The sequence below is a fragment of the Algoriphagus sp. AK58 genome, from assembly GCF_014324365.1.
Classification (GTDB): Bacteria; Bacteroidota; Bacteroidia; order Cytophagales; family Cyclobacteriaceae; genus Algoriphagus.
Map to the genome: position 1 here is coordinate 57672 of NZ_QEIG01000002.1, position 57671 is coordinate 115342.

50 protein-coding genes (1 of these 50 only partly in view) are annotated in these 57671 nt (G+C 44.0%); 16 read left to right on the forward strand and 34 right to left on the reverse strand.

From position 1 onward, the window contains the following. Positions 1 to 31 precede the first annotated feature (31 nt). The 3 genes from DDT91_RS01335 to DDT91_RS01345 are packed head-to-tail and all read right to left on the reverse strand — an operon-like array spanning position 32 to position 2984. Positions 32 to 223 (reverse strand): hypothetical protein, encoded by a 192-nt coding sequence (locus DDT91_RS01335; protein ID WP_187174322.1) that lies wholly within the window; start codon positions 221 to 223, stop codon positions 32 to 34. A gap of 50 nt (positions 224 to 273) precedes the next feature. Continuing rightward, on the reverse strand, positions 274 to 2499 hold the full coding sequence (locus DDT91_RS01340) for a molybdopterin cofactor-binding domain-containing protein (protein ID WP_187174323.1): 2226 nt from the start codon (positions 2497 to 2499) through the stop codon (positions 274 to 276). 11 nt (positions 2500 to 2510) lie between these two features. Then, positions 2511 to 2984, reverse strand: coding sequence for a (2Fe-2S)-binding protein (locus tag DDT91_RS01345; RefSeq protein ID WP_187174324.1), 474 nt, complete (start codon positions 2982 to 2984; stop codon positions 2511 to 2513). Between the two features lie 371 nt (positions 2985 to 3355). Between DDT91_RS01345 and DDT91_RS01350 the strand changes: the two genes are divergently transcribed. Then, the gene (locus DDT91_RS01350) at positions 3356 to 4987 is read left to right on the forward strand and encodes a M28 family peptidase (RefSeq protein WP_187174325.1); all 1632 of its coding nucleotides are present in this window, start codon (positions 3356 to 3358) and stop codon (positions 4985 to 4987) included. A gap of 424 nt (positions 4988 to 5411) precedes the next feature. After that, positions 5412 to 5846 (forward strand): YidH family protein, encoded by a 435-nt coding sequence (locus tag DDT91_RS01355; protein WP_187174326.1) that lies wholly within the window; start codon positions 5412 to 5414, stop codon positions 5844 to 5846. Between the two features lie 70 nt (positions 5847 to 5916). Here DDT91_RS01355 and DDT91_RS01360 read toward each other — a convergent pair whose 3' ends face one another. The 3 genes from DDT91_RS01360 to DDT91_RS01370 form a co-directional block, all read right to left on the reverse strand. Beyond that, positions 5917 to 8424 carry an ATP-binding protein gene (locus tag DDT91_RS01360; RefSeq protein WP_187174327.1) on the reverse strand — a complete coding sequence of 836 codons (2508 nt, stop codon included), beginning with the start codon at positions 8422 to 8424 and terminating at the stop codon, positions 5917 to 5919. Between the two features lie 505 nt (positions 8425 to 8929). After that, the gene (locus DDT91_RS01365) at positions 8930 to 10000 is read right to left on the reverse strand and encodes a DUF3500 domain-containing protein (protein WP_222718573.1); all 1071 of its coding nucleotides are present in this window, start codon (positions 9998 to 10000) and stop codon (positions 8930 to 8932) included. 218 nt (positions 10001 to 10218) lie between these two features. Then, a complete protein-coding gene (locus DDT91_RS01370; protein ID WP_187174328.1) occupies positions 10219 to 11340 on the reverse strand; it encodes a hypothetical protein in 1122 nt (373 codons plus the stop codon). 222 nt (positions 11341 to 11562) lie between these two features. Here DDT91_RS01370 and DDT91_RS01375 point away from each other — a divergent pair, with 222 nt between their 5' ends. After that, entirely contained in the window at positions 11563 to 12024 is a 462-nt protein-coding gene (locus DDT91_RS01375; protein WP_187174329.1) for a DUF4251 domain-containing protein, read from the forward strand. A 7-nt stretch (positions 12025 to 12031) separates the two neighbouring features. Here DDT91_RS01375 and DDT91_RS01380 read toward each other — a convergent pair whose 3' ends face one another. The 9 genes from DDT91_RS01380 to DDT91_RS01420 form a co-directional block, all read right to left on the reverse strand. Beyond that, complete coding sequence (locus DDT91_RS01380) at positions 12032 to 12931, reverse strand: cation diffusion facilitator family transporter (protein WP_187174330.1); 900 nt, start codon at positions 12929 to 12931, stop codon at positions 12032 to 12034. Positions 12932 to 12942: 11 nt separating this feature from the next. Next, positions 12943 to 14472: an amidase gene (locus tag DDT91_RS01385; protein ID WP_187174331.1), complete on the reverse strand. Its 1530-nt coding sequence runs from the start codon at positions 14470 to 14472 to the stop codon at positions 12943 to 12945. Positions 14473 to 14502: 30 nt separating this feature from the next. After that, on the reverse strand, positions 14503 to 15120 hold the full coding sequence (locus DDT91_RS01390; protein WP_187174332.1) for a hypothetical protein: 618 nt from the start codon (positions 15118 to 15120) through the stop codon (positions 14503 to 14505). Next, positions 15117 to 15791: a VIT1/CCC1 transporter family protein gene (locus tag DDT91_RS01395; protein ID WP_187174333.1), complete on the reverse strand. Its 675-nt coding sequence runs from the start codon at positions 15789 to 15791 to the stop codon at positions 15117 to 15119. Before DDT91_RS01395 ends, DDT91_RS01390 begins: the two co-directional genes overlap by 4 nt. Before the next feature lie 55 nt (positions 15792 to 15846). After that, the gene (locus tag DDT91_RS01400; protein WP_187174334.1) at positions 15847 to 16599 is read right to left on the reverse strand and encodes a LytTR family DNA-binding domain-containing protein; all 753 of its coding nucleotides are present in this window, start codon (positions 16597 to 16599) and stop codon (positions 15847 to 15849) included. Then, the gene (locus tag DDT91_RS01405; RefSeq protein ID WP_187174335.1) at positions 16596 to 17666 is read right to left on the reverse strand and encodes a sensor histidine kinase; all 1071 of its coding nucleotides are present in this window, start codon (positions 17664 to 17666) and stop codon (positions 16596 to 16598) included. The genes DDT91_RS01400 and DDT91_RS01405 overlap by 4 nt, the downstream gene beginning before the upstream one ends. A gap of 150 nt (positions 17667 to 17816) precedes the next feature. After that, entirely contained in the window at positions 17817 to 18461 is a 645-nt protein-coding gene (locus DDT91_RS01410; protein WP_187174336.1) for a hypothetical protein, read from the reverse strand. Between the two features lie 11 nt (positions 18462 to 18472). Next, positions 18473 to 20632, reverse strand: a complete 2160-nt coding sequence (locus DDT91_RS01415; RefSeq protein WP_187174337.1) for a TonB-dependent receptor — start codon at positions 20630 to 20632, stop codon at positions 18473 to 18475. Positions 20633 to 20806: 174 nt separating this feature from the next. Next, positions 20807 to 22048, reverse strand: a complete 1242-nt coding sequence (locus DDT91_RS01420) for a M20/M25/M40 family metallo-hydrolase (protein WP_187174338.1) — start codon at positions 22046 to 22048, stop codon at positions 20807 to 20809. Positions 22049 to 22122: 74 nt separating this feature from the next. On the opposite strand from DDT91_RS01420, the gene DDT91_RS01425 reads away from it, so the two are divergent. The 3 genes from DDT91_RS01425 to DDT91_RS01435 all read left to right on the forward strand — a co-directional run bounded on the left by DDT91_RS01425 (position 22123) and on the right by DDT91_RS01435 (position 25014). After that, positions 22123 to 23226: a PD40 domain-containing protein gene (locus tag DDT91_RS01425; RefSeq protein ID WP_187174339.1), complete on the forward strand. Its 1104-nt coding sequence runs from the start codon at positions 22123 to 22125 to the stop codon at positions 23224 to 23226. A gap of 16 nt (positions 23227 to 23242) precedes the next feature. Next, positions 23243 to 24340 carry a porin gene (locus tag DDT91_RS01430; RefSeq protein ID WP_187174340.1) on the forward strand — a complete coding sequence of 366 codons (1098 nt, stop codon included), beginning with the start codon at positions 23243 to 23245 and terminating at the stop codon, positions 24338 to 24340. 152 nt (positions 24341 to 24492) lie between these two features. Further along, a complete protein-coding gene (locus DDT91_RS01435) occupies positions 24493 to 25014 on the forward strand; it encodes a hypothetical protein (RefSeq protein WP_187174341.1) in 522 nt (173 codons plus the stop codon). A gap of 19 nt (positions 25015 to 25033) precedes the next feature. On the opposite strand, the gene DDT91_RS01440 is transcribed toward DDT91_RS01435, so the two are convergent. The 5 genes from DDT91_RS01440 to lysA form a co-directional block, all read right to left on the reverse strand. Then, positions 25034 to 26563 carry a cryptochrome/photolyase family protein gene (locus DDT91_RS01440; protein ID WP_187174342.1) on the reverse strand — a complete coding sequence of 510 codons (1530 nt, stop codon included), beginning with the start codon at positions 26561 to 26563 and terminating at the stop codon, positions 25034 to 25036. Positions 26564 to 26617: 54 nt separating this feature from the next. Beyond that, positions 26618 to 27820, reverse strand: a complete 1203-nt coding sequence (locus DDT91_RS01445) for a type IX secretion system membrane protein PorP/SprF (RefSeq protein ID WP_370539280.1) — start codon at positions 27818 to 27820, stop codon at positions 26618 to 26620. Positions 27821 to 28741: 921 nt separating this feature from the next. Continuing rightward, entirely contained in the window at positions 28742 to 30829 is a 2088-nt protein-coding gene (locus DDT91_RS01450) for a gliding motility-associated C-terminal domain-containing protein (RefSeq protein WP_187174343.1), read from the reverse strand. Positions 30830 to 31197: 368 nt separating this feature from the next. After that, on the reverse strand, positions 31198 to 32241 hold the full coding sequence (locus DDT91_RS01455) for a type IX secretion system membrane protein PorP/SprF (protein ID WP_187174344.1): 1044 nt from the start codon (positions 32239 to 32241) through the stop codon (positions 31198 to 31200). 217 nt (positions 32242 to 32458) lie between these two features. After that, a complete protein-coding gene (lysA, locus tag DDT91_RS01460) occupies positions 32459 to 33682 on the reverse strand; it encodes a diaminopimelate decarboxylase (protein ID WP_187174345.1) in 1224 nt (407 codons plus the stop codon). 219 nt (positions 33683 to 33901) lie between these two features. Here lysA and DDT91_RS01465 point away from each other — a divergent pair, with 219 nt between their 5' ends. Further along, positions 33902 to 35617, forward strand: coding sequence for a cell wall metabolism sensor histidine kinase WalK (locus DDT91_RS01465; protein WP_187174346.1), 1716 nt, complete (start codon positions 33902 to 33904; stop codon positions 35615 to 35617). Further along, positions 35614 to 36309 (forward strand): response regulator transcription factor, encoded by a 696-nt coding sequence (locus DDT91_RS01470; RefSeq protein ID WP_187174347.1) that lies wholly within the window; start codon positions 35614 to 35616, stop codon positions 36307 to 36309. The genes DDT91_RS01465 and DDT91_RS01470 overlap by 4 nt, the downstream gene beginning before the upstream one ends. Positions 36310 to 36418: 109 nt before the next feature. Here the strand turns inward: DDT91_RS01470 and DDT91_RS01475 are convergent, their stop codons facing one another. The 3 genes from DDT91_RS01475 to DDT91_RS01485 form a co-directional block, all read right to left on the reverse strand. Next, positions 36419 to 37486, reverse strand: a complete 1068-nt coding sequence (locus DDT91_RS01475) for a Fic family protein (protein ID WP_187174348.1) — start codon at positions 37484 to 37486, stop codon at positions 36419 to 36421. A 226-nt stretch (positions 37487 to 37712) separates the two neighbouring features. Continuing rightward, complete coding sequence (locus tag DDT91_RS01480; protein WP_187174349.1) at positions 37713 to 38825, reverse strand: amidohydrolase family protein; 1113 nt, start codon at positions 38823 to 38825, stop codon at positions 37713 to 37715. 93 nt (positions 38826 to 38918) lie between these two features. Next, the gene (locus DDT91_RS01485; protein ID WP_187174350.1) at positions 38919 to 41471 is read right to left on the reverse strand and encodes a M14 metallopeptidase family protein; all 2553 of its coding nucleotides are present in this window, start codon (positions 41469 to 41471) and stop codon (positions 38919 to 38921) included. Positions 41472 to 41563: 92 nt separating this feature from the next. Between DDT91_RS01485 and DDT91_RS01490 the strand changes: the two genes are divergently transcribed. The 3 genes from DDT91_RS01490 to DDT91_RS01500 are packed head-to-tail and all read left to right on the forward strand — an operon-like array spanning position 41564 to position 42209. Beyond that, positions 41564 to 41812 carry a PLDc N-terminal domain-containing protein gene (locus tag DDT91_RS01490; protein WP_187174351.1) on the forward strand — a complete coding sequence of 83 codons (249 nt, stop codon included), beginning with the start codon at positions 41564 to 41566 and terminating at the stop codon, positions 41810 to 41812. A gap of 2 nt (positions 41813 to 41814) precedes the next feature. Continuing rightward, positions 41815 to 42042, forward strand: coding sequence for a PLD nuclease N-terminal domain-containing protein (locus DDT91_RS01495; RefSeq protein ID WP_255501989.1), 228 nt, complete (start codon positions 41815 to 41817; stop codon positions 42040 to 42042). After that, complete coding sequence (locus tag DDT91_RS01500; protein WP_187174352.1) at positions 42042 to 42209, forward strand: PLDc N-terminal domain-containing protein; 168 nt, start codon at positions 42042 to 42044, stop codon at positions 42207 to 42209. Before DDT91_RS01495 ends, DDT91_RS01500 begins: the two co-directional genes overlap by 1 nt. Here DDT91_RS01500 and DDT91_RS01505 read toward each other — a convergent pair. Next, positions 42206 to 43102 carry a TIGR01777 family oxidoreductase gene (locus tag DDT91_RS01505; RefSeq protein WP_187174353.1) on the reverse strand — a complete coding sequence of 299 codons (897 nt, stop codon included), beginning with the start codon at positions 43100 to 43102 and terminating at the stop codon, positions 42206 to 42208. The genes DDT91_RS01500 and DDT91_RS01505 overlap by 4 nt on opposite strands. Before the next feature lie 163 nt (positions 43103 to 43265). Here DDT91_RS01505 and DDT91_RS01510 point away from each other — a divergent pair, with 163 nt between their 5' ends. Together DDT91_RS01510 and DDT91_RS01515 are read left to right on the forward strand one after the other, a co-directional pair. Further along, positions 43266 to 44465, forward strand: coding sequence for a voltage-gated chloride channel family protein (locus DDT91_RS01510; RefSeq protein WP_255501990.1), 1200 nt, complete (start codon positions 43266 to 43268; stop codon positions 44463 to 44465). Positions 44466 to 44474: 9 nt separating this feature from the next. Beyond that, on the forward strand, positions 44475 to 44918 hold the full coding sequence (locus tag DDT91_RS01515) for a GNAT family N-acetyltransferase (protein WP_187174355.1): 444 nt from the start codon (positions 44475 to 44477) through the stop codon (positions 44916 to 44918). Positions 44919 to 44925: 7 nt separating this feature from the next. Here the strand turns inward: DDT91_RS01515 and DDT91_RS01520 are convergent, their stop codons facing one another. The 4 genes from DDT91_RS01520 to DDT91_RS01535 are packed head-to-tail and all read right to left on the reverse strand — an operon-like array spanning position 44926 to position 50040. Further along, positions 44926 to 45735 carry an ion transporter gene (locus DDT91_RS01520; RefSeq protein ID WP_187174356.1) on the reverse strand — a complete coding sequence of 270 codons (810 nt, stop codon included), beginning with the start codon at positions 45733 to 45735 and terminating at the stop codon, positions 44926 to 44928. A gap of 22 nt (positions 45736 to 45757) precedes the next feature. After that, a complete protein-coding gene (locus tag DDT91_RS01525) occupies positions 45758 to 48229 on the reverse strand; it encodes a bifunctional UDP-N-acetylmuramoyl-tripeptide:D-alanyl-D-alanine ligase/alanine racemase (RefSeq protein ID WP_187174357.1) in 2472 nt (823 codons plus the stop codon). Next, positions 48230 to 49291, reverse strand: coding sequence for a lysylphosphatidylglycerol synthase transmembrane domain-containing protein (locus DDT91_RS01530; protein WP_187174358.1), 1062 nt, complete (start codon positions 49289 to 49291; stop codon positions 48230 to 48232). Positions 49292 to 49293: 2 nt separating this feature from the next. Beyond that, positions 49294 to 50040, reverse strand: coding sequence for a segregation/condensation protein A (locus DDT91_RS01535; RefSeq protein ID WP_187174359.1), 747 nt, complete (start codon positions 50038 to 50040; stop codon positions 49294 to 49296). Positions 50041 to 50220: 180 nt separating this feature from the next. Between DDT91_RS01535 and dxs the strand changes: the two genes are divergently transcribed. Continuing rightward, positions 50221 to 52134 (forward strand): 1-deoxy-D-xylulose-5-phosphate synthase, encoded by a 1914-nt coding sequence (gene dxs, locus DDT91_RS01540; RefSeq protein WP_187174360.1) that lies wholly within the window; start codon positions 50221 to 50223, stop codon positions 52132 to 52134. A 14-nt stretch (positions 52135 to 52148) separates the two neighbouring features. Beyond that, positions 52149 to 52916 (forward strand): alpha/beta fold hydrolase, encoded by a 768-nt coding sequence (locus DDT91_RS01545; protein WP_187174361.1) that lies wholly within the window; start codon positions 52149 to 52151, stop codon positions 52914 to 52916. On the opposite strand, the gene DDT91_RS01550 is transcribed toward DDT91_RS01545, so the two are convergent. From DDT91_RS01550 to DDT91_RS01575, 6 genes are all read right to left on the reverse strand, one after another. Next, complete coding sequence (locus DDT91_RS01550) at positions 52899 to 53180, reverse strand: DUF2442 domain-containing protein (RefSeq protein ID WP_187174362.1); 282 nt, start codon at positions 53178 to 53180, stop codon at positions 52899 to 52901. The genes DDT91_RS01545 and DDT91_RS01550 overlap by 18 nt on opposite strands. Then, on the reverse strand, positions 53177 to 53482 hold the full coding sequence (locus DDT91_RS01555) for a DUF4160 domain-containing protein (RefSeq protein WP_187174363.1): 306 nt from the start codon (positions 53480 to 53482) through the stop codon (positions 53177 to 53179). Before DDT91_RS01555 ends, DDT91_RS01550 begins: the two co-directional genes overlap by 4 nt. Positions 53483 to 53522: 40 nt before the next feature. Next, positions 53523 to 54008, reverse strand: a complete 486-nt coding sequence (locus DDT91_RS01560) for a GAF domain-containing protein (RefSeq protein WP_187174364.1) — start codon at positions 54006 to 54008, stop codon at positions 53523 to 53525. After that, positions 54001 to 55020 (reverse strand): bifunctional diaminohydroxyphosphoribosylaminopyrimidine deaminase/5-amino-6-(5-phosphoribosylamino)uracil reductase RibD, encoded by a 1020-nt coding sequence (ribD, locus tag DDT91_RS01565; protein WP_187174365.1) that lies wholly within the window; start codon positions 55018 to 55020, stop codon positions 54001 to 54003. Before ribD ends, DDT91_RS01560 begins: the two co-directional genes overlap by 8 nt. After that, on the reverse strand, positions 55017 to 55811 hold the full coding sequence (locus DDT91_RS01570; protein ID WP_187174366.1) for a DUF4382 domain-containing protein: 795 nt from the start codon (positions 55809 to 55811) through the stop codon (positions 55017 to 55019). Before DDT91_RS01570 ends, ribD begins: the two co-directional genes overlap by 4 nt. A gap of 118 nt (positions 55812 to 55929) precedes the next feature. After that, a complete protein-coding gene (locus DDT91_RS01575; protein WP_187174367.1) occupies positions 55930 to 56736 on the reverse strand; it encodes a DUF4382 domain-containing protein in 807 nt (268 codons plus the stop codon). Positions 56737 to 56846: 110 nt separating this feature from the next. Between DDT91_RS01575 and dgt the strand changes: the two genes are divergently transcribed. After that, positions 56847 to 57671: the 5' portion of a dGTP triphosphohydrolase gene (dgt, locus tag DDT91_RS01580; protein WP_187174464.1), read on the forward strand. 519 nt of this gene lie beyond the right edge of the window; only the first 825 of its 1344 coding nucleotides appear in the window; the start codon lies at positions 56847 to 56849; its stop codon lies off the right edge, out of view.

Consider the following 57671-nt stretch of genomic DNA (forward strand, 5'->3'; position numbering starts at 1 on the left):
AGAGGAAAGCCAATCTGGCTTTCCTCTTTTATTAGCCAATTTTCCCGTCTCCATTGATGTCTTTTCCGCTTTGCTCTTCGAGGACTTTCAGCGTTTTGATCAGGACTTCTTGGGTTTTGCGAAGCTCACTTTCCAAATAGGCAACTCGGGCTTCTAGCGTGGAGGATCTTGAGTTTTGTTCAGAGATTTGACTTTGTTGGAGGAGATTCCAGAATAGTCCCATGGTAGATTTTAGGTTAAGTTGATGGCCTTTTTAATTTGAAGAGGTTTAGCTCAAGTGGTTTGACGAATGGACACCCGTAGGTCGGTGTTGGATATCGGCAATTGACGTATTCGAATCCCGGTAGCCGCAAAGATGGCATTGGTCACTGCCGGTGCAATAAACGGGGTACTGGGTTCACCTGCCCCTCCCGGAGCATTGTCGGAATTGATGATGTAGGTTTCGATTTTTGGCGCTTCACTCATTCGGGTCACCGGATAATTATGGAAATTGCCCTGAGCAACAGCTCCATTTTCGATGGTGATTTCCCCGCTCATTGCTGCGGCTAAGCCGTAGATAATCCCGCTTTCCATCTGTGCCTTAAACCCGTCCGGATGAATCGCAAATCCCGGATCTGCCACACAGACTACCCGTTGCACGTTGACTTTTCCTTCCAGATTGACTTCCACTTCGGCTACTTCAGCGACTACCGAGCCAAAGGACTGACCGATGGCAATTCCTCTTCCCCAATTGGCTGGAAGTGGACTTCCCCAATTGGACTTTTCATAGGCCAAGTCCAAGACGGCAAGTAGTCTAGGATGATCTTTGATTAGTTTTTTTCGGTAAGCAAGCGGGTCTTGTTTGGCAGCATGGGCCAACTCATCTATAAAAGATTCGCTCAAAAACCCATGGGTTGAGTGATCCACACTTCTCCAGTTGCCCCATGGAACATGGGAAGGTGGACTTGAAAACTGGATCAACTGATTGGGAACCGAGTAGGGAATGTCGGCTGCCTCAGGTGGATGATGCTTAAAGATAAACTGATGGGAATACGCTACGGGAAGACCGGATTCGTCCAATCCCGCCTTTAGTCGGCTGAGGGTAGCTTCGCGATAGAAGTCATGTTGGGTGTCTTCTTCTCTGGACCAGATCAATTTAACCGGAACATCCACTTCTTTGGCAATCAAAAGGGCTTGTTTGATCACATCCGTCTCTGATCGCCTTCCAAATCCTCCTCCCAATAGTTGATTGTGGACGATCACCTGATCCAATTCAAGCTCTAGGAGTTCGGCAGCTGCGGCTTTGACTCCAAGGGGGTTTTGGCTGCCACACCAAATCTCACATTTTCCTTGCTGCACCCATGCAGTGCAGTTCATGGGTTCCATGGTGGCATGGGCCAGAAAAGGGAGCTGATACTCGGCCTCGATGAGGACTTTTGCTTCTTTTAGAGCCTTGGCCGCATCTCCGCTTTTGAAGTGGGTTTCCAGATTTCCTTCGGCCAGGTCGGTATCCATGGCCTTTCGGTATCGAGAGAAGATTTCGGCTTGACTCAGACTATCATTTTCCGTGGATTCAAAAGTGATCGGTAGCGCATCCAGGGCGGTTTTAGCCTGCCAATACCCCTCGGCAACGACAGCCACCGCATCCCCAAGGTTTACTATCTTGAGTACTCCTGCCTGACTGGTGGTGACATGGGTATCTACAGATTTCACTTTACTTCCAAATACCGGGGCCGCTTTGATGGTGGCATATTTCATTCCGGGTACCTGCACATCCATTCCAAAGATGGCTTGTCCGGTGACTTTTGCAGGAATGTCAAGCCTAGGTTGAGAAGTGCCCATAAGGGTAAATTGATCCCGTGATTTCAGTTTGGGATTTGCGGGAGTTTTGACTTTTGCGGCTGCAGGAGCCAATTCTCCAAAGGTGGCGCTTTGACCACTGCCCGTATGGGTGACGATACTTTTTTCGGCCACAAGTTCTTCTACCGGTACCTTCCAAGTATCTGCTGCAGCCTGCAAGAGCATGGATTTGGCGGCGGCACCTGCGATTCGCATGGCATCTTGACCGGTAAATCGTACCGAAGCGCTTCCTCCTGTAATTTGGAAGTTGAGAGACTTTACTGCAGTGAGGAATATGCCATCGATGGTTTCCACTAGGAATTTTGGAAAATTCGCATTTCCGGCAATAAAGCCTTTGGCCACCGAATAGTTGGCGTATTCTTTTGCAGCAGGGGCTTCTTCAAATCGTACCTTTGACCAATCTGCGTCCATTTCGTCAGCAAGCATCATGGCTAAGGCGGTATGCACTCCCTGCCCCATTTCGGCGTGAGGAATGATAGCTGTGACGGTATTGTCCCGGGCGATTTTCAACCAAATATTCATGACTGTCTCTCCGCCAGTAGCGATCAGTCCGGCAACTTTGGAGGCTCGGTTTCCGGGTCGAATGGCTATTCCCAATACCAGGGTGCCACCAGCCAAAACTCCAGCCCCGATAAACGCGCGTCTAGTCCATTTTTTCATTTTCTTCTGGATTAAAGGGTGGAAGATTGGAGTGAAGCAGAAGCGCGCTTGATGGCGGATCTTATCCGACCATACATCCCGCATCGGCAGATATTTCCGGACATGGCTGCATCGATCTGCTCGTCGGTTGGATTTGGATATTCATTCAAAAGAGCTACAGCCGACATGATTTGACCGGACTGACAATATCCGCACTGCGGAGTTTGCTCAGCGATCCAGGCTTGTTGTACCACGTGAAGGATGGTGGGATCAGGGGCAATCCCTTCGATAGTGGTGATGTTTTTCCCCTCGGCACTGATGGCAGGAGTGATACAGGAGCGAATGGGCTGACCATCGAGGTGAACAGTGCAGGCACCGCATTGGGCGATTCCGCAACCAAACTTTGTACCCGTCAATCCGCACTGTTCGCGGATGACCCACAGTAAGGGCACGCCGTTCTCGGCATTTACCTCATGCTCTTTTCCATTTATCAGCAGTTTGGTCATTTTTAGTAAGTTTTTGTTTGATTGGTCGGCGGACTTTGAATAAAGATCATGATGCTCGTTCAATTTTTCAAACGAATTAATCTATAGGTTAAGCCTTAGGTAAGGTTGAATTCCTACTCATACTCTGTCTGAATTGTCCATTTTATTTCAAACCTGGAAGGATGCGAAGTGTTCATTTGGTCTATTATTAATAGGTTTAAGGACTTAGTGATGTGTTTTGCCAAGGAAAGTAAATGAAGCTTTTCTTTCTTGTTCCAAAGCCTAACACATCCATTTTAACTCAAGAGATCAAGTTTGAAATTTTACAAAATGGCGGTTTGAGCTAAAAATCATACTTTGGGCCTCCTATTCAGATGTAACCCATAGTTATCATGAAAAAACTCAGTTTCCTGTTAGTGGCGCTGCTTTCTTTTCAGGCTTTCGCCCAAAAAGTCCCAGTCCCAGCTTCGATCCGACAGGCCATGAATCAGATCGACACCCTAACTATCCGAGATCATATTGCCTACCTGGCAGATGATAAACTCAAAGGCCGACTACCCGGCACGGAAGGCTATCAGATGGCGGTGGATTATGTCATCGATCAATACCAAAAAATCGGTGTGCAGCCCGGAGGTGATCCAGGACAATACACCCAAAAGCTTTTCCTCCGGAAAACGGTAGTGGAAAATGCTTCTGCCAAAGCTATGCTGAAAGATCCCTTCGGAAATGTAGATTCTCTGGTGTTTGGAAAGGATTTTATGCCTGTTCCCCATCCTTTATCAGCCAAAGCTTCCGGTGAAGGTAAACTCGTCTTTGTGGGCTATGGGGTGGATATTCCCGGACTTTACTCGGATTATGAGGGAGTAGATGTAAAAGGAAAAGTAGTGGTCTTTGTATCTGGAGTTCCGGATGGCATTCCTGCTTCGACTTTGGTTTCTCACTTTTCCAGTCCCGGAAATAAAATGAATACGGCAATTGCTAAGGGAGCTGTGGGAACTATCCTGGTGACGATGGGAGCGAATTTCTCCAACTCCAATCCAGTGCTTCAGTCCAATGTGGCCTTGAATCCAGAAAAAACGACGGCTTATGGTCGGGGATTTGTAGGGAATCTGGGTTTTGCCCTTAATGGCAGCAAGTCATTCCTGACCGGTTTGTTTTTGAATTCCGGGAAAAACCTGAATCAGGTGTTGGCGGACATCAAAGCCCGAAAGAATTCCTCATTTGAGTTTCCCTACCTGTTTTCTGCCAGCTACTCCAATACCCACAGCGAATTTGAAAGCTACAATGTCATCGGACTTATTCCGGGCACTGATCCCAAACTTAAAAATGAATATGTGGTGCATTCGGCCCACTTGGACCATGTGGGAATAGGTAGACCTGAAAACGGTGACTCTATCTTCAATGGTGCCCATGACAATGCCTCAGGGGTGGCGTCTCTTTTGGAAATTGCCCGAGTCTATGTCAATGGAAAAGCAAAGCCGAAGCGCTCGGTCCTCATCGTGATGGTGACCGCTGAGGAAATGGGCTTAGTGGGTTCGGCCTACTTCGCCGCCAATCCATCTGTGCCCAAATCATCCATCGTGGCCAATGTGAATACAGACATGCCAACGGTGATTGCTCCCTTGCTTTCCGTGGTTCCTTTGGGTGCGGAGCATTCCAGTCTGATGGAAAATGTGAGGTTTGCAGCAGATTATTTGGGATTAGACGTAGAAAAAGATCCTGAACCCGAGCAAAACCGATTCGTGCGAAGTGATCAGTACAGCTTTGTGGTCAGCGGAATTCCTGCTTTGCACATTAAATATGGAAACAAGTCAGCTATTCCGGGATTTGACCTCGATAAGTTTGTGAAAGAATGGAGAGCCAAGTACTACCATCGCGCTGCTGACGGAATGGATGGGATGTTCAATTTCACTGCGGCTAAAACCTACGTCCAGTTAAATTTCCTGATTAGCTATTCGATTGCCAATACTCCCGCTAAGCCTGTGTGGAATCCAGGAGATTTGTTTGGGATTGGAACCAATTAGAAAATTGGTTCGTAGCGGTTTTACCTGTATAATTTAGGTGTAGCTTGAAATACCAAAAAATTTCCAGTTTTGGCTTAATTCGGTCCTCGGTATTCCAGTCCTGTTCCCTGATTAGGAGGGCTTTCCGACAGAACTTCGGATAGGCCGGTTAATTAAAGAATCTCATTGACCACAGAATCGATATCCCAAAAAAGGGCACGGTTTTGTGGTCAATTACTCTTATAGAAATCTTCAAATTCATGCTGCTCTGTATTGCACTTTTTTTTCGTTTATTTTTAGACTTCTTCGTCAATTTTTTGCCGTGCTTTTGTTGAATTTTAGAGTTAATTTCCTGATAGTTAAAAGGCTACAATTACTCAGAGTCTGATTTATTATTTCTTTAAATCAGATTGTGGAAAAGGTTGAATAACCAGGAAAAGAGAAAATGGAAATAGTGGATTCCAAGAGCCCTCTTCAGGAGGAGACGATGGAAATAAAACCCGGTAAAAAAGAGAAAAAAGAAATCAAATCAGCCATTCAATTGGAGCGGACAAGAACGGCTTTCGAAAGGCTTCAACTCGCCTGGATTAGAGCCAGCCTAACCTTGATTACTATCGGCGTGGGTGCTTATGAGTATTTCCATAATCGAATTGAATCGGGAAAAGCGCCCTTGTTAAAACTCGTTTCTGGTCGTGAATTAGGGATATTTTTAGTGCTTATGGCATTAGTAGCCCTCACTTTAGCCACTATCCAGCACAGGAAAAATACAGTTTACTTGAAAAATCACTATGAGAAGTTTCAATATTCGGTGACTTCCCTGCTATCCTATTTGATCATTTTTTTAGCTGTTTTTCTAATTGGAATGATGGTTAAGCTTTAAGCTACTTGAACGATTAAAACTTGTTACAGCAATGGGTAAATACCATCGTTCAGACAAGAGTGGACTTTCTTCAGATTTGTAGCAAAGGAAATTGGATATTTAAGATGCTTCCTTTCCCTTTTTTTGAATCAATAGTCATTTCTCCTCCATGTGATTTGACGATGGCATAACATTGCGATAATCCAAAATCCTCCTCTTTTTTCTTCTTACCCTTGAAAAATATCGGATAAAATTGCTCTTTAATTGATTCCGGAAAACCTGGACCATTGTCAGCAACTGAAATTTTCACCATCGTTTCACCAGATGGCAGATTGGTGGTTTCGCTCTTGATCTGTACTCTGGGGATGTACCTTTCGGACTTAGTTAAATTCTGGCGCTTTCGCTGTTGTTGTGAATTTATTTTTGCCTTTTCGCGGACTGCTGAAAAGGCATTCATCATCATATGGATAAGGACAAGTCCAAGTTCTTGGGGTGAAACATTAATTTTTGGAAGTGCGGGATCCAAATCGGTATGTACCTCTACAGGGAGAGTGTCAGCAAGTACATTTTTTTCTTTTGATTTTTGGCTATCCAATATGACCCTGAGGTATTCTGCTATTAGCTGGTTTAAGTCAGTAAGTTCTTTTTTCACCTCTGACTTTCTGCTCTGATGGAGCATGTCTTCTACGATACACCCCGCACGTTTGCCGTGATGTTTAATTTTGGAAAGGTTTTCTTTGAGTTGATTAGCAAGGTTTTTTACTTCCTCCAGATTCCCGTTTGCTATCTCTTTGTTTATTTCATCTGTAAGTTCCATGCTCAGTTCTGAGAAGTTGTTGACAAAGTTCAAAGGGTTCTGAATCTCATGGGCTATCCCTGCAGTCAGTTTTCCAAGGGAGGCTAGTTTTTCTGATTGGATGAGTTGAGATTGAGTAGCTTTCAGTTCGGATAAGGTATTTTCTGCCTTTTGTTTTGCTTCTTTAAGTCGCTCGAAATCCAAATATCTGGCATATGCAATAGAGAAGGAATCGGCCAAGGATTTGACCAAACCAAGCTCTTTTTCTGAGAGAGGGGCTGAACTTCCCACATACAACATACCCTGAGAGAATGGTACAAAGTGAAGATTAAGCGATTCCGGTGGTTCAGCGGAACCTTGGTAGGTTTCCGGATTTTGGATTTGGCCTAAGTCCATCATGGACCTCATCCACTCCACAAAATCATCTTTGGTCCAATACTCTTTGTAGATTTTTCCCTTTTTCCAGAATTCCAAAGTGTTTTGGGTCAGGTAGTTTGAATTGAACGCCAAATTCAAAACGCCTAGGGATTGTCCGTCTGGAGAAGACAAATAGACCTGGATTTTTTTTGATTTTTCATTAATGATGAAGACTCCGCAGCGAAAAAACGGAACGCCGAGTGCTATGAGCTCACGCCAAACTAAGGGAATGATGCGGTTAAGGTCCTTTGAGTTCCTCATGGAAGCGATTTCTGCCCTCACTCTATCCAATGAAAACTGTTTGATGGCTTCCTTTTCGCGGTTTTCTGCCTGCAAGATGTCCACATATCGGGTGTAGATTTGCTCGAAAACCCTTCCAAAACGCTCCAGCAGGATGATTTTTTCTTCTGAAAGAGGAATTGGAAAGACAAGAATTACCAGTCCAAATTCAATTGCAGTACTATAGTAATGAAGCTGATCACCACCTGGCAGTTCATCTTTGGAAGTAAGGGGAAAACCAGATCTCTCTTTAGCAGAGACTAGGATCGCGTCCCAACTTTTCTTGAGTTCGCCGGAAACGACGTAATGAAAACGGGATTTTCTTTCCATCCATGCCTTGAATAAAGCCTCAAATGCAGAATGATCAACAAAAGGAATGCAAATCCTTTCTACTCCAACTTCTGATTCCGGATTAGCTAGCCAACAAGTAACAGCATGTTCCTCAGGATTAAATATCCACACCATACTCTGGAAGCGCTCAATATTCAAGCTGTTGATTTCCTCAAAAAACGTTACTAGCACTTGATGAAAGTCCTTTGACTGTCTCAGTGACATAGCCCTTCTCTGTATCCGGACTATAGCAGCCTCATTTTCCAAATCCTTGTTTTTTTGCTCCAGTGTCGCCGCCTGTTGTTTGACAGCTTCCCGTAAAAGATGATTTTCCAGTTTAACCTTTTTGGCTGGAGTAGTATGACTGATAGGATTTCCCAATTCCGTTAAAGAGGAATGACGATGGATGATTTTCCATCCCTCTTGATGATGTTCAAGTAGCGTGGAAGCTCTCAATTTGGAATAGAAATTCCAATCCGCATCCTCTAAAACGAATAGATCGCATCTTTCGTGGACGAGGATGAGGTGATCAAGGGTTTGAAACCTGAGGTGGCGGTTTCGCATTTCCACTTTTCCCGCCATTTGGTCAATGGTATCCTGAAGAAACCGAATGGCATCTTTTTTATTGAAAAAATCATCGGTTTCCAAGCTTCCTACTTGGGTATAGGATGATCCTAAAAGGGACGAAATTTCTTCTATCTCTCCTCTGAGGTAATGATCCCAAAAGGAGTGATAAACCTCCAGAGACTCCAGATCAACAAGCTGTTGGACTTTCATTTTTTTGACAGGGTACAGGTTTCAAATCACAGAATCGAAAAATCTAAATGACCTACCTGACCAGAAAAGGTGTCGGGTCTCCATGCTCCCATCTTCTTGGGGAGCTTTATTTTTCAGTTAAGGTAAATTTTGGGTCACTGGGAAAGATCCCTGCTTGATCCCATAACAAACGTGTTCCACCATTTAGGCCGATATACGAACTTGTTTTTCCGCAAAGGTCAGCTTACTGTTTGGTTGGCCAGATCACTTCAATTTGCCTACAAAACTTACTCGAAAAATAGAAGTTCGCTCTATTACCTTTTGCTACTCTGGAATCCAGAATCATTCTTTTGGACTTGAAAGAAAAGTAAAAACCGAGTCTTAATGCCTTGATCAATTTACCTATCTCAGCCCATCAAGCCAAAGTGATTGTTGGGTTTACCAAAATTCATTTTAGGGAAAAATACTACAATCGGAAAGGGCCATATATTAGCCAAATAATCGAATGGACATAGCAAAAGATTTTCTATTCATGTTTATGCTCCATTCGGTGTTTTTTCAAAATATCCTCCCCGAAATCATTTCCTTTTTCTCTCCAGATCGAGTGAATGTGGTTGGCATTGTCGAGGAAGCCGACGTTGTCGTATTCGATCAGAAAGTCCGGGCTGTGGACAATATAGTAGTGAGGTTTCATGGGTTCATAGCTTCCGATCCAGGCAAAATACACTTCACTCATTCCTCGGGCATGTAATTTGGCGAGGTATTCTCCCGCCTTCTGATGGTCAAGATTTCCGATGTATTCTTCGATCAGGTAGTGAAGTATTTTCTGCTGGCCCTCGTTGAGTTCAGAGCCTTTGATTCCTTGGAATTCCTCCAACCATTGGGGGCGATCCGGACTGGTGATGATGTCACCCGGTACTTTTTCACTTAGGGTAGCTTTGGCTTTTTGGCTTTCATCCAAAGCATTGATTAGCCAAAAACCGTAATCTTCCTCTTTGCTCAAAGGTCTCAAACCTGCATACTGCGTAGCCTCCACGACTGCCGGGTCGGAACCGAAGAAGAGCGGCGTCATCGTGAATTGATCTCCAGCCACAGTGAGATTGATGGAGATATGATGGCCTTCAAATTTCAATCCCCAGATAGCCTCATTTTCGGGGTTGCCTGCTATGGCTAGGTAGTAGTTTCCGTAATCCCAATTCAGCTTTCGGATAAATTCCATGCTCCGTTCATTGACTTTTCCCTGCTGAAACTGAATCTCAAAAAGCTCATGAAGGATGTCGTCTACCTGCATGATGGCAAAAGTTTTCAGATACCCTTGTGAACTGAAAATCGAGCTCAAAACCTTATGAAAGGCGATTTTGCTCGACTCAGAAAGATCACCATAGCGAAGCCCTGCCCGAGGTGCAAGACCGAGGGGAAGGTTGGTCCATTGGGTCCTTGCACTGTCTGGAAATGATATAAACACCGAGTCACGTTGTGGTTCCTCAAGGGACTGAATAAAATCCAGGGTGGAGGATTTCAATTTTTCGGTTGTTTGACCCCAGACAGGCATAGCCAAAATGGCTAAAATCAGCACCTGAATTATTTTTTTGATCATGGAAGGTTTGAGAAAAGGCGACATGAGATTTTACCGATAAAGCGAAAGATAGCTTTTATCAAAGGAAAATTGAGACTTAAAAGGTAGCGGAAAAATCCAGTTTATCTGAATAAAATCCTTTATATCAAGTCGGTGAAAAAATAAAAGGCGGCCTAGGTTGTTATTTCCCTGACCGCCAGTTAAAGGCATTATTTCCTAGAGGATGTGCCTGGAGAAACTTAAAGGCCGAACCGATATTGAAGTCCTGTCATCAATTGTTGTCTTGATCCCAAAAAGCCATACTCCAATCGGTACATAAAGTGCTTGCTGAATTGATACTGACCACCGACAATGAAGTTCCACATGTCCTTAGGCCGTTTGTCCATGGAATATTGCACAGTGGAACTTTCTATGGTCGAAATAGCACCCTCAGCGGCCACCAGGATATTGCTCGCTCTGTCCAGAATATCATTGGCCTTTTCGTATTTGGCCTTGTTGATCGGATTGTTTTGTTCGGCTTGGCTGAGGCCATTCCACCAGGAATCGACCTGAGTATAGGCATTATCCACTTTTTCAAATCCTTCTTCCACTTTCCCCCCCAAAGTTCCTGGTGGGAAAACCTCATTCAAAGCGATGGATCCCTCAGTCCCGGAATTAATATGAACCCGAAAACCTCCTACCCATACAGCAACAGCTCTTCCTGGTTTTTTGAGATTAAAGTTTTTACCGAATCTGGGACCAAAAACAAATGAAAAGGCAGGGTCTTTTAACTGGGGAACATCAGTCCATGCCACGTTCATATCCAAAGCCATAAAACCTCCTCCTACACCGATGGTAGGTGTCATCCCCAGTCCAAAAGTCGTTGCCTTGAAATCAACTTGAGTGTCAAATGAAAGCACCTGACTGTAGTTATTTTCTCTGTCAGGAAGCCAAAGTCCGGCACCAATTTGAGTTGAAGCTTGTGACTTGCCCAGGATCCCGTAAACATTCAAAAATGGAAAAAGCCAAACATCAGGCCTGACGGTCACTGCACTTGCAGTTGCTACTGCCTTGTTGAATCTGACGAGATTATCCACATTATACATTTCACTGTTGTTGAATCCGATCATTAGATTTTCTATGATCAAGTCAGATTCCTGAATAAAATATTGGACACTTAATCCAGCAGAATACGGAAGATTGAATCCCATTCCGGTCGCTTTATCGCCCCAGATGGGAAGCGCATAGGGATATTCAGCGGCTTTTAGACTATCGATGACCCGCTCGTTTTTCTTGCCGACTTCTTTGTTGGAAAAAACCTGAGATTGAGCAACACCGGCGGATATCGCTATAATCCACCCAAGCAATAGTAATCGTTTCATACAAGCTTTGTTTTAAAAATTTGAATCCCAATCCAACAACTTTGTTGATCTAAGGTAGAAGGATACCTATCCTAAAAAAATGACTAATGTCAGCTAGCTAAAGAACTATTATCAAAGGAGTTTGGAAAATTAAACTACTCCGTTTATTCCCGGAAAAGTGAGGGTCTTTTCAGAATGCAATTCCGTGAAAGTCTGAGTAACTTTATTTCAAAACACAGTATGATGAAAAAGTTTGTCAGCCTTATCCTTTTGGTTCTCACCCTGGGTTCACTGTCCAAAGCTCAACAGACTGATCCAGAAAAGCTCCAGGCTTCAGTAGATTCGGAGACGTTTGTTTTCGAAGCAAGACAAGCCAACGCAATGCGGGGGAGAATGATCCAGCTCGACCCAGGATATACCTTATCGGTCAGTCCATCAAAAATCCTTGGAGATTTGCCATTTTTTGGCAGGTCATATCAAGCGACTCCAGGGTCTAGTGATGGAGGGCTCAAATTTGAGTGGGTAGAGTTTGATTTTCTGATAAAGCCACGAAAAAAAGGAGGATGGGATATTACTATCGAGTCCACCGGCCACAGTGATGTGCGTTCCCTGTTTCTGACGATTCAAAAAAACGGATCAGCCTCTCTTAGGGTAATAAGCAACAGTAAGGAAACCATCTCCTATAACGGATTTATCAAGGAATAAAATCGGTTCAATGATGGGTACAATGTTCCTCCTTGAGTAACAGACATTCTTCGCCTTCCATTTCTGTTTCGATCGTGTAGTGTTCAAATGGATACTTCATCATGATCTGTTTCAACGCATTTTTTACATGCAAGATTTCCTCCAATGATCCTACGGGCTTGAGCTTCACATGGGTAGTAAATACATGGTGTTCTCCATCCAGGGACCAAATATGTGTATGATGAACAGATTGGACATGGGTGATATCCATAATTTCCCTTTCAATTGCTGTTTGGTCTACATCGGAGGGATGACCCTGAAGAAACAGGAATGTCGTGTCCCGTAATCTCTGGATGACATTCCAGAGAATATATAAGGCAATCAACATAGACAGAACCGGGTCCAAATAAGGGTTGGGGTAAAAATGTAGGATTACCGCGGCGATCAACACAGCCGTCCACCCCAGTACGTCTTCCACCAAATGCCAGGAGATCACCTTTTCATTTTGGGTTTTGCCTTTGCTGAGTTTCCATGCTGCATAGCCATTGACTGCGACTCCCAAAAGGGCAAAATAGAACATCCCTTTTTCATCAGACATTTCCGGATACTGTATTCTGAGGACCGCCTCCCGAATCACAAAGACGGATCCAATAATTAAAACGATCGCATTGATCAGCGCGCCAAGCAGGGAAAATCTCCGGTAACCAAAAGAATAGGAAGAGGTAGCTTTTTTCTTTGAAAGCCTATCCAGATACCAAGAGGTGCCCAACGAAAGGGAATCCCCCAAATCATGAACCGCATCCGAAATAATAGCCACACTGTTGACATACCATCCACCGACAAGCTCCAAGACGGTGAAAGCCAGATTAAGAAAAAAGGCTGTCCGGAGGTTTTTTCCTGAATTGTGAGTGTGATGATGGTGGCCCACGGCGCTAGGATTTATTTTACCAGTAATGGAGGCTTTCGATGTTGGGTTCCTTGCTCGAAAGCATAGGTCAATTTAATCAAAATAGGCTCAGACCACATTCTTCCAAGAAACTGAATTCCAGCCGGGAGATTTCCCGAGGTATATCCCATGGGAACAGTGAATGCAGGTTGGCCGGTATGAGGAGCGATGATTTGACTGTTGTCTCCTTTGTAGTCTTCTTGAAAACGATCAATCTTCGCCGGCTTATTGTTCCAGCTCGGATAAACCAATGCATCCAACTTCAGCGAATCCATTACTTTTTCGATGGCCTCCCGAAAGGCAATTCGCTTTAAGTCTGTAAATGGATCCCCGCAATCCTGAGCCATATTATCGGGGAGCTGACTTTCCCGGAAGTTTTCCAGCCCATTTCTTGCGTAGTCAGATTTGGTGCTCACCCGGATGATATCCTCTATGGTTTTCATCGTATCTCTCTTGACATAGGCAGACAAGAAGGCTTCCACATCTTGCCTGAAAACCGGGCACCATTGATTTCTCCTTAAGGAATCGAAATTTTCCACCTCCACCGAGTCTACTATCACGGCTCCAAGTGAAGCCAAGTCTTTCAGAGATTGGTTGAAAAGAGCGGAAATTTCCGGATCGGGGTCTTTTTCACTTAGCGTTCTAAAGACTCCGATTCGAGCACCTTTTAGGCCATCTTTTTGGAGATACTGCTGATAGTTGCCTTCAGACTTCCCTTTGGAATATTCAGTGATCGGGTCTTTGGGATCATAACCTACCATGGCCTCCAGCACTTTGGTCGCATCTTCTACAGTCCGGCACATAGGTCCGACTACGTCATTTCTCAGATAAAGTGGTACGATTCCCTCCCGGCTGACCAGGCCCAACGTGGTTCGAAAGCCAACCAAGGCATTGTGAGAAGAGGGTCCCCGGATGGAATTTCCTGTGTCAGTACCCAATCCGATTCCCGCAAAGTTTGCCGCGACAGCTGCTCCTGTCCCTCCGCTCGATCCGGCGGGTACATGATCCAAATTGTAAGGATTTCGGGTAGTGCCTACCGTGGAGCTTTCTGAATGCATGGGGCTAAAAGCCCACTCGGCCATGTTGGATTTGGCGAGGATAATCGCCCCGGCTTCCACCAGTTTTTGGATGATAAAAGCATCCTCCTCCGGATAAAAATCCGCCAAGGCCAAAGCGCCGGCTGTAGTCGGCATGCCTTTGGTGTTGATGTTGTCTTTGACGATCAGCGGAATCCCGTGAAGGGGGCGCAGTTTTCCGGTTTTTTGGTATTCTTCATCCAGCTTTTTGGCGATCGCTAATGCCTCCGGATTACTGACAGAAATAGAGTTTATCGCACTGTCCAAAGAATCAATTCTTGTCAGGTAGGCCTGAACCAGCTCCTCTGCCGTGTATTTTCCTTCAGAAAAAGCTTGGTGGATTTCAGCGATCGTGAGTTCTTCGAGATCTATTTTGTCGGGAGTATTTTTGCTTTCGCAGGAAATTAAAATCCAAAAAAAGGATAGGAGGAAAGGAAGTCGGTTCATTCCTGAAAATAGCGAGTTCCTCACTGCAATTCAAAAATTAGCTGAAAGAGTAAAAAGAAGAAAATTATCCGCGGTACCCATATTGTACCAATAGCCTGTAAATTCCAGGTTTTGGAAGCCGCCTCCGAGTATAAGCCCGCGCTGAATATCCAAATCCGTCTCGTAAAGCCGGGTGCGCTGCACGCTGATTCCGGTCCACAGCCAATCCAAGGGTGAATAGGTCAGATCGGTCCAAGTGTAGATAAATTGGTTTTCCGATTCCTGAAAATCAATGAAGTATTCGGATTCACTGTACAACTCAAAACTTCCATAGGTAAGTGAGGTTTCCATTCCAGGCGCGATTCCGGTTGAATTTCCAACCACGGCTCCCAACATAGGAGTGATGAAGTACTCCAGTTTGTTTCCTCCATAAAAATTATATCCCACCCAAGTGGAAAGGGTGTTGATATCTTCGTAATTGTATCTCATCTCTAAGTGAAGGTGATCTTTGTCGGCAGCTACCACCGGGAGAAATATGACGTCATCTGCGAAGAAATAGAAATTCCCATCCGTTCGGACCGACCATTTTTTTTCTTTTTCGGAGGATTCTTGTGCACTTGCTGAGTACCAAACCAATCCGAAAATCAAACTGAAAATGAGTTTTTTCATCCTCCCAGGGCTATAGTGATTGCTACCAATATGATTCCTATACCTGCATATATCAGTCCGGAAAAGAATTTTCTGAACCCGGCAAATTGAGCGAGAAGGTAGCCTCCCCAGAAAAGCATAACCAATGCAATTGCATTGGAGATTCGCATTGCCAGCTCAAGCTCTTTGACAAATGCAAAAGGCAAGGCTATAGGCAGGGTGCAAAGAAAAACCAAAAAGAATATCTGAATGCCGGCCTTCATATCGGTAAGGGTAAGGAGTAAGCGTTTACTGGGGTCAGGGAATTCTTTGATTTTGCCCAGGAGGTAGTCCAACTCCTCTTGACGAATCAGTCGGCTTAACAATGGATTTATTTCATTTTTCAAGGATTCCCTGTTTTCGGATAGGTTTGGGTTGGATTGGATGCTCCTGATGACTCGGATGGCATGTCCTCGCTCCACCACCAGATTCATCCAATACATGATGGCATCCACCAAGCCCCATGCTACATTGCATCCCAGTGCTGCCCACAGCAATTCGCGGATATCTTCCCGTGAATCCGTGCCTACACTGATGGCACCCGTAAAGCTCAGAACCATGATCAGGCCAAACAAAACCTCCGATATCCGATCAATAGGAGCCAGTATTGCACTTTCTTTGACGATTTGACTCCAGTCATGTTTTTCCTTCATGGAAATAAGTTCAGAAAAAAACCTTGTTTCCAAAAGAGAGCTGACAAATGTCAGTTTAGGTATCTAGCCAAGCTTTAAAATCACTTACTTTTTCACGGCTGATCAGAATATCGTTGTCCTGAGAGTTTTTCAGTTTTACTTTTAGCCTGCTGTTGGAAAAAGTAAAAACTTCCTCCACGGCTCCTATTCGGGCGAGGTATTTTCTGTTGAGCCGAAAGAAAATGGCTGGATCCACCTGAGCTTCGACCTGTTCAAGTGTAGAGTCTAGGACATACTTTTTGCCAGAATCGGTTTGCAAAAAAGTCACCCGCTCCTCGCTGAAAAAAAATGCGACTTCTTCTATCGAAACACTTTGAATTTTTTCTCCAAATCGAACTAAAAATCGGCTTTTGAAGGACTTCGGTTTAGGTTGGATCAGGGTTTTGAGCAAGTGGAAATCCAAGTTGGGTTGAATTGCTCTGGAGTTGAATTTTTCCACCGCTCGATCCAGTTCTTTGGGGTCTATAGGTTTGAGCAAATAGTCTATGGTATTGACTTGAAAGGCACGGATAGCATACTGATCATAGGCTGTGGTGAAAACAATTGGTGAGTTGACGTTTACTTGCTCAAAAATCTCAAAGCTGATCCCGTCAGCAAGTTGGATATCGCAGAAAATCAAGTCTGGCGCTGAGTTTTCAGCAAACCAGCGGACCGCCCTGCTTACTGTATCCAAGTTGCCTATCAACTCAGCATAGGGAAAATGCACCTGAAGCAATTTGCTCAATCGAGAAGCGGCGGGCTTTTCGTCTTCAATGATGAGAATCTTCATGCGTTGACTTTCAAAAGGGGAAGTTTGACTAAAAACTCATGTTCTGACTGATAGATTTCAGGCGTTCGATCGCTTAAAATCCGATAGCGGGAGCGGATATTCTCAAGCCCAACACCTGTCGAAGGCTCATTTTGACTGGTTTTAGGCTGAAAGGTGTTGCTTACCCATAGCTCGTCTCCTTTTTGTATTATGGAAATGAACAGCGGATTTTCCTGCGAGGCAATGTTGTGCTTGATGGCATTTTCCAGTAAAAGCTGGAGCGAAAGCGGAGGCAGGAAGCAACCTTTACAATTGGGAACATCGACCCTGAAGTTCAGATTTTCTTCAAAACGGATTTTCTGAAGGTCAAGAAAGTTTCGGGCAAATTCCAATTCCAGATCCAGCTCGACCAGTTCCTCCTGCTGCACGTCGAGGACATACCGGTAGATTTTGCTGAGCTTTTGGATAAATGCCGCGGAGCGGTCCGCATCCTCATAGACCAGATTGGAAAGGGCATTGAGCGAATTGAAAAGAAAATGTGGATTCAGCTGGTCTTTGAGGCTTTGGTATTGGCTGGCGAGTTTTTCGGATCGGAGTTGCTCGGCTTCGATAGCAGATTTTCTCCATTCCAAGAGCCAGGATCTTGAGGTAAAAATGGCCATAAATACCAAGGCAATCTGCATGGGGATAAGGGTAAAATCGAGGATTGCTTTCCAGGGAATCTGATCCAGTGTGAACTGTCCGTCTATCCAGGCATAAAGGAAAACAATCACAAAACTTGCGACACAGGAATAGGCCAAATAAGTAACGATTGTAGCGATCAGTCGCTTCACTGGATGATGGATCCAGGATAGCCGAGGATCCCAAAACTCTTCGACTCGACTGCCTCCATAGCTCAATGCCATGGACACGCAAAATGAAAAAATAAATTCAGGAAAAAGACCGATCAAATCATCCCAACTCAAAAAGCAGGCAGGGCAGAAAATCACCTGCAAGATCAAGGCGATGGCCAAGTTGATGAGCAGAAATTTTCGGAAGTCTCTCCATAGTCCTTTTTGGTCTTTGCAATCGGTGGTCGTTTGGGTCATATCGGAAGTTAAGAAAATCGGCAGGTATTTCGAACTGGAGTTTTTGGATGCTTCGATGAGCTAAGTGCGAGTTTCGTGTTTTTAAGCACGTTGCCTACACCAAATCCTCGATTGGTGTAGGCTGGTTGGTTTAGGTTTTCAAATCGGGCATTACTTGCATGCGCTGGCAACCTGCTCGGCTTCTCTTTTTCCCCAGGTAGGCATGAGGTAATTTTCGGTTACTTTTGATTCTTCTTTAGCAAAAAGCGTCAATCCCATACGAGCCATTCCACAGGCCTTTTCCGGACCTTGACCAAAGAACTGGGCCATCCCTTGTTCCATTTGTGCCATGAGTGTCACCGCCCGTGGGTTTTCCTTGTCCAAGGCAATGGCTTTTCCAAAAAGCTGCATGGCTTGACCGCTGAGTTCCTGTCCCCGGGTCATGGGATCAACGGAGAGTTTGCCCATGAGGATAAAGCCCTGCAGTGCGGTAATTTCAGAATGGTTGGGAGCGATTTTTTCAGCCTTTTTTGCCAGCTCCATGGCTTGGTCGAAGTATTGGTCTTTATTCACCTCAAAGCGAAACGCGGCGATCGTCTGCAAATAGGCTGCATAATAGAGTGGAAGCCATTCAGTGTTTTTCACTTCAGCGATTCTGAGGAATCCGTTGGTGACAGCCTGTGATTCATCGGCAGATTGTATGGATTTCATTGCTTGAAGCTGCTTTTTCATGGCGGATTCATAGGCAGGATCATTGGCGGATGCATTCCAAACGAAAGCAAACACAAGTGTGAGGGTAGCTAGGATAGTTTTCATGATGCTAATTTTTAGAGGTTATTTAGATTGTTCGCGTTTTTGTCTTTGGATAGGGTGAGGAATATTCCCAGAAAAAGGAATCGGGGTGCTCCTTGGCTTAAAGGAATGGATTCAAATCGTCCCTGTTCGTTAGGCACTTGAGCAAACTGGTAACCGAAAATGTTTTGATGGGCCGTTACGTTGGTGATGGCTCCGTGGATGATCAGATTGGGTCTGGGCAAATAGCTCCAACTGAGGCTGAGATTTTGGAAGGATCCCGTTTTGGAATTCATTTCTCCCGGTTCGTTTGGGTCGGTGTAGGTCAGGCCATCATTGAAGGACCAGGACATTCCCAGTTGGGATTTTAGACCGGCAACAAAGTGCTTGACCACTATGCTTAGGTTGTGCTTAGGTGCAAAGTCCGGTTGTACCAGTCCGACATATTGGAAATAGCTGCGTTTGCTGTCCACAAAGCTGTAGGTGATCCAATAGTCGGTATTTTTCAGGCTTTCCCGATCACGGAAAAACACATCAAAACCGCGTGCAAAGCCTTCCCCTTCGTTTCGGATATGTTTGGGATTTTGAAGAATGCCTTCAAATCTGATCAATTCATCGTAGGATTTGTGAAAAGCTTCAGCGCGGAAAGTTTTCCCATCTTTTTGATAGAGGTAATTCAAAATCAGGTGCTCTGACTCGGTATTTTTCAAGCCTTGAGCCAAGACTCTGAATCGTTCTTCAGGCAATTGATGGAATCTTCCGCCTGCCAAAGAAACTGTTTCATTATTGGAAATTTTGTAGGCTAGAGAAACTCGTGGATCAAGCCATTTTTCATTGGCAAGAGAGGAAAAACCTGCACGAAGACCTGACCGAAGCACCAGCTTTCTGCTGAGATACCAATCCCATTCGCTAAAAATGTAGCTTTGGTGATCTTCAAAATCCCTGGAAATGGCCGACTCAATCAGCGTTTCCGAGTAGGTATTCCGGAAGTATTCCAGCCCATTTTTGGCCGAAACTCGTTCACTGAAATCATAGGTTGCGGTGAATTTGCCATGGCTGAGATTGGTTTTTCTCTCCAGGTTCAGTCCATCGAGTATATAAAAATCCTTGTTGTGAGAGGATGAAAAGCCCCCAAAAAGGGACCAGCCGTTTTCATAGGCTCTTCTCCAGTTGGTCTGTGCGTAAGCATACTTGTTGGTCAGATCGACTAGGATTCCTCGGCCATCCCGCCCGGGCTGAGGTTGCCAAAGTTGCATTCCTCCGGTTTCTGTTCGGGCAAGAACTTTCCAGAGTCCTCCTTTGGAAGTTTTTTGTTGAGCGGCCAGTTCCAAGTCTATTCCATAGGGGGCTCTTTCCCAGTCAAAATCCTGTTTAATTATATTTTGATAAGGATTGAGGTCGAATAGATTCCCGCTTACTGTTAGGCTCCTTTTGTCATTGGCCAAGGTGTGGGAATAGCCTCCGCCCACCGACATGATGGATAGGTCTCCCTGGTTTCTTTTTGCCAAGTCTTTGGTATTCAGCGCTAAAGCAGAAGAAAGGGCTTGGCCAAATTCGGCGGAATAGCCTCCTGTGGAAAAGAAGGTTCCTTTGAAGAGGTTAGGGTTAAACCGGGTACGGGTGGGGACATTTCCGGCGGTGGTGCCATAGGCATTGCCCACTCGCATGCCATCGATAAAAATCCCGACTTCGCTGGCATCACCTCCTCTGACAAAGAGCCGGCCGTCATTTCCGATCGTGGAGGTGCCCGGTAAAGTCTGGAACGCCCCTACAATATCACCGACTGCTGAGGGAGTGGTTACAATATCAAGCGGGCGAAGAATCACGGATTTTTTCTCATCCGAGGCTTCCATAGCTCCTGCAGATATGGTGACGGTGTTCAGGTCGTTGAATTCTTCTTTGAGAGTAAGGGTTGGGATTTCTTGCGTTTTTGCAGCGAGTTCTACGGTCACTTCTTGGGATTTGAATCCCATCATGCTAAATACTAGAATTTGGGTACCCGATTCGGTAGTTTCGAATTGAAAAGCCCCTGTTTGGTCTGTGCTAGCCCCGTCAAAGGTTCCTTTCAGAAAGACATTAACGCCAGGAAGAGGCTGGTTTTTTTCGTCGAGGACTTTTCCGGAAAGAACGGTCTGGGATACTCCAAGACCTTGGATCAATACGAAAAGGATTAAAAAAGAGAAGATCGCCTTCATAGTTGGTTTGTATTTGAACCAAAATTGAAGCGGTAACACCTCTTAAAAAATTGAACCTGACTGAAGTGTCAAAATCCGTGACTGAAAATTAGAATCAAGTGTATGAATTGATACAAAAAATGCCTTTGGGATCATCCCAAAGGCATTATTAAGCTTTTTCACAAGTAGGAATTTTTAAAACTTCACCACCGCTTCCACTTTCTGTCCGGATCGTTCGATTACCACTTTGGTAGAGTCCCCTTTCTGGAAAGCACTCAAAGCCCGCATGTAGCTCATCATATCGTAGATGGTTGAATCGCCCAACTGAACGACCACATCACCTTTGAGTAAACCGGCTGCTTGGGCGGGTTTGCCTTCAGATACGCCATCTACACGCATTCCTTTTCCATCAAACATATAATCCGGCACTACGCCCATGGACACCGTAAATCGCGGTGAATCACTCGAGTCTTTGGTCTTGCTAAAGGCTAATTTGGGTTCTGTATCCAGTGAAGTGACCACTCTGGAAATGTAGCGTACGACCTTCACCAAGCCTTCGTAGTTGATCTTTTCCGAATCGTCACCTGGCTTATGGTAATCCTCATGCTGACCGGTGAAAAAATGCAATACCGGCAAATCCTGAAGGTAAAATGAAGTGTGATCAGAGGGGCCTACTCCGGATTCGGAAGTGACCAATTTCAGGCTATCGACATTGATTTGATCAAAAACGGGGACAAAGCTCGGGCTGGTGCCCACACCGTTGATGGCCAAGGATTTTTCTTCGTTCAGTCTGCCCACCATGTCCATATTGATCATGTAGTTCACTGTTTTCAGATCGATGGTTGGGTTTTTGACAAAATAATTGGAGCCCCATAGGCCATTTTCTTCACCGGAGAAAGCGATGAAGAGAATGTTGTTTTTTAATTCTTCATGTTTGAAAATCTCTGCCAAAGCCAAAAGAGCCGCAGTGCCTGAAGCATTGTCATCAGCACCATTATGAACCGCCGAGTCGCCCCGATGAAGCGAGCCCTGTCCGCCCATCCCCAAGTGGTCAAAATGCGCGCCTATCACAATGGTTTTGTCCGCTTTTTTGTCCAGAAATCCGATCACATTTCGACCAGTAATCCCTTCACCATCCGTTCCGATAATGGCCTCTTCGTGAGGATTGCTGGGTTTGGATACAATAAAGTGCTGGAAATAGCCTTCCGTGCCTTTTGGTTGGAGCCCAAGTTTTTCAAATTCTTGAGCTAAATATTCTGCTGCTTTTTGTTCCCCCTCTGTTCCAATCGCTCTTCCTGCTAATTCGTCCGCTGCGAGAAACATCACATTTTCCCGGAGTGAGACTAAGAGTTTTTCGTCAGTTGGAGGACCATCACAGGCAACAATGAATAGTATAGAGGCAAGTAAGTAGCTGGATTTCAAAAGAAAATTCTTCATATTTTGAATGGATTTAGTCCAAAGATAATAATTGGTATCTTCGGCCTGCAATTCTTTTATTATCAAGGTCAAAAATGAAGAAACTCCTTTACTCCCTTGCTCTGCTTGCAGCAGCTTGTGCTCCCAAAACAGAAACTGTAGTCGAATCTGAGGCTCGATCTGCAACAGATTCTCTTTTGCTTCATCCAGAGGAAATGAAATACCTCAAAAATATCAAGCAGCTCACTTTTGGAGGGAACAATGCGGAAGCCTATTGGTCATTCAACGACTCGTTGCTTGTCTTTCAATCGGATTTTGCGGGTTGGGGAAATGAGTGTGATCAGATGTTTTTCCTTAATTGGAGAGAAGATGACTTGAAAAACAATCAACCTAAACGACTCAGTACTGGCCTGGGAAGGACGACCTGCTCGTATTTTCTGCCAGGAGATCAAACCATCGTCTATGCTTCTACCCATTTGGTAGATCCGGCTTGTCCTCCTGTGCCTGAGCGAAGAGCGGACGGCAAGTACGTATGGCCCATCTACGACAGCTTTGATATTTTCACCGCCGACCTAAATGGAAACATACTTTCCCAGTTGACCAAGGAACCTGGCTACGATGCTGAAGCTACAGTTTCTCCGAAAGGTGATCGTATCGTTTTCACTTCCATGAGAACAGGTGATTTGGAGCTCTTCACCATGAATATTGATGGTACGGATGTGAAGCAGATTACCTCAGATTTGGGTTATGATGGAGGAGCGTTTTTCTCTCCTGATGGATCCAAGTTGGTATGGAGGGCTTCCAGGCCTCAAACTCAGGAGGAAATCAAGGAATACCAAGACTTGCTAAAAGAAGGATTGGTAAAACCTACCGAAATGGAACTCTACGTAGCCAATGCCGACGGTACAGACATTCGAAAAATTACCAGCCTAGGCAAGGCAAATTGGGCACCTTTTTTCCATCCTTCAGGTAATAAGCTAATCTTCGCCTCCAATCACCAAACTGAGCGAGGTTTTCCTTTCAACCTGTTTATGATCAATCTTGATGGCACCGGCCTGACCCGAATCACTCATGACGGGACTTTTGATGCCTTCCCTGTATTCTCCAATGACGGTAAATATTTGGTTTTTGCTTCCAATCGAAACAACGGCGGCACCAGGGATACCAACCTCTTTGTAGCCGAGTGGATTGGGGATTGAGGAAAAAGCTTGAAAAATGAGAAAAAACAGCTCCAATTGGAAAAGATTCTTCTTGACAATTGGGGCTGTTTTATTTTTTTTCGAGACAACCATCGCCCAAGGGGAAAAGAAATCTCCAATTACGTGGTCGGCCCTTATAGACTTGTATTATGGATATGATTTCAACCAACCCAAGGCTGAAAGTCGCTTACCTTTCCTCTATAACCATACCCGTCATCATTCTCCTTCCGTAAACCTGGCCTTAATATCCGGATCTTTTGAGAAAGAAAGGTTCCGTGCCAATCTTGCTTTGCAGCAAGGCACCTATGTACAAGACAATTATGCAAACGAGCCTAAGGCACTTCGTTGGATTCATCAGGCCAACCTAGGATTTGCACTGGATGCAGAGCAAAAATTATGGTTGGATGCAGGAGTGATGCCTTCTCACATCGGTTTTGAAACAGCTGTCTCTAAAGACAACCTCACACTTTCCCGGTCCATCATTGCTGAAAACAGCCCATATTTTGAAACCGGGGTGAAACTGGGTTGGCAGAAAAGCGAGTCCTGGTATTTCGCTCTTCTTTATCTCAATGGTTGGCAACGAATTCAATCCATTCCTGGGAAAAACAACCCTTCTTTTGGTACCCAAGCCACTTATAAACCGAGTTCATCTGTCACCTTGAATTGGAGTACTTTTTTGGGAACGGATCAACCTTTTGAAGCTGGAACTACCTTGTATTTCAGTAATATGTATGGAGATTTTTCCTTTGGAAAAAAATGGAAAATCATCGCAGGTATTGATGTGGGAAAACGAACGACTCTGGATTTTTTCGATCAAAATTGGTGGGGAGCAGCTGTGATTGCGGAATATCGCTTTGGGGAAAACCTGTCTGGTGCTTTCCGATGGGAATACTATGATGATCCTTTTCAGGCTATTTCCAATTCCAACACAAATTTGGGGGTGGAAGTAGGAGGAATTTCCCTCAATTTGGATCAGAAAATAGGAAAATGGAGCTTATTGAGAATAGAGGGGAGATGGTTGGATTCTCCGGTTCCTTTTGAACAGGGCATTTCTCCTGCCAAGTCAGAAAACTTCTTCTTTTTGGCTTCTTGGGCTATTTTTTGGAATGAATAGCCATTTTTTTAATGGAGAGTGTCTGGCAGGATTGGATATCAATTCAACAGGAAATAGCAAGTTGCTAGGTCTGATTTTTCGAATAAAAGCAACAGTAGGGATGGATTTAATCCATTTTTATTTATCTTGAACTAAACCCTAAATTTATTCTAATGATCATAACCATTTTTCTGTGGTTTCTGCTCTCCCAGATTCCTTCCAACCAGGAACAAGAACTTGCACAACAGGTGATCATCCATTATTTAGAATCCCTGCCTCCTCACAATCAGGATGGGAAGTTCTTCGTCTCCGAGCTTTTGGACTCTGTTTTTGTCAAAAGGTATGAACGAGTATTAAATCCACAGAATGATTTTGTGTATAAGGGGCTGAATGAAAAACAGAGAAGTATGGTCCAAGACCTATTGCAGATCAAAGAACCGTTACCCTTCGAATTAACTGAATTGATAGCTCAAAAGAAATTCAAGATCCGACCATTGAATGAAATAGACCGGAATGATTGGGAATCTTCCTCTATCAAAGTATCCAGAGCAAGAGTATCTCCTGATGGTAACGAAGCTTGTCTTATTTTGGAGTATGTATGTGGCCCCAAATGTGGTCAAGGGGTATTGATTTTTGCTCAAAAGGAGAATCATTCTTGGACCATCAGTGCTCGAAGAAGGTTGTGGATTGCTTAGCATGAGCGTTTTGAGCGGTCTATAAGTTTTCTAAGGAATTCAAATAGTATTCTGCTTGGTCTAAGACCTCCTGCTGATTGCTCATCTTATCCCAAGTGCGGTACATCATCCCTATGCGGGGATTTTTCTCCAGCTTTTCCCGGTTTCGCGCATAGAAATGCCAATACAGACTGTTGAAAGGGCAAGACCCATGTCCGGTTTTTTTGGCCGAATCGTAGGCGCAGTGATCGCAATAATTGCCTTGTTTTTTGATGTAATTGGCTGAGGAAACGTAGGGTTTGGTTCCGACAATACCTCCATCTGCAAACTGACTCATGCCGCGTGTATTAGTGATCTCCACCCACTCGATCGCATCGATATAGATCCCTAGGTACCACAGATCCACCTCATCCGGATGGATGCCAGCCAGGAGGGCAAAATTTCCTGTGACCATCAAGCGCTGAATGTGATGGGCATAGGCCAAATCCAAAGACTGTCCAATCGACTCTTTCAGGCAGTTCATTTTGGTCTTTCCTGTCCAAAACCAATCGGGCAGCTTTCTGTCGTGCCCGAAGAAATTCATATCTGCAAACTCAGGCATTTTGGCCCAATAAATACCGCGCATGTATTCTCTCCAGCCGATGATCTGCCTGATAAACCCTTCTACTTGTGCGATTGAAATCTGATTTTGGTGAGCGTACCAGTATTTTTCAACTTTCTGCACTACTTCCAGCGGAGAGATCATTTTCGTATTGAGAGAAAAACTCAATCGGGAATGGAAAAGGTAAGGATCCCAAGTCGTGAGGGCATCTTGATATGCACCGAAGTTAGCAAGCAGGTGTTCGCAGAAATGGTCCAAAATCTCCAAACTCTCTTCTCTTGAGACAGGCCAGGAGAATAGCTCTGGATCGATTTTCCCTATTGTCTTTACTCCCGCCTTTTCGATCATCTCGGTCATCTCGTTGACTTGTCTGAGATGGAGCAAAGGCTTTTTCAGCAGCTTCTTATCCTTGAGTGCTTGCCTGTTGTCGTGGTCATAGTTCCACTGACCGGTGAGCGGTTCTTTGCCATCCATCAGGATATCGTACGTTCTGCGCATCTCGCGGTAGAAGGTCTCCATCAGGTAGGTTTTCTTTCTCTTGAAAAAGTCCTTCAGAAATTCACGGGAAGTCAGGAAGTGCTCAGAGTCCACTTTGGATGAGGAAATCGGCAGGCTTGCGCAGATCTCTTTGAGTAGTTGATCCAATCGGTATTCATCCGGAAGCTGGTATTCAAAGTGATCGAATCCTTGATTTTGAATAAGGTATTCGATTTGTTCTTTGAGGGTTTGTCGGTTTTGGGGGGTGTCAAGAGTGAAGTAAAGGATTTGATGGCCTTTTGCCTGAAGGGATTTGGCAAAATCCCGCATAGCTAAAAAGAAGCCGACTACTTTTTGGATGTGATGAGAGACGTAGTCAGTTTCCTGACGCATCTCCATCATCAGGTAGGTGACGGAATTGTCTATTTTTGAAAACCAGGAATGTTGTTGATTCAGCTGGTCTCCGAGGACCAAACGAAGAGTTTTGGGCATAAAAAAAGGACTTTATTCTCCTAAAGCCCTTTTTTGAATGGTTTGTTTTCAATCTTAATATTTGAAGCAAGGCATGGAGGTTTTTCTACCTGCCCCGTTTGCAGAGCCACCAAGGAAGCTATATCTCAAGCTGATCTCGTTAGCTCCGCCGGTGTTGGCATTTCCTAAGGAAGAAATGGTGAAGTCGTGACTGTAACCTACACTCAACCCTGATCCGAGAGAGATACCTACTAAGGCAATCACTGATTCGTGATTGGATTGGGTGATTTCAGAAACCGGAATTCCTCGGTACCACACACCCAATACCAAGGGCTGCAGATTGACCTGAGCACCAAGATCCAATTGTTGGAAAGGTTCTTGATTTTTATAGTTGAATGCCAAAGTCAATTCTCGGTTTCCGGTGGTTTTGTTCATAAAGTTTCTCACAGATCCTCCTGAAAGATCTATTTTGTAACCACCATGAGCAGAAAATTTCATTGGAAGCTCACTGTACTGTCCATCCAAGAAGGAAATGTTTGGCTGGGTAATGTGGTGAGCGGATAGACCGAACCAAACCTGGTCATTATTGAAAAGCATGCCTAAGCTATAGTCTACAAATTGATGTCTGAAATCAGCTCCCAGATTTTCTCCTGAAAAGTCTCCTATTGCGCCAGTTTGATCATCGATTTGGCTACCAAAGACCAAGTTTCCAAAATAGGCGTCCCGATCCATATAGCTTACTTGACCGCCCACTCTTAGAAAAGATCGGAATCCCAATCTTGCACGATAAGAATAAGTGGCACCAATCTCAGAAACACTAAGATTGGCCATGCTTTGCTCGGATCGGTTGAAGATGATTCCAATTCCACTATTTACACTGAATATATAATGGTCTAGGTGCGCGGAATAAGAAACGAAGGATTGATCGAGGCCAGGCCATTGATTACGGAAGTTGACCCCCATACTTGTCCCTTCAGAAGCTCCAGTCAAGGCGGGGTTCAGGTAAAGTGGGTTGGCGTAAAACTGAGAGTATTGCACGTCTTGGGCCATTGCCCCTAGGCTGAATACCATTGCGAATAACAAGATTAGCGCTTTCATTATTCTGGTGGTTTTATGTGTAAAGTCCAGGCTTGAATTGAAGGCCTGATGAAAAGAGAAATATTTGAAATCCTTGATCATCAAGGAAGAGGCTTTGTGATGAAGACAGGTAACTGAAACCAGCCCTTCGTTTTCTTGAAGAGTTTGAAGCTTGTCGATATTGAAAGTCCTGGTTTTCATTTTAGTGTTTGCTTTGTTTGTTTTTTATCTCTAGTTTTTTGCCTCTTGTTATTATTATTATGTTATATAAATTTTAGAGTATTTTTTTTTGTAAGTCACATACAATTAACTGATTTTTCTAATGTTTAATTGTATATTGATAATATATGCTGATAAATTTAAATAAGCACATTTATTTTAAATTGTTTGAGGACATTTTATATACATAGCGAGGCTGTTTATATTATTTTGTTACTATCTACAAAAAATAAAATAAGTGATTCTTTTTTTTTGATATGAAATTCATCCCTGTTAATTAAACTTTTTTAATTTTTCATTCAAAAGTTCTAATTTCCAGTTATTTCCTCATTTAATTCGAGGACTTTGTCCTGTTCTGTTTTGAAGAAGATAGGGTTCAGTTAGTTTTTTTGAGTGAAACAACCTCAAGGGGATAGGGCAAACTAAGTGTTTTTAAGTTTTGAGAGATTGGCTTAATTTGAAAAATAGATAAGGGTCTAAAAAAGAACTTGATAATTCGCCCTCATATAAATCCTAAATCAACCTTCCAGCAAGTTCTTTCTGGGCGTGGCAGGGGGTTAAAAATTTTGGTTTTTACAAAGGAAGATCATTATCTAAGCCAATAACCTAACCAAATCAAAAAGCTTCTTAAAATTCTTTGTTTGATATAATATAAAAAAACACAAGTCTTAATTCTAGAATAAACAATGACTTGTTGTTTACAATTTAATACAATTTTTTGCTTACGTGATTAGTAAATAGTATCAAAGGATTGATGTGGTCTAATTCTAGTGTAAATAAGTTTTGGAAAAAATAGGTAGATACAATTTAAGAAATTTTCTAATCGAAGGCACTAACTACTTTTGACCACCTTACCTTAAATTGAAAAAACTCTCAAATTTAATGACTCTTTTTAATGGAAGATTACCGAATTAAGGTGACTCCTCCAGTCTGGGTTTTTTGGACATTTTCCCAAGTGACATAAGTGACTTTGTAAATGAAATTTCCAGCTGGCAGAATTTGTCCTTTGTAGGTTCCATCCCATCCAGTGGATTCGATTCCTGAGGAAATATGAATTTTTTCACCCCAAGAGTTAAAAATTTCAAGATTGATTTCATTAATACCTTTCATTTTTGGTTTGAATACATCATTCAACCCATCTCCATTTGGTGAAAATGCATTAGGGATTACCATCATTTCTTCAGGGGTGTTTACCAATACTGAATTTATCTCGAAGGTACTACAGCCATACATGTCGTATCCTGTTAGTTTTACTTCAAACTTTCCAGGTTTGTCAAAAATATGGACAGGATCTTTTTCAGTTGATTTGTTTCCGTCTCCAAAATCCCATTCCCAAGCAATTATTTCTGGTGAAATTTCGCTTTCAAAAATGATTTCCTCGTTCACCAATACTTCTGGATCGTTGCTGATGGTCAATTTTCTGTATTGGAAATCTAATCTTGAGTTTAGGGTATTTTGGTTAGGATAGTCAACTTTTTCTTCGGCAATGATGGAACAGCCTAATGCATCCGTTACTGTTGCTCTCAAAACACCTGCTGATTCAAAGCTAATCTCTCTGGCATTAGTTGAATTAGTATTCCAGTTAACATTATAAGGTGCCTTCCCTCCTTGAATGGAAACCCATGCTTTTCCGATCAATTTTCCATTTTTACAATCCATTTCAAAAGCTGTTTCTATTCGGGCTTGTAGCTTAGAAAATTCCTGTATTTGAATTGGTGTTGTTATTTTGCAACCGGATTCATCTGTAACTTCAATTGTGTAAGTGCCCGCTTTTAAGTCATTTCTTAACAGGTTAGGTGCGCTTCCATCAGACCATTTGACGACAGGTTTTCCTTTCGCTCCTTTTATTTCTACAGACACGAAACCATCGGCTCCTCCTGAACAGGAGACTGGTCGGACTTCAAGAACTTTAACATTCAGTGTAGATTGGTTTACAAGGCTAAATTGCTTTTCTAAGGAGCAGCCGTTTGCATCAATGACTTTTACACTGTAGGTGCCCGCAGCCAAGTTGCTTAGCGATTTGCCCGTATTTCCAGTGTTCCATAGATAAGAATACGGAGGCTTTCCTCCAGTTGGGTTTACTTCAAGGAAACCATTTGAGCTACCTTGGCAAGATGGCTCTACGATTTTTTCTTCAAGCTCAAGAGATGATGGAGCAAGGATAGAAAAGGTTTTTTGCAGAAAACATCCTTTATTATCCTGAATTTGGACTTGATAAATTCCGGGGGAAAGGCCGATTAGGTCTTTTGTGGTTGCTCCGGAGCTCCATTTGAATGTGTATGGGGCCTCTCCTCCAGCCACATTTAGAGTTATTTTTCCACCGGTTGGGTTTTGGCATGAAGGATTTTCAATATTTTCAGTGACAGTAAATCCTTGTTGATTTCCGGATTTAATATCAAATGAAATACTTACGGAGCAATTGTATTTGTCTTCTACAAGTACAGTGTAGGTTCCGGGTGCAAGATTGTTGGCTTCCCAAACATCCTTTAATCCATTACTCCAGGTGACTTTGTAGGGAGGACTGTCTTTTTCGTAGTCATTTCTTCCCATTTTCACGCTGATTTTTGCATAGCCATTATTTCCAGAACCACAGCTAGCATCTCTCTTCTCAACGGGGTTTAAAATCAGAGGAAATGGAGGTTGGATGACGATTCTCTCTATGTGTCTAATTCCATTTGAATCGGTAATCTCAACGGTATAGGTCCCGGCGTTAAGATTATTTCGGTTTTGTGTGGTTTCGTTAGTATTCCATTTAAAGGTATAAGGAGCCTTGCCACCACTTACTGTCAAAATAATATTTCCTTTTTCACTGTGAGAACAAAGTGCCAACTTTCCAGAAACCTGAACATTAAATGGAGGAACTGTAGTCGATCTTTCAATTTGGGCCGTAGTAAGGTTATTTCCATGAAAAACCTGCGCAGAAGTATTTGTTCCTGAATGTAATACCAGGAGTAAAATTAAAAAGCTTACTATTTGGATCGCCGCTTTCATGGCCGGGGATTTCTAAATCTTCTTGAATTTTGGATCTATTTTTTTGCTGTATATCAGCCTTTTTCAGCACTTCATTTTCAGAATATTATTTCTTATTTTTGAAATTATCAGAAATAAATTTCTAAAACCCTTTATTTTTATGAAAATTGATCCTAAAAATTCTTTTTTCCAAGCGGTTGAATCCCTATGTAAATGAATTGCAATTCTAGTAAAAGTCTAATTTTTCCCGAAAATGTATCATAATTAAAAAAACTGTTTTGGTCCTGCTTTTTTCAGGATATGAAATGAAAAAAGCCTGATTTTCAGGCTTTGAAAAAAAAATTAAAATTTTTTCTTTTTGTTAACGTTAATGGGCTTCTTCTTGAAAATCAGTACCTAAAACAAGGGATTAGCCGCGATCTTTGATTTCTGGATTTGGGGTCTCCCCATAGGAAATTGTACCTGATAGAAATCTCATGGGCTCCCCCACTGTTTCGTTGGCTTAGTTTGGACACAGTGAAATCATAGGAATAGCCAATATCGAGACCGGATTCCAAGGAAACGCCAAGGAGCGCAATAATTGCCTCATTGTTAGGCAGACTATTCTTCGTAGGCATTCCTCTATACCAAAGTCCCAATACCAAAGGATGTAGATAAACTTGTGCCCCCAAGTCTAACTGGTTAAATGGATCCTGTTCTTTGTAATTGAACGCAAAAGAAAGGGAGCGCTCTTGGTAAGAGTGAGTGAAATAATCCCTTCCTCCAGGGGCTAGATTTATTTTATATCCGCCCTGCAAAGATACCTTCATGGGTAGCACGCTGGTCTGATCTTCGACAAAGGAAACATTGGGCTCGGTCAAATGATGGGCTGAACCACCCAGCCAAAACTTGTCATTATAAAACATACCTCCCACAGCGTAATCCACAAAGGAATGCCTACTGTCAAGAGGAATACCGTTTAATTCATCCGTGATGCTCCCTATGGTTCCATTGACGATATCAATCATAGAACCAAAGACCAAATCTGAAAAGAAAGCGTCACGTTGCATATAGCTTGCCTGTGCTCCAATTCGGAAGAAAAATTTATCGGAGAGCTTAAGGCGGTAGGAATAGCTGAGACCGATTTCGTTGGTCGAAAGGTTGGCCATGGATTCCTGGTTTCCATTGAATATCAACCCTATTCCACTGTTGTAATCAAAAATATAATGATCAATGTAAGCGGAATAAGAGTTGAAACTATGGTCAAGACCCGGCCATTGGTTTCGGTAATTCATTCCGATTCTGGTGAGTTCACTGGCACCGGTAAGCGCCGGGTTCAGATAGAGTGGTGCTGCATAAAACTGGGAATACTGCACGTCTTGGGCATGCAAGGAAGAAAGTCCCCAAAGCCACAAAGTAAGCACTAGTATAGTCCCGTAAAATTTCCTCAGCATAATCTAACCAACCGACGGTACAAAGGTACTAATCAGACCTTTATACCTGTCTTGACTTTTACTAAATAATGGATGAATACTACCAGGGCTTGTGATTGGGGCGAGCAATCCACAGTTTTATGCTGTTGATTGGATAGTCCTTTGAAACCCAAAAACAACATAACGTTGACCAGAACTCAATAATTATACCAAAGGCACCCTTTTGAGGTGCCTTCTATCAAAATTCACAGATTTCCTGGTGTCGAATCAGGTCTTCAAACTCTTCTCTTCTTCGTATTAGGATCGGTTTCCCTTCCCAAATCAGAACCTCTGCCGGACGAAGTCTGGAGTTGTAATTGGAAGCCATGCTGAATCCATAGGCCCCTGCATTCTTAATGACCAAAAGATCGCCCTGCTTCACCTCTGTCAGTTCACGATGCGCAGCAATAGTATCTGTTTCACAGATATAGCCCACTACATTGTATTTGGCCTTTTTCCCCTCAGGATTGCTCAGATTATAGACGCTGTGATAGGCATCATACATCATAGGCCGAATGAGATGATTGAGGCCTGAATCTACTCCAACAAAAGTCACGGTCGGGGTTTCTTTTACCACATTGGCTTTTACAAGCAAATAGCCCGCTTCGCTTACCAGAAATTTCCCCGGCTCAAGCCAAAGTTCCAGCTGTCGTCCATACGTTTTACAGAATTCCTGAAAAGCCGAACTTACTGCTCTACCTACTTCCATGACGTCTGTAGCTACGTCATGTGGCTTGTAAGCCACTTTAAATCCTCCGCCAAAATCTAAAAATTTAAGGTTAGGAAACTTCATTGCAGCTTCAAATAGCACATTTCCGCCTTTAAGGAAAACTTCTGCATCCAGAATATCCGAACCTGTGTGGATGTGTAGGCCTACAATATTCAACTGGTATTTTTCTACCACATCCAAAATCTGAGGGAGCTGCTCAATAGATATCCCAAATTTACTTTCCTTGTGGCCGACGGAAATTTTGATGTTTCCACCAGCCATGATATGTGGGTTAATCCGGATGCAAGCACCCAAGGAACCGCCATAGGCTCTTCCAAACTGCTCCATCAGCGGAAGGCTATCCAAATTGATCATGATGCCCAATTCCACGGCTTCCTGTATCTCTTCAAATCCCACTCCGCTAGGAGTATACATGATTTCCTCGGAAGAAAATCCGGCAAGCATTCCCAATTTTGCTTCCTCGATCGATACAGCGTCAATGCCCGCTCCTGCCTTTCGAATCAGCTTTAAAATATTGATGTTGGAAAGTGCCTTGGTAGCGTATTTGATTTTGAGGGGAACAGTAGAAAAAGCCTCCTGCAGTGTTTTCACCTGTGAGACAATTTTTTCACCATCATAGATGTAAAGGGGTGTTCCAAATTGATCAGCTAACCTGGAAATTTCGACGCCTTGAATGTGCGAAGGATTGGGCACGGGATGGAAGGTTTAAGATTTGAGCGGCAAAATTACCCAAACAATAAAAAAGGAAGACTATTGCCTTCCCTTTTTTTGAAATAATGTAATTAAGAAACATACAAATTCAGATTGCGAGAATACGACCCATATTCTAATTATGAAAGGAATGATTTTCCTTTCCCGTTAAAACTTGTTAAGTCTACTCACAGCCCCTACTAAGAAAGCTAACTTTGTGATATGTCTAAAGGCAAAATCACCCTGATTGTTGTGTTAATGTCCCTTGCCAGTTTTGGGTTGATGGGCTTCCAATATTATTGGGTAAGAAATGCCATCCGGATTAATCAGGAGCGATTTGACCAAAATGTCTTGCAAGCCCTTTCCAGGACTGTCAATGAACTGGAAAAAGGAGAGACTTCGGATGTCCTACTTAGCCAGCTGATTAAGGACCCAGTGCTCAAAGAGACTATTTTCAAAAAAATCGATCCGATTGAACTTCAGATTAATACCAGCCCCACTTACAGTCGGCCTTCTATGGTCGATACGATGCTGATGGCACCCGTGCCGCAAGTCAGCAGTACGTTTCGAAGAATGCTCTTATCCAGAGGGTTGGATATCTCTATTTTCGAAGAATTGGAGAACTTTTTCGCTTACATGACTCCGGAGATCGCTTCGACCATGTTTACTCCGGATGAAATGCAGATCCTTCTTCAGGAAAAAGAAAGGCAACTGGAATACCTAAGTAAAATACCCGCATTCTCAACAGACAGGCCACAAAGGTACAACGGCCTAGTCCCCCAAATGAGAGCTGAAATCAATCTTTCTGAAGATGCCTTGGACAAAATCAAAAAGACCAACATCAAAATAGAATTGATGAACCAAGCATGGGCAGAACTTGCAGAAGGTCAAAAGGAAATATTGAATAGGCTGGACACTTCGCAGGTAAGACGATTGTTGAAAAATCAATTGATGGAGAAGGGAATTACAGAGGATTTTGAGTTAGGCATTCAAAACGATCAAGGTCAAATTGTAGGATTAGGTCCGATCTCTGATCCTTCCGTTCTAAAGAATCAAGGAGTTCAAGCTAAACTCTTCCCTAATGACATTCTAGGAAAGGATAATTTTCTCTTTGTCTACTTTCCTGAAAAAAGCAATCATGTGTTCCGTCAGGTATGGTTGCCGATTTCGAGTTCCATTATTTTCATTTTGGTTATCATCTTTTGTTTTGTGTATGCCATTCGGGTGATTATCCGTCAAAAGGCATTGTCAGACATCAAGAATGATTTTATCAACAACATGACCCATGAATTTAAGACGCCTCTTGCCACAGTTAGCCTTGCCGTGGAGGCGCTTCAGGATCCGGAACTTAGCAATCATGATAAGTTCCGAACCAGGTATTTGGGAATCATTAAGGACGAAAACAAGCGATTGGTCTCTCAGGTGGAAAAGGTGCTTCAGGCAGCCGCATTGGATAAAAATGACTTTAAGCTTAAAATAGAATCCATCAACTTGACCGACTTGCTGGAGTCGACTGTAGAACATATCGGATTACAGGTTGAGAATAGGGGCGGAACTATTGAGTTTCAAAATCACCTGAAAAACCCTGAGATAGAGGGGGATGCTTTCCATTTGACCCATATTTTCAATAATCTCTTAGACAATGCCAATAAATACTCCAAAGAGAGTCCAAAAATAAAGGTAATTGCCAAGGATGATCAGGATCAGGTGATTGTCACTATTCAGGATCAGGGAATCGGCATGAGCAAGGATGCAGTCAAAAAGATTTTTGATAAATTTTATAGAGTACCCACCGGGAATGTACATGATGTAAAAGGATTTGGACTTGGACTTTCCTATGTCAAGACCATGCTCGAAGCCCATAAAGGTGGGATTTACGTACAATCAGAACCCGGAAAAGGAAGTACATTCACCATTAACCTACCGAAAAAACAATGAGCAAAGCAAAACTTTTGGTCGTAGAAGATGATCCCAACCTTGGTGATATCCTGCAGGAATACCTGCAAATGAAAGGCTATGATACTACCCTCTGCAGGGATGGAGAAGAAGGATGGAACAAATTCAAAAAAGACAAATATGATCTATGCCTTTTGGATATCATGATGCCCAAAAAGGACGGATTTACCTTGGCTAAGGAGATAAAAAAAGTGCAGGAAGGCCTTCCAATCCTCTTCCTCACTGCAAAAAACCAAAAAGACGACATTATCGAAGGTCTTAAAATCGGAGCGGATGACTACCTCACCAAGCCTTTTAGTATGGAGGAATTGCTGCTGAGAATCACAGCTATCCTCCGCCGTACTCAAAAATCAACCGAAATCACTCCGCTCAAAACCTATACGTTCGGAGATTTTGTCCTGCATTACGATGAGCAATACATTGAGGGGCCCGGGGGTAAACATAAGCTTACTTCTAAGGAAAACGAGTTGATTAGACTTCTGGCTTCTGAAATCAACAAACTGGTCAACCGAAGTCATGCACTCAAGCAAATTTGGGGCGATGATAGCTACTTCAATGCCCGCTCGATGGACGTGTACCTAAGCAAAATCCGCAAAATCCTTAAGGACGATCCTAAAGTCCAGATAATTACTGTCCATGGGGAGGGCTTTAAGCTGATTGTGGGGGAAGTCTAAACAAGTTTTTACTTGAAACCAATACATCCTGAAGAGCTTGATCTTCAGGATTTTTTTTGAAATCCTCGGATTAATTCCGGCAGACTTCGCGGATCTGTGGGAAAAGAAGCTATCTACTGCTCAGTAGCGCAAACAACTTCTCATTTACATAATAATTGCCTGTCCCTAGCTTCTCCTTTCGCAGGACACCGTCGGCAGCCAATTGATTCAGGTAGTTGGCAGCGGTGATGCGTGAGACGCCGAGATCGCGAACGAGAAACTCGATTTTGGTGTAGGGATGCGCAAATAGATTGTTGAGCAGTTCTTGTGAGTAAAACTTGTAATTATCGCGAAGCTGATTTTTCATTTCAGCCATCAATACTTTAAGGTCCTCGATGAGCACTATGGTCTCTTTTGCGGTATTTTCCACACCACGGATCATATAGCTGATCCAGCTTTCCCAGGCTCCATTTTCTCTTACTCCCTGCAGCAGTCGGTAATAATCCGGCTTGTTTCGGATGATATGGCTGCTGAGGTAGAGAATGGGAAGTTTTTGCAGGCCAGTCAACACCAGATAAAGAATGTTCAGAATCCTTCCTGTTCGTCCGTTTCCATCGTAGAATGGGTGGATGCTCTCAAACTGAAAGTGAATGATCGCCATTTTCACCAGAGGATCGTAGTCGCTTAGCTCGGGATCGTTGATAAACTGCTCCAGATTGGCCATCAGGCTGAGGATTTCATTTGGATCCTGTGGAGGCATGTAGACGGTTTCTCCGGTTTGGGCATTCTTTAATGCTGTGCCGGGAAGCTTTCTAAAACCCGCATTGTTTCCTTCCAAAGTCTCCTGAATTTTCAAAATTGTCTGATTGGTGAGCAGTCCCTGAGTTTTCACCAGCTCAAATCCTCGCTTCATCGCGGCCACGTAGTTTTGTACTTCTTTGACATCTGGAGAGATGCTAACTTCAAAGTCCAGATTGGCCTTGTACAAATCGTCGTGGGTGGTGATGATGTTTTCGACTGATGAGCTATCCTTTGCTTCCTGGATTCCCAGCGTGTTGAGCAGGATGATCTGATTGGGGATCGATTGGACGATTCCCTTCAATTCTGCCAAAGCTGCATGCGCGGCAGGCAGCTGCTTGAGGATGGATTTGGTTTCCAAGTCCTCGGCATAAGGTAAAGGAATCAGCTTCCAAGTCATACTTTGTAAAGAAAAGTCAATTTTCTTTACAAAGGTAAGTCCTTATGTAAAGAAAACAAGCATTTACTTTACATATATCAAAGCATATGTAAAGATTTTTCGATTTTCTTTACAGAGTAAATCGCCCATGTAAAGCAACTTATCATTTAAAAGAAGAGCCACGGATGCACAGATCATTATTTATCTGCACATCTGTGGCTTTTCAATTGAAAGCAAAAGTCCGTCATTACTCCGGAAACAAAGTCTTATCCAATCCCGGCACAATACGAAGTGCGTTTTTGTAATAGACTTTTTTCAGTACCTCGTCTGGTAGTCCCAAGCCATACATGCTCCAGAAGGCATGGTATTTTTTGTAGTAAGGAAAATACTCGTCCTCCGTTTCCAGTACGCGGAAGTAAGTATAAAACTCCTCTTTGTTATAAGCGTCTTTTCCAAATAGGATTCGGTCCTGATACTTGATAAAAAACTCCTTGGCTCGACGCGGTTGACGGCCAAGCTCGGCGATGATGGCGCCGATTTCATAGTTCACATTCGGGTATTTGTCCAGATGGGCACCTGCGGCATCGAGGTCATTGGCCATCCAACCCATGTGGGCATTGATGAAAGTGGTCTTGGGGTGCTTGGCAAACACACGATGCTGCTCCGCTATGATCTGATCAAATGGCGCGGGGTCGGTATCGGATCGGCGACGATTGGGATGTAGCTTGAGTTCCAGCCAACGCTCATTGTTGGCATCCATGGGCTGCCAAAACTGGGCAGGGTCTGCGGAATGAATCAATACAGGGATGCCGAGCTCACCGGCTTTTGCCCACACCGGATCCAAATCCGGATGATCCACTGGGATCCGGTTTCCATTATTGTCTTTGGAGTTTAGACCTAGACTTTTGTAAATCTTGAGTCCAACAGCACCGGCTTTTACATCTTCCTCCAGTTCTTTAACTGCCAAAGCAGTCCAGTTTGGATCTCCAAAACCGTTGAAGTTCAAATTGGTGAAGACCATAAACCTTCCCGGTGCATGGGTTTTAAATTCACCCATCATATTGCGGATGTATTCCTGCTGGGCATTGCTGTTGCCCTGACCAAATCCACGTCCACTCAGATTGATCATGATGCCCATGTTGAGCTCGTCCATTTCGGAGCGCAGCTGATCGATTTTGGATTTGTTGATTCCTCCCTGATGGCTGTGAATGTCAATAAAAGGGAATTTAGCGCGTGTCACCGGGTTTTGTGGGACCTTCAGAGTGGAGGGCGGATTGTATTCCTCGAAGCCCATTTCTTGTGCGGTGAGTATTCCTGCCGAGAGAAAAAGAGCGGTAATAATGGGTAGTGCTTTCTTCATGGGAGATTAAACTTAAATCAGGTCAGAATGGATTTGAAAATTCCTTGAATGGATAAAAAGAAATCCCGGTGGAAAAGCCGGGATTTCTATGTTTTATCGAGTAGTGCCAGCTTCGATCACCTGACCGAAGAAGATAGAATTCATAAAAAGCTTATTGGTACCAAACCAAAAGGCGCGGAAGTTGGGATTATCCGCAAAGCCGATGATTCGGCCTCTGCCTTGACCGGATACCCGGATCACTGCACTTTCCTTTACCCCAGGTAGATTACTTGGGTGAAGGTAGCCTGAGGCAAGAGGATTGGCAGTATAAACCAAAGGATTGGCATAAGGATTAGTCGAAGGTTCAAGGAAGAAATTGTCGTTACGGAAGGTGTAGATTTCCTTTTCTGTATACCCATAACCAATCGGGTGTGTGGTATCCAAGTTTGCCTTGAAGATCGCTCCAAATGTCTGCTTGGATCCGGTGGCATTTTCAAAGTCTGCATAGCTTTTTTGAAGTCCTTTTTCTTCATTGTCCACCGAGCGGAAGGTGAAGTTTCCGATTTCATTTTGTGCCAACCAGCGTAAAGCCCCGCCTTTGGCCACGAGTGTATTTCCTTGACTTACCCAATTTTTGATGGCAGCAGCACCAGCCTGACCGAGTCTGCTGTAGCTTCCATCCGCCATTAGGATGACATTGTATCTCGCCAGATTGGTGCTTGCGACTGCATCTAGAGGAAGGAGCGTCACCGGCATTTTCATCCGCTGATCGAGCAAATGCCAAATCTCACCCGCTTCCCCGCTGTCCACACCACCATCCACCAATAGCGCGATGTTCGGTGTCTTCAAAGGAGCCATGAATGTTGATCCCAAATTTGCTCCATCGGTATATCCGGTCGAAAGCGCATGAATGTCCACATGCGCTCCTTGGGCGATTTCCTGGAGCTTTGCAAAGAAGGCTTGATTATCCATTCCGCTTTCTCCTTTGTCAATCAAAAGTGTCCCTCTGCCAAAGGTTTTTCCTTCAGCCGTAGAGAATTCAGCATTGGATACTCTCACCAAAAATCCCGCTTTCAGTAATTGATAAGCTGCTTTTGGCGCGTAATAATCTGTCCATTCCATCGCATACTGATAGGCGCCGGGCTGACCGATCACTTTTCCAGGTGCTTGCGCAAAGTTGTTTTTGTCTACCTGACTGACACTGGCGAGGTTCAGAATCTTGGAGTTCAGAGCCATGAAGTCCAAGTGAAAGGCCATGGGATAGGTCCAAGCCGAAATGTCGTAAAACAAGCTGTCTTGGAACGTGGTCCGGGTCTCAAACATCGCCTTGATCAATCGGTACTGTGGTTGGTCTGCCGGGACGATGTAGGAAGTTTCTTTTTTAAACTGTTTGCCGTTGACAGTGATATCTTCTTTCAGGGCAAACACTTTGATGTCGTGCTGTAAAATCAGATCTGCCAAATGGAAACTTCTAGCATCATCGTCTTTTGCTCCAAAAATGTAAGCTTTGTTTACGTCTGCAGTGGTTTCGTTCTTGATCTCTGTGTAAAAATCCTTCATCCACTGATTGAGCTCTACACGCATTTCCTTGGCTGCCTGATAGGAAGATAGGTTGGCGGTAAACTGATTTCTGATCGTGAATGGGAAGCTTAGCATGCCATTGGCGCTTTCCTGTAGGTGGCCTCTCGAGCTGGCCTGCTCAAACAAAATACCGATCGAACCCTGCACATCCGGATAGGTAGAGCCTTTTCCGTAATAGAAATCATCGTAGTTCTCCTGATTGTAGTAGAGTGAACCGATTTGGTCGAGTGCCTTGGCGTGATAAGTACCGATTTTCTCGGTCAGTTCGAAGTTTTTCTTCGGAGTCAAGGGATGAACCCGTGAGGGGACTCCCGGCTGGAAAAAGAACGTGCTGTTGGTTCCCATTTCGTGGAAGTCCAAGTGGATATTGGGAAGCCAGCTTTGGAAGACTTTGACACGGTTTCTGGATTCGGGATGCTGCACAGGAAGCCAGTCACGGTTGAGGTCAAACCAATAATGGTTGGTACGTCCTCTAGGCCAGGCCTCGTTGAGTTCTCGCTGGGCAGGGTCACCGTTCATGACGAAGGCTTTGTGGGAATTCACCCAAGACGCAAATCGGTTGAGTCCGTCAGGATTGATGGCGGGATCGAGGAGTAGGACGATGTTTTCCAAATCAGCAGCGATTTCATTGGCTGCCGCAAAGTGATAGGCAGCGACCAAAGCAGCATTGGCACCACTGGGTTCATTGCCATGGACCGAATAGCCCATAAACATCACCACAGGCATATTCTGGATATTCACTGAGGAGCCTGGTTCACGCAGTTTTGCCCGCTCAGCTTTGATCTGGTCGAGTTTACCCAAGTTAGCCGGAGAAGTGATGGTCAGGAGGGTCTGTGGTCGCTTTTCGTAAGATCTTCCTGTTTCTTCAAATTTTACCCGATCTGATGCCGCAGCGACAGCTTTCATATACATGACCAGCTGATCATGCGTCACGTGCCACTCTCCTACTTCATATCCCAACACCTGCTTGGGTGTGGGAACTGCTGGATTGTAAGTATAGCCTTTGGGCAGGTAATAGCTCAAATCTTGAGCCCAGCCGAATTGGGCAAGTAAACCCAAAAGAAAGACAAAGGAGAATCGTATCATAAGGTGATTGGTAAACTTCCGACTAAATTCTTGTTTAAAACTTTAGAAAAAAGCTATTTTAGATCGGTGGTAAAATTACGAGAAGAAGCGACATGGATATAGTCATAGAAAGCAAGGGATTGATTTATTGGCAACTTTCGGGCCTGATTTATTTGGGCTTTTGGGCATATGCGCTCATTGATTGTGTCAGAAATGAGTTTCGGGGACCTAATCAAAAACTTATCTGGTTGATTCTTATCCTGTTTGCGCCATTCATCGGCACTTTTTTATACCTCAGCATGAGTAGAAGAACTAAAGAAAAGCGAAGATTCCAACCTGATTTCAACTCAAAAATACCGTAATCATGATGTTAAGTTTTATTCAAAATATGGGAGGAGGATTCTTGCTGATCATCCTTTTATTTTCTTTGGCCTATTTTATCCTTTGGGTTTATTGTCTGATAGACGTCATTAAGTCAAATTTTAAAGACCAGAATATGAAGCTGATCTGGGTAGTGATTCTTCTCTTCGCTCACGTATTTGGTCCATTGGCTTATTTGATACTGGGTAAAAACTCTAAGGCGGGTTTGTGATGTGGAAGGCGCTTGGATTTCTGGTTTATGCATTTACCATCTACGATGTGGTCACAAGTCGGTTTTCCAATCAAACTGACAAGCTGATCTGGATTTTGATTGTGTTGCTTTTGCCCTTTTTAGGGACGATACTATGGTTTGTGATTGGCCGGAATAAAAGGCTTTAGGATTTTCTGGAAAAAATATCCCTCAACGCACTTTTCAATTCCGGAAACTCAAACTCAAACCCGGACTTTTGGATTTTTTGGCTGGAAACCCGATTTCCACCCAAGACCATCGCGGCCATTTCACCCAATACCAGTTTCAAGGCCAAACCAGGTACACCGATTCCCAGATAAGGCTTTCCTTTGGCAGAGGCAGCTTCTTTGGTCAGCTGCTGATTGGTGGCTGGATTCGGCCCGACGGCATTGAAAACTCCCTGCAGGGTGGTTTTTTCCAAAGCAAATACGAACATCCTCGCCAAGTCCTCAATGTGAATCCAACTCATCCATTGATCTCCTGAACCCAAGGGTGCCGCGACAGGTGGTTTCAGCATTTCTCCCAAAGCTCCACCCTCGGCGTCCAGCACGATTCCTATCCGAAGCAGCACTGTACGTAGCTGAAGCGATTCCATCTTTTTCACTTCATTTTCCCAAGCCATCACCACTTCTGCCAAAAAATCACTTCCGGGTTTGCTGCTTTCATCCACCAAGGCAGTGCCTGTATTGAATCCATAATACCCCACCGCGGAAGCAGAGATAAAGGTGCTTGGCTTTCTTTCTGATTTTTCGATGGCGGAGAAAAGCAGTTGAGTGCTTTGAGTCCTGGATTCCAAAATGAGTTTTTTCCGCTCAGGTGTCCAGCGCTTTTCCGCAACACCCGCACCGGCCAAATGGATAATGGCATCTGCCCATTCGATGGCTTTGGGATCGATTTCTCCTTTTTCAACATTCCATAGGAACGACTTTTTTCCTTGAGGACTCCGGCTCAGCCAGGCCACTTCATAGCCTTTCTTTTCCAGCAGTTGGGTGATTTGCTGACCTACTAGACCTGAGCCTCCTGTGATAAGAATGTGTTTCATGATTGTTTTTTTATCTAACCCAAATTCTCGCTTTTGGTTGAAGTGTACGTTTTCACGACATCCGACCGATCAATCAGGTTATGTTAATATTCAGATTTTTATTTCAATTTATTGGACACCCTCCGTTCTTTGTGCCATCTTAAGACTCTTCAATCAGCATCCCTTGGTAAGATACCTTTTGAATTGGCTAGGATTAGGCACTTTAGTGGGCATTTTGTCCGGTTCGGCCTCCGCATTGTTTTTAGCTTTGCTTTCTATAGTTACCGATTTTCGGGATGCACACCTATGGCTATTGGCACTTTTGCCGGTAGCCGGTTTTGGTATCGGCTATGTATATCACCATTATGGGGCCAATTCAGTCAAAGGGAACAATCTTCTTCTTGAGGAATTGTACCAAAGCCAGAATCCCATTCCGCTGCGAATGACTCCCTTGGTACTTTTAGGTACCATTTTTACCCACCTTTTTGGAGGATCTGCAGGACGAGAAGGTACTGCTGTGCAAATGGGGGGATCGCTTGCCGACCAATTGACCAAATGGTTTTCACTGGATGCTGAAAGTAGGAGGATTATCTTGATCTGCGGGGTAGCGGGAGGTTTCGCTTCTGTTTTTGGAACTCCATTGGCGGGGGCTGTTTTTTCTTTGGAGTGGATGCTCAATCGAAGGTTTCAGGCTCAATCGCTCTTTCCTGCATTTTGGACAGCTTTTGTGGCCCATTGGGTATGTGAATGGGGATGGGGTATCGGGCATACATCCTATGCCATACCTGAAGTTGCTTCGCATACCCTGACCAACCTGCTTTGGATCATTCCAGCCGGTATGGCCTTTGGTTTGGCAGCGAGGCTATTTGCTGAAACAGGTCATTTGTTGGGAAATGCATTTAAAAAAAATATTGCCTATCCTCCGCTCCGTCCAGTGGTGGGTGGAGTTATGGTAGCCATTTTTGTGTATTTCACTGGTGCATATACGTACATTGGGCTGGGAGTCCCGAGAATCATGGAGGCATTTGAGACCCCTTTGCCTTGGTATGATTTTCTGGCTAAAACAGGATTGACAGGATTGACGTTGGGTTCGGGGTTTAAAGGAGGAGAAGTGACCCCACTTTTCTTTACTGGAGCTACACTGGGCAATGCACTTTCCTCATGGATTCCTCTGCCTTTGGCCTTGCTGGCAGGATGTGGTTTTGTGGGAGTTTTTTCGGGAGCTACCAATACCCCCTTGGCCTGCACGGTGATGGGCATGGAGCTTTTTGGTTATGAGCCCGGAATTTTTCTGGGATTGTCATGTTTGGTTGCCTATATTTTCAGCGGAAGAGGAAGTATTTATACTGCCCAACTGGTGGGATGGAAAAGATTTTTACCCTAAGAGCCCGATATGGATCATCAAGAATTTGACATTAAGCCTTACCGGTATGCTCATCGAAACCAACTTATCAAAGTGTGGGAGGATTCTGTTTTGGCCACCCATTATTTTTTAAAAAGGGAAGATTTTGAGAAAATCAAATCAGTGGTAGAGCATATCGATTTCAATCTCTTGCAGGTGTATTGCCTCCAAAAGAACAATCAGGTTTTTGGGTTTTTGGGTGTTTCTGACCAAAAGCTGGAGATGTTGTTTTTGGATCCATTGCTTATCGGCAAAGGTCTTGGCCGTTTGATGGCAGATTTTGCAATTCAAAATTTAGATTGCCGACAAGTGGATGTCAATGAACAAAATGAATCGGCAAGAAAGTTTTATGAGAAAATCGGTTTTAAAGTATTTGGTCGATCTGAAAAAGACGGTTTGGGCATGCCTTATCCCCTAGTCCATATGGAACTTTAAAAAGGCCTTACCCTATCTCATTACCACATTTTCTGCAAAATTTATCTCCTTCTTCCACCCGCTCAAATCCACAGAAGGTACATGATTTCAGCTGCTCAAAGTGTTCAGGTTTTCTCCTGCGTGCCATTTCCGAACTCACAATCCCTGTGGGTACAGCGATGATCGCATAACCAAGAAGCATGATGAGAGAGGCCATCAGCTGGCCCCAAGGTGTGATGGGCGTGATGTCTCCAAACCCGACGGTCGTCAGGGTCACTATTGCCCAATACATGCTTACCGGAATACTTGTAAATCCACTTTCCGGTCCTTCAATCACAAACATCAGGGTGCCCATCACCAGCACTATAGTGAGCACAGTAAATAAGAAAATCTGAATTTTAGCCGCACTTGCTTTGATGGATTCTCTGAGAAAGTCTGCCTCGGCCAAATATCTCCCAAGCTTAAGGATTCGAACCACTCGCAACAATCTCAGCGCTCGGATCACGGATAATAGTTGGGTATTTGCAACGAAAAAACTCAGGTAAACAGGTAATATGGCCAATAAATCAATGATTCCGTAGAAGCTGGTTACGTATTTCAGGGTTCGGCTGGTAAGCCATACCCGTAGGATGTACTCCACAGTAAAAAGGAAAGTGAACCCAAGCTCCATCAAGTAAAAAATTCTACCATATTCAAGATGCAGGTCCTGTACCGAATCCAGGATAGCTACCATGACGGAGCTGAAAATCAATAGTAGAAGTACTATGTCAAAAGTTTTGGAAGCTGGGTCGTTTGACTCAAATACGACATGGGCTAGGTATTTTTTGCTCAACTTCATGACGGAAGTTAAGAAAAAGGGACTAGTCTAAATAATATATCCGCTTGACTCTGGTGCTGATATTGGTGAGAAGTTCGTATGGAATGGTGCCGATTCGGTCTGCCAGTTCTTTGAGTGAAATCTGCTCACCGTAGATAATGGCTTCATCTCCCGCATTGACTTCATCAATTTCGCTTACATCCACCATCACCATGTCCATGCACACATTCCCGATCACAGGTGCTTTTTTTCCTTGTATCAGCACATATCCCTTACCTTGGGAAAATCTGCGATCGTAGCCATCTGCATATCCAATTGCCAGAGTGGCAATTTTGCCTCCATTCGGTAAGATCCCCTTTCTGGAATATCCTATGGTAGCGCCGGCGGGCAATTCCTTGACTTGGGAAATGGTAGTTTTCAAGGTGCTCACTGGCTTGAGCTCCGCGTCGTATTTTCCTGTCACCTCCACCCCATAGAGTCCGATACCCAAGCGGACCATGTCCATTTGATAATCGGGAAACCGCACGATTCCTGCGGAGTTTAGGGCATGGATCAAAGGATTGTAATCCAGGATAGATTCAATCTCTGATTTCATGGACATGAATTGATCCAGCTGTTGGATAGAAAAATCATGATGAATCTCCTCATCAGCTCCCACCAAATGCGTGTAAAGGCTTGCGATGTTCAATTCCGGAAATTCATGGATAAGCTTTTTAAGCTCTGACAAATGTTTTTCCTCAAAGCCCAAACGGTGCATTCCCGTGTCTAAATCGAGGTGGACCGAGAGGTGGATGCCTTGATGTCGAGCATAGAGTCCAAGTTTTTTGAAAAATTCCGGACTAAAGACTACTGGCTCGAGATCGTATTCCCTAAGTAGATCAAAGGACTCCTCAACGGGGTTTAGTACCATGATGGGAAGGCGGATTCCCTGCTTCCTCAGAGCCACGCCCTCATCTGAAAACGCCACCGCCAGGTAATCCGCCCCCATAGTTTGAAGGTGATTCGCGATTTCGGCCGCACCTCCTCCATAGGCAAAAGCCTTGACCATGACCATGACTTTGGTGCCGGCTTTGATTTGCCTTTTGTAAAAGTTGAAGTTATGGGTGAGCGCATTCAGATTGATTTCCAAGGTGGTGCCGTGGATTCGTTGCTGAAGGCGATTCACAATTCTCTCAAAGGCAAATGAGCGTGCTCCAGTGATCAGGATCAAGTCGTTTTGAAAGCGTTCAGGGTCAAGGTTTTGGAGCAATACATCTGTGGAGGGATAGGTTTTGGCCTTCCCTGGAAAAAAGGTTTCCAACCGTTTAATCTCGGTACCCACGCCGATGATTTGGTCAATACCATAGGAATGGATCAATTCACCCACTTCAGAGTATACTTTTTCCGGAAGTCCCTGCTGCAGTAAGTCTGAAATAATCAGGATTTTGGACTGCTTGGGCCGCTGTTGACTGAGAAATTCAAGAGCGACTTTTAGTCCTGCGAGGTCATTGTTATAGGTGTCGTCAATGATCAGCGAATCGTTAATGCCTGGTTTCAAAGTCAGGCGCATGTCCACAGGCTTCAGGTGGTTGAGGCCTTCTTGGATGGCAGGAATGTCTTCTCCAAGAGTCAGGGCTGCCACGACCACGTGAGTGACATTTTCCAAAGAAGCCTGATCAGTAAAGGGCACCAGAAAAGTCATTGTCTTCAGATCGTTTTTCATCAGGATAATCCGGGTTTTTCCTTCCAGATTTTTCCAGGAAACACTGAAATCTGCACCCGATTTTTTGGACCAGGAGATGAGTTTCTCCGCAGGTGTTGTGTTTTCTATTTCTTGGCAAAGAAGTTCTTGATCTTTACAGTAGATGAGCAGTTTGACGTTCTCGAAAAGCTTGAGTTTTTCATGAATTTTTTCCCGGATTCCAGAAAAACCCTCTTCATGAGCTGATCCTATGTTGCTGAAAATTCCCAAATCGGGTTGTATGATCTTGACGAGAGTATCCATATCACCTGCCTTGGAAACACCAGCTTCCAAAATGGCAACTTGGTGGTAGGCTTGAATACCAAAAACAGACAAAGGAACTCCGACTTGGGAATTGTAGCTTTTAGGACTTTTGGCTACCGCAAATCGCTGACTCAGCACTTGACCGAGCCATTCTTTGATGATGGTTTTGCCATTGCTTCCGGTGATTGCAACTACAGGTTTTGTAAATAGATTTCGCTGATAGGCCGCGATTTGCTGAAGTGCCCTTCGTGAGTCTTCCACTTCAATGAATGATCCCTGACTCAGCCATTGTTCAGGAAGAGTAGAGTTTTTTTGAATTAAAAAAGTCCGGACACCCTCCTCCAGGAGTTGGGGAATAAAGTCTGCTCCGTCGGCTTTGGAACCTTTGAGGGCTACAAAAAGGGTTTGCTCTGCATGGAGAATTTGCCGTGAATCGATGCTGATTTGGGTAATCCAGTGGTCATGGCGTGTGCCAAGGATAATTCCTCCCGTGATTTCTGCAAGTTGGCTTATGGAAAGTGGCGCAAGCATTTATTCTTCCTCTGTTTTCTTTTTGAAAAATACCTGACGAATCCATCTTGGCAGGAAAATAGCACCTAATATTAAGTACGGATAGTACGATAGCAGTCTCCAGACGATGCTGGTGACAAACGTGTATTTTCCCAAAAACTCAGCAAAAAACTGTCCATAGAAAAACTCTGCCGTACCGCTGCTGCCCGGAGTAGGAGAGATCATCATCACGATCCACATGATCACTTGTCTCGCAAAAACGATCACATGATCAAGTAAATCCAGGGGTACAAATGCGGAGATGAGCGCATTAAGCATCAGGTAGCGGGAAGACCAAACAAAAATCGTAGCTCCTATAATGGGAAGCCAATAGTTGAATGTTTTCCCGGAAAGCTGTTTGGACGCCTCGATGATCTGATTGCCATATTCCTGCGCATCATGCTTCCACTTGCGCAGGAATTTGATTGAAAAGATTTTGATCAATAGCCATTTAAAAACTCGCGGTCTATAAAACAAGGCTGCTGCCATTACCAAGCTATACGACGCATAAAGAGCATAGCTCAGCCAAAAAATAGCTTGTAGGCTGTCGCCAAGCTGGGATTCCAACAACTTGCTTTCCGGGAAAATATTTCCTTGCGCAAAGTAGAGAATAATCGGAGCCCCTATGACAAAAAACAAGTTGTCCAAGATCGCTGTCACCATTACATAGGCAATGGCTTTTCCCATTTTAATTCCCTCCTTGTTGAGGATAAACATCGCCACCGCTGTTCCTCCTACCACCGAAGGAGTAACCGCTGAGGCAAATTCCCAAAGGATGATGACATAGATTGATCGGGTCCAGGTAAGTTGGCGGTCAGTGATTTCCCGAATACGGTATACATAGCCAAAGTCCCTAAAGAAAATCACCAGAATGGCTAAAAAAATGAACAAGGGAGAGGCGTCAATCACCACCTTGAGGTTTTCGGAGGTCAGGTTGGGATCCATGTAAAACATGGCAAACACGATTGCCAATCCGATGATGACCGGTACCCAGACCTTGTTAGGGTTAAGGGTTTGGAAAATCTTCTTGTTGTCCAACTTCATACTCAGGCAGCGACTGGCTCTGTTTTTTCCACCCAGAAATTATTGTATCCCTCTCCGATGACGATAGTCACTTGAGAAAGCTGGAGAAGTTCGAGAATGGCCAAGAAGGTATAGATCACAAAGATTTTGTCAGGTTTGTAGGCAATGAATTCCGTGAAAGGCACTTGTTTTTTGAAACTGATTTTTTCAAGGACAAAATCCTTTTGTTGCTCGATGGTGTAAGGATACTGAATTACCGTGTGTTTGGTTTCCTCAGATCTTGCTGCCATCCGGGACATGCATTTTTGAAATACTTTCAAGAGCTTGTACAGATCCACGTGCTGCATTTCGGCTTCTACATCCTCAAGTTTGCTTAGTTCGTATAGCTCCTTAGCTAGATTACCCCGTTTTTCTTTTGACATCCGTTCCTGCTCCATCTGAGCAAGTTCTTCCACCACAGACTTATACTTTTTGTATTCCAGGAGGTTTCGTACCAGCTCTTCTCTTGGGTCGACTTCTTCCCCATGCTCGTTTAGTTCGGGCCGGGGAAGTAGCATCCGGGATTTGATCTTCATCAGCGTTGCCGCAAACAGGATAAACTCGCTGGCAACCTCGATTTCCATCTTTTCCAGATGATGGATGTAGTCTAGGAAGTCATTGGTAATCTTGGAGATGGGAATATCATAGATATCCAGTTCGTCCCGCTCTATGAAAAAGAGCATCAGGTCGAAAGGTCCTTCGAACAAGGGTAATTTGATCTCGAAACTCACCGGATATTTAAATTATTGGGTTAATTTTGCCTCCTCGTAGCCAAAGATATTCAATTAAGATAAATTAATTGGAGATGAGGTAAATAATGGAAAGCATGTTTTGTCCTTGGCATTTTACTTGAACAACAAACAAACTTTCCAACTTAAGGTTATCCATCTTTGACACCAACCCAACATAAAATGCAGATCACACCTGGTCCACTACTCGCCCAAATACAGACTCCGGAGGATTTAAAAAAGTTTCCTAAAGACAAATTGGTTCAAATCTGTGAAGAGCTGCGCCATTTTATCGTGGACAATGTATCGGTGTATGGAGGCCATTTCGGCGCTAGTCTTGGAGTGGTAGAACTTACTGTTGCACTTCACTATGTGCTCAACACTCCCGAAGACCAACTGGTTTGGGATGTGGGGCATCAGGCCTATGGACATAAGATCCTGACTGGCAGAAGAGATCAGTTTCATACCAACCGTGTTTACGGGGGCTTGTCAGGTTTTCCAAAGAGAAAAGAAAGTGAATACGATACCTTTGGTGTAGGTCACTCGAGCACTTCTATTTCAGCAGCTTTGGGTATGGCCATGGCTTCCAAATACAAAGGGTCAACTATTCAGCACGTCGCTGTGATAGGTGACGGATCGATGACCGGTGGGATGGCTTTTGAAGCGATGAACCATGCCGGTGTCAGTGGCACCAATCTGCTGATTATCCTCAACGACAATTGCATGTCCATCGACCCCAATGTAGGGGCATTGAAAGACTACTTAACCGACATCACCACCTCGCATACCTACAATAAGGTCAAGGACGAGGTTTGGAATATTTTGGGTAAGCTGAGCAAGTTTGGCAGCAGCGCTCAGGAAATTATTTCCAAAGTCGAAGGTGCCATCAAGTCAGCAGTACTCAAGCAAAGTAACCTTTTTGAATCCCTCAATCTTAGGTATTTCGGTCCGGTAGATGGTCATGATGTAGATCATTTGGTGGAGATCCTTAAGGACTTAAGAGATATTCCCGGTCCCAAAATTCTTCACTGTGTCACCGTGAAAGGCAAAGGTTATGGCCCTGCCGAAAGTGGCAACAAAACTACTTGGCATGCACCGGGTACTTTTGACAAAGTGACCGGAGAGATCTTTAAAAAAGTACCTGCCACGCCTCAGGCTCCGAAATATCAGGATGTATTCGGACATACCTTAGTGGAATTGGCAGAGAAGGATTCCCGAATCATGGGGGTTACTCCAGCGATGCCTTCTGGCTCATCTATGAATATTATGATGAAGGCCATGCCTGACCGGGCATTTGATGTCGGGATTGCAGAGCAGCATGCAGTCACTTTCTCTGCAGGTATGGCAACTCAGGGTTTGGTTCCTTTCTGTAATATTTACTCTTCTTTTATGCAGCGGGCTTATGATCAGGTGATTCATGATGTCTGTTTGCAAAATTTGCCTGTGGTATTTTGCCTAGACCGTGCCGGGTTTGCAGGCGCAGATGGGCCTACTCACCATGGAGCCTATGATATTGCTTACTTCCGATGCGTACCAAACTTGGTTGTGGCCGCACCGATGAATGAGGAAGAACTCCGAAATATGATGTATACCGGCTCTATTTATGGAGGACCTTTTTCCATCCGTTATCCTAGAGGAAATGGAGTTATGCCAGAGTGGAGAACTCCACTTAGGGAAATTCCGGTGGGTCAGGGTCGGATCATCCGTGAAGGTGAAGACTTGGCGATTCTGACCATAGGACACATGGGCAACTATGCCGTGGAAGCCTGTGAAACTCTTGTGAAAGAAGGGTTGAATCCTGCGCATTATGACATGCGATTTGTTAAACCTCTGGATGAGGAATTGCTTCATGAGGTGTTCTCCAAGTTTAAGAAGGTGGTTACTGTTGAGGACGGGTGCTTGATGGGTGGTTTTGGCTCAGCAGTACTCGAATGGATGGTCGATCATGGCTATCAGGCACAAGTAAAGCGCCTTGGTATTCCTGATGCCATCATCGAGCATGGAGAGCAGATTGAGCTTCATAGAGAGTGTGGATTTGATCCGGAAGGAATCGCCGCCACAGTGAGAAGCATGGCCGAACACATCTTCGTATCTTAACATCACTCCAGCCAATGATTCATTTTTTTGAAAAAGGCTCTGGACAGCCTTTGGTGTTGATTCATGGGTTCTGTGAAAGCGGACAAATGTGGAATTACTTCGCTGAGGAGCTTTCTGCTAATTTCCGTGTGATTTGCCCGGACTTACCCGGTCTTGGAGATTCTCCGATTGATGGAGATCAGATTTCCTTAGAAGAAGTAGCCGTGCAATTGGAAGAATGGATGGACGAAATACAACTCTCTAATCCGATTGTCATTGGTCACTCCTTAGGCGGTTATGTGACTTTGGCCTTGTTGGAACTGATGGGAAATCGAATCAAAGCGGTGGGTTTGTTTCACTCCACAGCTTTTCCCGATGATGAAGAAAAGAAGGAAATGCGAAATCGCACGATTCAATTTTTGAAGAAAAATGGGGTTGAAAAGTTTGTGACCTCCTTTGTCCCTCCACTTTTTCCGGAAAACCGAAAAGAAGAATTAGCCGCTGAAATCCAGGCTGCCATCGAAGATGCCAAACGTTCCAGTTTGGACGGCCTGATCGCTTATGCAGGTGGCATGCGGGATCGAAAAGATCGGGTAGAAATCCTGAGAAATTTCAAGGGACCAAAACTTCTGATCGCTGGGACAGAAGACGGTGCGGTGAAAATTGAAGCTAGCCGGACACAACAAGAAGTCTTTTCTCATTACATCGAACTCCAAGGCGTAGGCCACATGGGTATGGTCGAGGAAAGGGAAAAGACTTTAGAGGTGGTCAGGAAATTTTGTTTTTCAGCTAATTTTTCCTGAATACAAATCAGCCAAAGGGAAAATTAAATCATGATCGTTCCAAATCACATTCCCATCTTTTACCTCAAAGGTTAAAAAAAGGCTTTGATCGAGGTATTTCCTAATCTCTGGATGTGAGGAACCTGATAGAAAATCTCTAAAATCTATTCGATTTGATATTCCATCGTTAAATGTTATCTCCAATACGTAATCAGCAATATGTTTCGCTTGAATTACTTCTAGGATTGGGTAGTCTGCTACAGGTGATTCGATGTTGAATTTCATTTCAATTTGGAGTTTATTTTTTCGAACTCAACTTTCTTGTGATACACAAAATAGTCTACCCATTTTTCAACGATTTTCATTCCAAACTTATCCAAAAATTCCTGAAAATGTTTTAAATCATTGTCTCTCAAGGGTTTTTTACCAAATACCGAACTGATAGTTATTTGCTCTATTTTTCCTTCAATGATAAAAAACTCAGCTTTTGATTCAAATTCACCTTTTTTCGCATGGACATGAATTGGCTCGTGTTCGTTGGAATAGAAGAAAAAAATAATCCCTAAGTATTCAAAAATTTTCGGCATAGATAAGTGTTAAACACCTGAAATTAAGTGTTTTACCAGATCAAGCCAAGGTTTCCCCCAATATCCCCATCAGCTCCTCCAGGTACCTTTGATCCGTCTTGTCAAAGTCAGCTAGTTTATCGCTGTCTACATCGAGCACCATGGCGACTTCCTCTCCTTTGAACACAGGCACCACAATCTCTGATTTGGAAGCTGAGTTGCAAGCGATATGCCCCGGAAAAGCATCGACATCAGGCACCAGTTGAGTTTTTGCTTCTTTCCAGGCTGTACCGCAAACGCCTTTTCCGAAATTGATCCGGGTACAGGCGATCGGTCCCTGAAAGGGTCCGAGGACCAATTGCTCATTTTTAACCAAATAAAAGCCTACCCAAAAAAAACCAAATGCTTCCCTGAGTGCTGCAGCCACATTGGCTAGGTTGGCGTAAAGATCAACCTCTCCAGAGATCAGGGCTTCGATTTGTGGAAGGAGAGCCTCGTAAGTTTCTTCTTTTGAGGCATTCTGCGGGAGAAATAAAGTTTCAGCCATGGTAATAGATATCAAGTCGATCTGTGCCGATAGTAAGTGTTTCTGATGGGTTTTGGTTCAGTATGGGAGCAGAAATTCCCCGATCAAATCGGGTGGAAGCGGTGAATACCCTTGCCTCATCCCAGAGTCCCGATTCGATAAATTGACTGAGAACCTGACTTCCGCCTTCCACGATCAGACTTTGGGATTTTCTGGAATAAAGTTCCTTTAAGACAGTTTCAGGGGTGATTTTAGGCAAGCAAATCCACTCCAGATTTTCTTTTGTTTTTGCCGTGACAGTATTGAAAATAAGCGTTGGGACCGACTGATCAAAAAGATTCAGGTCACCGGAAAGCTCCAGTTTGGAATCAAGTACAACACGAATTGGATTTTTCCCTACCCAATCCCGTACATCCAGCCGTGGATTGTCGTAGGCAGCGGTATTTTTTCCGACCAAAATGGCATCTTCCTCAGCACGCCACTTGTGGACAAGTTGCCGGCTTTGGGAATTACTGATCCATTTGGAGTCGAAATTTTCCCGTGCCACATATCCATCTTGAGTTTGGGCCCATTTTAGAATCACATAGGGTCTTTGCTTTTCGATTTGAGTGAAAAAGCGACGGTTTTGCCAGCGTGCTTCTCGTTCCAAAATACCGATTTCTACGTCGATCCCTGCGTTTTTCAGGATTTCGATTCCTCTTCCTCCGACCAAGGGATTAGAATCTGAAGCTGCGATGACTACTTTTTTGACCTTTTTTTCCACCAGAAGATTGGCACAGGGAGGAGTTTTTCCCCAATGTGCACAAGGTTCCAGGGTGACATATACTGTGGACTCCGAAAGCAAATCTTGATTTTCTACGGAATTCACCGCGTTTACCTCAGCATGAGGACCTCCATATTCCCGATGCCAGCCTTCACCGATGATTTTGTGATCATGTACGATCACACAGCCAACCATGGGATTGGGGCTGACATGGCCTCGGCCCCATTCGGCAAGTTCAAGTGCACGCCGGATGTAAGGTATATGACTCATCGTCTGGGAAGGGTAATCCTATCTAGGGTAGTTCGCTGTCCGCTTTTAACTTCCACATTAAAAATGGTGTCAGCTTTGTATCTATTGTCTTTAGGGTCAATATACAAGGTGTAAATGCCCTGCTCCAGTCTGAACAAAAAACTCCCGCTGGTATTGGTATGCGTACTGATAGAATCTTTACCAGAAATTGCATACAGGGCAGGCTTGAGATCAGTAGGAGCTATAGTTCCGGAGATATCACCTCTGCCTATTCCTGCATAGGTCTGGATGGTTGGATTATATGAAAAGGACAGCGGGTTTTGAGAAACCATTTTGATTGACTTTTCTAAATCGAAGTCCAAGATGATGTCATAAGAAATGCCGGGTTCCAGGTCAACATTTAAGTTATTGTAAAAGTCCGTATTTCCTGAAGGCAAAGAAAGATCGTATCGTTTATCTCCTTGGTACAAGGCGTGTGAGCTCCCCAATTTAAAAGTGACTCCTGTGATTTGTCCAATTAGGAATTCACGTCTGGAAACTGGGAGCGCATTCCCGTTGACCAGTTTGGAAAGGTCAATGGACTTGTCGGCAGGCTCGTAGGGCATCCAAATTTTTTGGATTTCTCCCTGCCTTCCACTCTGTACAAAATCTATTTCTACCCCTTGGATATCCACTACCACTGAGTCCCAATTAGCTGGTGCGTCTACCAAAAAGACATTGACCAATGCTTTTGGGCTAGTATCGGGACCTTCACATGCTGTAGCGAAGAGGATAGAAAGAAGGATAAAAAAAAGAGGTGTCGAGTGCTTCACGGGGTAAATTTAGGCCAATTCCTCTCATTCTTCACACCTGATAATCGGATAAGACCAATAAAAATGCCCCCAAAAAGTCCAATAACTCTTTGAGGGCAATTCATTAATCTTTTTCTAATCAGAGTTGTACCAAGGTTATGGTTGGCAAAGTAGTGATTTTATCTTCCTCTACGACCACATTCGTGATCGTTTGAGAGTCGTAGTTTTCATTGGGAATGATCGAAACAGTATAGGTTCCGGGATTCAATCCTAGAATTGAGAATTTGCCTTCCGCGTTGGTAAAGGTGTTTGCTTCTACTCCGTTACCAGTAATGGATATTTGGATAGGTTGGGCTTCTACCGGATTGACTTGACCTTGTATTCCCTGGCTTTGTTCCAAATAGGCTCTAAGGACCGGTTTTAAAATTACATTTCCCGAATTCCCTGCGACAACGATAGACTTGGCCACATCAAAATCAATGACTAGGTCATAAGTATTACCTCCCTCAATCTCCTGATTAACTTTTATTTTCAATCCACTTTGTTGGGCACTTGGGGTTTTGAGTTCGGTCCTAACCTGTCCCTTCATCAAGTAATTGTTTTCACCAAGAACCAAACGTATTTGATCAATTTTTCCTTCAGGTAATTCCTCAGAACCAAGCAAAATGGAATTTCCTCCTGTCAGGTTAAGCAAGTTGACCATTTTGGGGCCATCGTATTTGATTTCTTTCCATGTAGACTCTTCTTCATTCATGTCGCTTCCGTCATAGTCTGCCTTGATCCGTAGGGAGATGACTTCTACCCAAACCTCATCAAAATCTGCAGGAGCATCGACTAATCGAAAATTTACACGAGCTTCATTCGAATTGGGTCCATCATTCATTTCACATCCAAATGCCAAAAAGAGCATCAGGAAAAAGCTGGAAAGCATTGCAAGTTGTTTCATATTGATTGTGGATTGTTGGTTGGGTGTAAGGAAGCCCAAGCTTTATGCCAAAGCTGAATCTTTTTTTCAATTTCCGTATTTGTCTCCGTAGGTTATTAATTTTGGGCATGATGAAATGGGAACGATTGCTATCCTCGGGAAGATTTGGCGAGGGGATCAGATCTTTGCAAGCCGATGCTGTCCGAAGTGAGTTTGAGATCGACTACGATCGTATTATCTTTTCGGCCCCATTTCGTAATCTTCAGGATAAGACGCAGGTTTTTCCCCTCCCCGAACAGGCTTTTGTTCATACCCGGCTGACGCATAGCCTGGAGGTTTCCAGCGTGGGCAGGTCACTGGGCAAATCCGCCGGAGAGTTTCTCTTGGAAAAATACCCGAACCTACATGCTCTTGGGATCACTTCTTCGGCGATTGGATCCATTGTAGCCGCCGCTGCACTTACACATGATATCGGAAATCCCCCTTTTGGGCACGCAGGAGAGGAAGCCATCTCAGATTTTTTCAGGCTCCATCCTATGGGAAAGGTCTGGGAAAAGCATGTCCGGGTAGATCAATGGTCTGATTTGATTAATTTTGAAGGTAATGCGCAGGGCTTCCGCATGTTAGTTTCCAAGCAGTCGGGTCTGAAACTTACCTATGCAACTCTGGCGGCTTTCACCAAGTATCCAAGACCCAGCTTGATCGTTCAGCGTGACATTGCCAGAAAGAGCCAAAAGAAATATGGGTTCTTCATCAATCAGCTCATTGACTTTGAGCAAATGGCTGATGCATTGGGAATGGAAAAGATTAGTTCTGACTCTTGGGCTCGACATCCTTTGGCTTTCCTGGTGGAGGCGGCGGATGACATCTGTTACAGCATTATCGATCTGGAAGATGGTTGTACCCTTGGCTTGGTCACGTTTGAAGAAACGCTCAAACTTCTCAAGCCCATCCTG

What these genes read in the sequence shown, in the direction of transcription:
- DDT91_RS01475 (WP_187174348.1), bottom strand. Translation starts at nt 37,486, where the DNA reads ATGACTTGGAAGCTGATTCCTTTACCTTATGCCGAGGACTTGGAAACC.
- DDT91_RS01530 (WP_187174358.1), bottom strand. Translation starts at nt 49,291, where the DNA reads ATGAAGTTGGACAACAAGAAGATTTTCCAAACCCTTAACCCTAACAAG.
- DDT91_RS01545 (WP_187174361.1), top strand. Translation starts at nt 52,149, where the DNA reads ATGATTCATTTTTTTGAAAAAGGCTCTGGACAGCCTTTGGTGTTGATT.
- DDT91_RS01410 (WP_187174336.1), bottom strand. Translation starts at nt 18,461, where the DNA reads ATGAAAACTATCCTAGCTACCCTCACACTTGTGTTTGCTTTCGTTTGG.
- ribD (WP_187174365.1), bottom strand. Translation starts at nt 55,020, where the DNA reads ATGAGTCATATACCTTACATCCGGCGTGCACTTGAACTTGCCGAATGG.
- DDT91_RS01560 (WP_187174364.1), bottom strand. Translation starts at nt 54,008, where the DNA reads ATGGCTGAAACTTTATTTCTCCCGCAGAATGCCTCAAAAGAAGAAACT.
- DDT91_RS01550 (WP_187174362.1), bottom strand. Translation starts at nt 53,180, where the DNA reads ATGAAATTCAACATCGAATCACCTGTAGCAGACTACCCAATCCTAGAA.
- DDT91_RS01420 (WP_187174338.1), bottom strand. Translation starts at nt 22,048, where the DNA reads ATGAAGAATTTTCTTTTGAAATCCAGCTACTTACTTGCCTCTATACTA.
- DDT91_RS01385 (WP_187174331.1), bottom strand. Translation starts at nt 14,472, where the DNA reads ATGAACCGACTTCCTTTCCTCCTATCCTTTTTTTGGATTTTAATTTCC.
- DDT91_RS01335 (WP_187174322.1), bottom strand. Translation starts at nt 223, where the DNA reads ATGGGACTATTCTGGAATCTCCTCCAACAAAGTCAAATCTCTGAACAA.
- DDT91_RS01405 (WP_187174335.1), bottom strand. Translation starts at nt 17,666, where the DNA reads ATGACCCAAACGACCACCGATTGCAAAGACCAAAAAGGACTATGGAGA.
- DDT91_RS01375 (WP_187174329.1), top strand. Translation starts at nt 11,563, where the DNA reads ATGAAAAAGTTTGTCAGCCTTATCCTTTTGGTTCTCACCCTGGGTTCA.
- DDT91_RS01470 (WP_187174347.1), top strand. Translation starts at nt 35,614, where the DNA reads ATGAGCAAAGCAAAACTTTTGGTCGTAGAAGATGATCCCAACCTTGGT.
- DDT91_RS01575 (WP_187174367.1), bottom strand. Translation starts at nt 56,736, where the DNA reads ATGAAACAACTTGCAATGCTTTCCAGCTTTTTCCTGATGCTCTTTTTG.
- DDT91_RS01500 (WP_187174352.1), top strand. Translation starts at nt 42,042, where the DNA reads ATGTGGAAGGCGCTTGGATTTCTGGTTTATGCATTTACCATCTACGAT.
- DDT91_RS01505 (WP_187174353.1), bottom strand. Translation starts at nt 43,102, where the DNA reads ATGAAACACATTCTTATCACAGGAGGCTCAGGTCTAGTAGGTCAGCAA.
- dxs (WP_187174360.1), top strand. Translation starts at nt 50,221, where the DNA reads ATGCAGATCACACCTGGTCCACTACTCGCCCAAATACAGACTCCGGAG.
- DDT91_RS01340 (WP_187174323.1), bottom strand. Translation starts at nt 2,499, where the DNA reads ATGAAAAAATGGACTAGACGCGCGTTTATCGGGGCTGGAGTTTTGGCT.
- DDT91_RS01390 (WP_187174332.1), bottom strand. Translation starts at nt 15,120, where the DNA reads ATGAAAAAACTCATTTTCAGTTTGATTTTCGGATTGGTTTGGTACTCA.
- DDT91_RS01430 (WP_187174340.1), top strand. Translation starts at nt 23,243, where the DNA reads ATGAGAAAAAACAGCTCCAATTGGAAAAGATTCTTCTTGACAATTGGG.
- DDT91_RS01345 (WP_187174324.1), bottom strand. Translation starts at nt 2,984, where the DNA reads ATGACCAAACTGCTGATAAATGGAAAAGAGCATGAGGTAAATGCCGAG.
- DDT91_RS01360 (WP_187174327.1), bottom strand. Translation starts at nt 8,424, where the DNA reads ATGAAAGTCCAACAGCTTGTTGATCTGGAGTCTCTGGAGGTTTATCAC.
- DDT91_RS01480 (WP_187174349.1), bottom strand. Translation starts at nt 38,825, where the DNA reads ATGAAGAAAGCACTACCCATTATTACCGCTCTTTTTCTCTCGGCAGGA.
- DDT91_RS01520 (WP_187174356.1), bottom strand. Translation starts at nt 45,735, where the DNA reads ATGAAGTTGAGCAAAAAATACCTAGCCCATGTCGTATTTGAGTCAAAC.
- DDT91_RS01465 (WP_187174346.1), top strand. Translation starts at nt 33,902, where the DNA reads ATGTCTAAAGGCAAAATCACCCTGATTGTTGTGTTAATGTCCCTTGCC.
- DDT91_RS01400 (WP_187174334.1), bottom strand. Translation starts at nt 16,599, where the DNA reads ATGAAGATTCTCATCATTGAAGACGAAAAGCCCGCCGCTTCTCGATTG.
- DDT91_RS01445 (WP_370539280.1), bottom strand. Translation starts at nt 27,820, where the DNA reads ATGAAAACCAGGACTTTCAATATCGACAAGCTTCAAACTCTTCAAGAA.
- DDT91_RS01555 (WP_187174363.1), bottom strand. Translation starts at nt 53,482, where the DNA reads ATGCCGAAAATTTTTGAATACTTAGGGATTATTTTTTTCTTCTATTCC.
- DDT91_RS01435 (WP_187174341.1), top strand. Translation starts at nt 24,493, where the DNA reads ATGATCATAACCATTTTTCTGTGGTTTCTGCTCTCCCAGATTCCTTCC.
- DDT91_RS01365 (WP_222718573.1), bottom strand. Translation starts at nt 10,000, where the DNA reads ATGATCAAAAAAATAATTCAGGTGCTGATTTTAGCCATTTTGGCTATG.
- DDT91_RS01485 (WP_187174350.1), bottom strand. Translation starts at nt 41,471, where the DNA reads ATGATACGATTCTCCTTTGTCTTTCTTTTGGGTTTACTTGCCCAATTC.
- DDT91_RS01350 (WP_187174325.1), top strand. Translation starts at nt 3,356, where the DNA reads ATGAAAAAACTCAGTTTCCTGTTAGTGGCGCTGCTTTCTTTTCAGGCT.
- DDT91_RS01415 (WP_187174337.1), bottom strand. Translation starts at nt 20,632, where the DNA reads ATGAAGGCGATCTTCTCTTTTTTAATCCTTTTCGTATTGATCCAAGGT.
- DDT91_RS01440 (WP_187174342.1), bottom strand. Translation starts at nt 26,563, where the DNA reads ATGCCCAAAACTCTTCGTTTGGTCCTCGGAGACCAGCTGAATCAACAA.
- DDT91_RS01450 (WP_187174343.1), bottom strand. Translation starts at nt 30,829, where the DNA reads ATGAAAGCGGCGATCCAAATAGTAAGCTTTTTAATTTTACTCCTGGTA.
- DDT91_RS01425 (WP_187174339.1), top strand. Translation starts at nt 22,123, where the DNA reads ATGAAGAAACTCCTTTACTCCCTTGCTCTGCTTGCAGCAGCTTGTGCT.
- DDT91_RS01515 (WP_187174355.1), top strand. Translation starts at nt 44,475, where the DNA reads ATGGATCATCAAGAATTTGACATTAAGCCTTACCGGTATGCTCATCGA.
- DDT91_RS01370 (WP_187174328.1), bottom strand. Translation starts at nt 11,340, where the DNA reads ATGAAACGATTACTATTGCTTGGGTGGATTATAGCGATATCCGCCGGT.
- DDT91_RS01495 (WP_255501989.1), top strand. Translation starts at nt 41,815, where the DNA reads ATGATGTTAAGTTTTATTCAAAATATGGGAGGAGGATTCTTGCTGATC.
- DDT91_RS01395 (WP_187174333.1), bottom strand. Translation starts at nt 15,791, where the DNA reads ATGAAGGAAAAACATGACTGGAGTCAAATCGTCAAAGAAAGTGCAATA.
- DDT91_RS01455 (WP_187174344.1), bottom strand. Translation starts at nt 32,241, where the DNA reads ATGCTGAGGAAATTTTACGGGACTATACTAGTGCTTACTTTGTGGCTT.
- DDT91_RS01525 (WP_187174357.1), bottom strand. Translation starts at nt 48,229, where the DNA reads ATGCTTGCGCCACTTTCCATAAGCCAACTTGCAGAAATCACGGGAGGA.
- DDT91_RS01355 (WP_187174326.1), top strand. Translation starts at nt 5,412, where the DNA reads ATGGAAATAGTGGATTCCAAGAGCCCTCTTCAGGAGGAGACGATGGAA.
- DDT91_RS01490 (WP_187174351.1), top strand. Translation starts at nt 41,564, where the DNA reads ATGGATATAGTCATAGAAAGCAAGGGATTGATTTATTGGCAACTTTCG.